Genomic DNA, 57671 nt, shown 5'->3' on the forward strand with positions numbered 1-57671 from the left:
ACACCAGTTGAGCTTTGAGAACCAATGAATTTACCGCCACCTACATAAATACCAACATGTCCATCTTTTTTATAAGTATCAAAGAATACCATATCACCAGGTTGCATGCTGCTTGTTGGTACTCTTGTACCAGTATTTTTTAGGATTTCCGTACTTGCTCCTACTCTTACTCCTACAGTTGAGAATGCCCAACTTACGAATCCAGAACAGTCAAATCGACCATTAGCGATATCATAAGAGTTTCTTCCGCCACCAAATACATAAACAGAATTTCCGATATATTTATAACCAGCACTAATTAAATCATTAACTGTACCGTTAGGGTTTACAGGTGTGTCTTCAAATGTAACTGTATTATTTGAAGTACCTTTTGCTACTGTTACAGAATTAGATGAAGTTGTGTTTGCAGCAGAAGCTTCAGCCGCTGCTTCAGCTGCTGCTAATGCTTCTGCTTTTTGTTTTAAGCTGTTAATTGCAGCTTCTTTTGCTGTTTTTTCATCTTGAAGTTCTTTTCTTAATTGATCATTTTGTTGCTTTTGTGCCAGGATATCAGCCTGCATGCCTTCTAAATCTGCTCTTAAGTTTTCAAGGTCTGAAAGCACTTCCACTTTTGCAACCTTCTTTTCATTTAACTCTTTTTCATCAGCTTCTTGCTGTGAGATCATCGAACGATCTGCTTCTACAATTTTCCCTACCGCAAGTGCACGGTTTAGAAAATCACCGAAACTAGTAGATCCCAGTAAAACATCGATATATTCTACATTCCCACCACTGTGTTGGTAAGAAATTGCACGTTGCTTTAAAATTTCTGTACGTTCTTTAATAGCTTCTTCTAGTTTAGCGATCTCAGAATCCATCGCGTTTATTTCGTCTTGAGAAGTTTGAATCTGCTCTTCTGTTTGCTTAATCTTAGCTTCGTTATCTTTTATTGCTGCATCAACGCGTTCACTTTGTTTCTTTAAATTATCTAACTCTGCTTGTACTTCTTGTACATCCTGAGTATGATCTTTAATTTCTTTTTGAACTTCTGTACTTGTTTCAGCGTTAACCGAAGGAATTGCAAATGAACTGCCTAATCCAATCATGACAGCTAAATTCATGATAACTAGTTTCTTTTTCGACATTCTCTTCCCCTACTTTCGTTTCTCGTACATGAATCATTCTATGTATCTATTTTTATACAATACTATTTTACTTATTTAGCCACAATTAGAAGTATATCATCAAAAAATGACAAAACTATGTTGTTAATATTACATTTATGTTTCAAAAGTAACAAAATGTAGCTTTTTCGCCTCAAAAAAAGCACATTTACAACTGTAACATAGTTTATATCGCAATTCTAGTATTTATCTATTAATAGAATTAATAGGGCTAAGAATGTATAAAAAAAGAGATAAATTGATAGTAGTAGGTTAAAAGGAGGGAGAAAAGAAGTTTATGAATGAGAAATCTTACCTAACTCAGTTTAAGTTAGTTCTTCTCCTCTCCCGGAGTGTGACAATTTTTTACCGCTTTATCCACTATCTAAACAAACATGAAGAGGACACATGATTATTCTTCTTGTGTCCTCTTCATCACTTCAAATTCCTCTTTGGCTTTGTATTCACCATTTGCTATGATATGTAGCACATGCATTCCACTATAGTGTTTTCTTGTTGATAAATCCCTAAAAGAATGTGTTTTTGTATAAACTTTTTCCTCTCCTGGTGAGATGGAAGTTTCGGATATTTTAAATGACTTTGTCGAATGCTTTCCATTTGCTTTTACAAAATCGATCGCATATTCAAGTCTAAGCTTTCTTAGTTCTTTATCTATTGAGGTAACATGAAATGAAAATGTAATAGCTTCTCCTATTTCCACTTTCTTTGTAACAGTTAAATTTTTAACCTGAATATGCTCACTTTTTTCCAGACCAAATAATTCAAGTGCCTCCGGAACACCTTTCTTCCAATAACGTCCGTAATCCCGCTTTAACAATCCAATTCGTTCGATCATTTGTACCGAGCCATCTCTTTGCTAAATGAAGGACAAGCTCAGGATGATCTTTTGAAATATCATTTAAATTATTGGCGACACTTTTTCTCACATATAGAGAAGGATCTTCCTTCAGGTTTTCTAGTATTGGAAAGATTGGTGAAGGGTCTTTTTTCAAGTTTATTAAGGAAATTCCCCACGGAAGCCTTGGACGCGAACCCTCGCTTGCGAGTCTTCTGACATGCTCATTTTCATGTGAACTCCATTCTAAAAACTGTGCCATCATTTTAGCTTGATTTTCCATCACAAATGGTCTTACTGCAAATTCGGAAGTTGAGAACATAGTAAAATATTCAAGTGCCTCCATTGATATCTGCCAGCTATGTAACCCATAAATTTCTACGTAATCTGGAAAAATAATTCCACCAAGACTTCCTTGAAAAGAAGGAGCCACTTTTTTTAATAGTGCCACAGCTTCACCAAATTCTTTAGGTAAACTTTGAGATAAACTCAGAGTAATACGACGGACACGTTGTTTTAATGCCAGTTCATCCCAGCCTTTTGCATAAACGGATGATAAAAATTCTTCTTGATTAAAAAGTGGATCATTGTCTTGTAATTCCTTACTCAGCTTCTTCATAAATTGCTCATTAAATAAAGCTCGAAGTTCTTCTGCCATGTATAACTCCTTCACCCTTTAGTTTGTTAGTATAAAGAATTATATCATGGAGATTTATTAGAGTTAAATTGAGCAAAAAATTAAAGTCCACAAACAAAATAAAAACAGGTAATCTATCACCACCTGTTCTTACTCCATCCCGTATTTAATTCGGTAAATCTTAGCCATTGCTTGAACCCGATCTGTAACATTTAGTTTCTTAAATATATTTGTTATATGGTTTTTCACAGTATGAACACTTATATTTAAATAGCTGCCTACTTCCTGATTGTTTAAACCTTCTAGTATTAAAAAGAGTATTTCCTTCTCTCTTGAAGTCAATTTTAATTCTAAAATTACGCTTTTTATATCAACAAGATCATTAATTTGTTCATCAGCAAGTTCCATTTCCTCTGCCTGTTTTAAACTGGATAAGTGATTCACTTCCATTCTGGTTTCCAAATCAGGACTTACCTGCTGAATCGCTATTTTCATTTCATCATCAAGAAAAGATAGAGCTAAATTTTTATCTATTCTTTTTACAATTGTCTGGTAAATATATGTTATCATTTTCACTTCTATACTTTTATTCACTTGTTTTGTAGAAACATCCATACTCTCTTCTAATAAATGAAGTACTTTTGAATTCTTTAATTTACTTTTCAAAAACTCCAAGCGATATGTCATAACCTTGCAAGCATTCAAAAGTTGTTCCACAGAGGTTTCAGGTATTGATAGTGATTGTGAAAGTTTCCTTACTAGTTTCATCGCTTCTAATGTATTCAAATAACTTTGTTTATTTAATTCCTCTAAACTATCGTGAAGTAAATTGATCGTTTCTAAATGGTTATTATCTAGTAGTTCTTCATCATTGTGTTGCTCTATTTTGATGCACCTAGACAATAACCGAGCAATGATGTGCAGACTCATTGACACTTCTTCATACTTTTTTCTATCCTTAAGTTCTACTGTTAACATACCAATACAATTCTTCTCAACAAAGATTGGTTGATGAAAGGCCATACTCTGTTCATTTATTCGCTTGAGCTGTTGAAGGTTGCTTCCTTCTCTAATAAGCTCATGGCAAACCTTTTTATGCTCTTCAAGTAGTGGGTCATTCAAAGCACCTCTACTAATTGTTTCCCCATTATCTACTGTAAAACTCGAAAAATTATGATTGTTTATGCTCTGACAAAAATCAAGAACCTTGTACATGATATTTTTAACATCTTCTGTATGAAGTGCAACCTCTAACAGGTCTAATAAACCATAAAAAGCAAGCTGTAGATGTTTTTCGTGCTTTATAGCTTCATCACTTGCTTTCCGTTCTGAGTAGAGATGAACAATAAACTGAAGAATATCAAGCAGCTCTTGACTAATCATTCGTTCTTCTGTCGTTCTACCAAACATAAGACCTTCGACAATACCTTTTTTCTTTATAGGAAAAATAAATAACTGATTTGGATATAAGTGAAATTGTTGAAAAAAATCACTACGACTTGTAAGGCCCATATCAGACAAAAACATTTTTTTCCCCAAAACAACAGCTTTTCCTAACAAGCCTTCACCGATATAAAATGTATTTCCTTTTAATTGTTCAATACTCTGACCTTGTACAGCTTTAATCATAAATTTGGCATGATCTATTTTTTCTGATAGTCCAATAAAATCTATTCTATTTAATTGGAGAATTTGTGCAAAAAGGTGAGATAAAAAGTGGTCATCCTCACTCAAATTCCCTTTCGACTGTCTTATATGTGTTAAAATATCGATTACTTTTCTTTGAACTTGAGTTCGTTTTTCATTCTCCTCAAAGCTTTTTATCATGAAGGTAATTGAATCTATTTTATTGACTAACTCTGCCTTTTCCTCTTGATTAACAGAAGTCATAGAAAGATCTACTAAGTCATTTCCCTTACTTTCTTCCAAAAATGGCCCTGCCACAAGTAAATAGTTTGTTTTGGTAGAAGAAATAACCGGGGATAAGATAAACTTTAAATTTAATGTTTCTTCATGCCAAGAAAAAATGGTTGATTTCGAAATCAACTGTCCTGTGCTAATTATTTCTTTTTGAAAGGAATCAACATCACTAATTTTATAAAATGGTGTTTCATTCACTTTGTTTACTGACATCAAAATTTGCCCGTCCTTGTTAATAACGGATATCGGAAACCCACTAGATGTGGAGAATATTTGTAATAAATTCTGAATCATATTCATTTTGCCAAACCCCCATCAAAACACAACTCTCTACTATATATTTCGGTAAAAAACATCCTTTTTTTGATGGTAATTTTAACCTATATTAATGTTTGAAAATAATTTTCCGCCTCTTCTATTGTTTTATATAACCCCATAAAAGTATGAAATCTTACAATAGTAAAAATCTCGTCTAACGGGGGATTTACACCTGATATAACTAACTCTTTTCCTTCTTTTTTTGCCTTCATAGCTGCATCCGCGATAACACCTAAAGAAGTGCTATTTAAATATTTTACGTTTTCTAAATCCAAGATAATATACTGGCTTGATTTTAATAGATGCGTTTGGATATCCTCTTTAAATGATTCATTATTTTTAATTGTAATTTCGGTTTCCTTAACTTTTAAGATATCGACGAGTTCTTTATGAATTAACTCCACAGTAACCATCCTTTCTTCATTAGTGGCTGTTTCCACCAACATTTACAACAATGCATGTCTTATTTTATCGTACATTTTAAACAATGGAGCCTGTTCATCTGATAATCCAGCTTCATCAATCACTTTTGGCATACCATAGACAACACATGTTTCTTTTGATTCAGTCAGGACCAGTCCTCCTAATTGTTTCACCTTCCGACAACCGCGTAACCCATCATCACCCATTCCAGTCAAAATGACAGCGAGCAATCGTTCTTTGTATAGAGGAGCAGCTGATAATAATGTAACATCTACAGAAGGCTTATATAATGTTTCCATACCTGCTGAAATCTTTAATTTTATTTGATATACGTTTCTTTCATTTTGATCAATTGTTGTCTGTAGCCCTGCAGGAGCAATGTATATTGTACCTGGTTTAAGAATTTCATTGTGCTCTGCCTCTTTTACCTTAAGTTGACATAATGAATCAAAACGATCTGCCAAAGGCTTCGTAAAGCCTGGTGGCATATGCTGAACAACCACAATAGGAAGGTGAAAATCTGACGGAAATTTCGTTAGTATCGTTTGTAATGCTGACGGTCCACCTGTGGAAGTACCGATAAAAAGAAGTTCTTTGCTCATTTCGACCATTTCTTCTGTGTGGACTTTATTGTCTGGAACAGCCTCTTCCTTTTGTATCAAAACTGGTAACTTTGCTGAAACTGCTACAAGTAATCTTTGATAAAAATCGTCAAGAAATTCTGTATTATTTACAAGGACCTCTTTTATAACAAAATCTACTGCTCCTAATTCAAAGGCTTCAAGTGTAGAATCTGTCCCATTGCTTAGCATAACAACTGGTACTGGATTTTCATTCATTAATCTTCCTAGCGTTTGAAGACCATCTAATTCAGGCATTTCAATATCTAGTGTTACAATAGAAGGCTTTAGCTGCTTTACCTTTTCAATTGCATCCAACCCGTTTCTTGCTTTTCCAATGACAAAAAAATCAGGGCTTGCCTCTATTAAAGTGGAAATAGTTTTCCTCATAAAAGCAGAATCATCCACAACTAACACTCCATATTTGCCATTCATTTTGTTACCCCTTTCGATAGTAGAAGGTCCCATCTGTACTGATCGTCTCAAAACCTATCCCCATTGTAGATATGTTTTCTGCATGACCTAAAAAGAGATATCCACCTTTTTTAAGTGAGTGATAAAATGAGGTTGCCACCTTTTTAACCGTTTCAGCATCAAAATAAATTAAAACGTTCCGGCAAAATATAACATCATACAAACCTTCATTTCTCATATTTTCTTCATCAAGTAAATTTAAGTATTTAAAAGTGATCGTATCTTGTATGTCTTTTTTCACACTATAATGATTTTCAGTTTCTTCAAAATATGTGTCAAGCCATTTCTGCGGAATACGTCTAAAAGATAGCGATTTTTTATGATAAATTCCGTTAGTTGCTGTTTGTAGCACCTTTTTATTTATATCTGTTGCAGTGATCGTTACCTTGTCCTCTAATGTTACATCAAGATCATTTAACATCATTACAAGAGAATACGGTTCTTCCCCTGTTGAGCAGGCAGCACTCCAAATTTTTATTGGTTGTTCAAGTGCTCTTTCTTTTTTCAGTATTGGTATTACTTTATTTTGGAAAACATGAAGTTGTTTATCTTCACGATAAAAATAAGTTTCATTAATTGTTAAAAGTTCTACAAGAATATCCCACTCTTTTGGGTTTTCCTCTAAAAGACGCATATAACTCCATAATGTTACACTTAATTGTTCCAGACGTTTTGAAATTTTTGCTTCTAAAGAAGAAATATTATTCAAGTAATTTAATCCACAATACTCATAAACCAATTGAGCTAATTGCTTTAGCGCAAAATTTTCCATATTGCGTATCTCCTTTTTCCTAATAAATTGATTCATAAATATATTTAAGGGTCAGACACTTTTAAACAGTGTGATAGATTATATTCACTGTAAGGTCTGACCCTTATCCTACTATTAGTTTACTGACTGAAGTGTACGTTGGATGTCTTTGTTTGTATCCTTGATTGTTGATGATAATCTAGTTACTCCATCAATATCTTTCGCACTTTGCTTAAACATAGCACTTGTTTCATTCATTACTTTTTCTAGCTCAAGAATTTCATTTAATTGTAGTTTTGTTGCTTCAGTTATTTCTTCAGATTGATCTTTAACAGCTTGAATAAGTTTTACAACATCATCACTTTCTGTTGTTAAGCCTTTTGTTTCTGTCGTAACAATCGTCATTTGATCAGCAATATTAGCAATACTCTTCGTGATGTCTTTAATCAGTTCCGTTTGCTCTGATGTTGATTGTGTCACAAGTTCAGCTTGATTTGTGACATCACTTGTAATCGAAACAATTGATCTAGTTTGTTTTGTTTGTTCTTCAAGTGCTGATGTAATTTGGAGCATTTGCTCTTTAGCAGATCGAATATCATTTGTAATTTCTTCAGCTCCACCTGCTTGTTCAATCGTAGCATTAGTGACCATTTCTGCTTGATTTGTCATAGATTGAGCAGATTGCACAACACTTTCCGCTTGTTTTGCTTGTTCAACCGTTGCAACTGTTACTTGTCTTACTTGTTCACGAGCTTCAACAACACCTGTGATAATTTCTTCTACACCTGTTACTTGTTCTTTTACTGATTCTGTTACTTGATTTGCTTGGTTCGTAATAGATTCAACTGCATTTACAACCTCTTGTGCTTTTTTCGCTTGCTCGTCAGTTGCTGTAGTGATTTGTCTCACCTGCTCACGTGCATTCGTTACACCTTTAATGATCTCTGTTACACCAGCTGTTTGCTCCACCATTGCTGTCGTAACTTGTTCAGCTTGATTTGTAACGTTTTCCATTGCCTTTACCATCTGTTCAGATTGCTTTGTTTGTTCCACCGTAGCTGTAGTAATCTGCTTCACTTGTTCACGAGCATTGATCACACTTTTAATAATATCTTCTACTCCAGCAGCTTGTTCTTTCATCGAATCTGTTACTTGTCTTGTTTGCTCAACCATACTACTAACTTCAGTAATAATCATTTGAGATTGTTTTGCTTGTTCCTCTGTTGATACTGTAATCTGTCTCACTTGCTCTCTTGAGTTACGAACACCCTCGATTATTTCATCAACAGCAATAGCTTGCTCATTCGCTGCATTCGTCACAAGCTCAGCCTGCTTTGTTACATTCGCTACCGATTCTACAATGTTTTTCGACTGCTGTGCTTGCTCTTCTGTTGCTGTTGTAATTTGTTTTACTTGCTCACGCGCGTTAACAACACTGTTAATAATTTCAGTTACTCCTGCTGCTTGTTCTTTTACTGCTTGAGTAACTAGCTCGACTTGATTTGTCATACTTTCTATTGAGCCGACAATATGTTGAGATTGCTTCGCTTGTTCTAATGTTGCATCTGTAATTTGTCTTACTTGGTTTCTTGCATTCAGAACACCTTTAATAATTTCTTCCACTCCAGAAGTTTGTTCAACCGTTGCTTTTGTTACTAAATCTGCTTGTGTTGTTACATTTTCAACAGATTTTACGATATCCTGGGCTTGTACAGCTTGCTGAGTAGTAGCTGTGGTAATTTGCGAAATTTCTGTCGTAATATTTTCAACACCATCTACAATTCGAATAATTGCATCACTAGCACTGTCTGAAAGCTTATAGCCTTGTTCAACTTTTTCTTCACCAATCTCAATAGCCTTAATTGCATCAGAGGTTTCACCTTGAATACCTTTAATTAACGTAGCAATTTCCTTTGTAGCGGATGCTGTTCTTTCAGCCAGCTTACGAACTTCATCTGCTACAACACTAAACCCTTTTCCATGCTCTCCAGCTCTGGCTGCTTCAATCGCTGCATTTAATGCAAGTAGATTTGTTTGCTCTGCAATATCATCAATCACTTCGATAATACTACCAATTTCATCTGAGCTTTTTCCTAGACTTTGCATAACCGTAGAAGCTTGCTTAACAACTATGCCAATTTCTTTCATCCCATCAACTGATTGTAAAACTGCTTCACGACCATTTTGCGCTTCATGAGCTACGTTTCCTGTTAATGAATTAACATTTTCAGCATTAGCAGCCACTTGTTCAATAGATGCAGCCATTTCTTGAATGGACTGATTTGTTTCTTTTGCCGAATTTGTTAAACTTTCTGCATTTACCGAAACACCTTTTATTGATTTACCCATTTGCTCAATGGAGGCAGATACTTGTTCAACAGAGCTTGCTGTACTTTGTGCATTTCCTGCTACCTGTTGTATTGATGCTGCTAGCTCTTGGATAGAAGCTGCTGATTCCTCAGATGATTTATTCAGACTTTCTGCATTTACTGAAACTCCTTGTATTTGACTACCCATTTCTTCAATAGCTGCAGATACTTCCTCAACGGCCATGGCTGTACTTCTTGAATTACCAGCTACTTGTTCGATGGATGCTGCCATCTCTTGGATTGCATCATTTGTTTCTTTTGCTGAATTTGTTAAACTAACTGCATTTGCTGCCACACCTTTGACCGAATCACCGATTTGCTCGATCGATACAGAAACTTGTTCTACAGAACTTGCTGCACTTTGTGAATTCCCTGAAACTTGTTGAACAGATGCAGCCATTTCTTGAATAGATGTGCTTGTGGATTCAACTGATGCCGCTAATACTTCAGCATTTTGAGTAACTCCTTTAATTTGACTACCCATTTCTTCAATTGCAGCTGACACTTCTTCAACTGATGCAGAGGTACTTTCTGCGTTTTTTGACATCTGCAAATTGGATGCAGCCATTTCTTGAATTCCATCATTTGTTTGTTTAGCTGAGTCTGTTAAACTAACAGCATTATTCGCTACTTGCTCAATTGAAACAGCCATCTCTTCAATTGCTGCAGATACTTCTTCAACAGAGTTTGATGTACTGCCTGCATTCCCAGCAACTTGTTGAATAGATGCCGCTAGTTCTTGAATGGCTGCAGTCGTATCTGTAGCTGACAATGTTAAGCTTTCTGCGTTCGCTTCAACACCTTTAATTGATTTTCCCATTTGCTCGATTGAAACAGAAATTTGTTCTACAGAAGCTGCTGTTTTCTCAGAGTTTCCTGATACTTGTTGAATAGATGCTGCTAATTCTTGAATAGCCTCACTCGTACTTTTCGCGGAATCTGTTAAACTTTCCGCATTTGTTGCAACTCCGACAATCGATTTGCTCATTTGTTCCATCGATGCTGAAACATTTTCAATAGATTTTGATGTTTCAACTGAATTTCCTGATACTTGTTCAACTGATGCAGCAATTTCCTGGATAGAGTGTGATGCATCTTTTGCAGATCCTGTTAGTACATTTGCATTTTGAGCAACTGCAGTAATTTGGCTCGCCATTTCTTTCATTGCAGAAGTGATTTCATTTAATGATTTTGAGCTGTTTGTTACATTTTGATCCAAACCTTTTATTGAATTAAGAATACCTTCTAATGAAGAAAAAGATTTTGCCGTAGACTTTCTTAAGTTTTCTGCATTTGAAACAACACCATTAATTGATCTAGAAATCGTCGACATCATGTTCCCTGTTTGATTTAAAGATGCTGCCTGTTGATCATTTCCAGTTGAAATTTGTGTCATCACATCATTTAGTTGATTAATATCTTGTTCTAAATTTGACGATACTCTCGTTAGTTGCTCCATAGGTACTTTTGTTTTTTTAAAGAAACTCATAGCCAAAGGCCTCCTAGTTGTTTAATAGATGATTTATGGTTGTGATACTAGCTCTGCTGAAAGATCTTGCAGATTAATTGATTGTAAGATCTCATTAAATTCAAGAATAATCACAACTCTATCCTCTAGCTTGCTTATCCCTTTAATAAGATTTGAATGATTATATTGACTACCTGACGGTGGTTGTTCAATAAGACTATTTGTAGTTTTTAATACTTGTGTTACTTCATCTACAAGGAAACCAACATCCTGCTGGTTATTTTCTACAACGATGATTCTTGATTTCTTTGTTTGTAACTGTTCTTGTAGATTAAATTTTCTTCTTAAGTCAATAACAGGAAGCATTTTTCCTCTTAAATTAATGATTCCTAACAGATCCTTAGGTGCATTGACGACTTTTGTTATAGCAGGAACGGAGACAATATCTTTCGCACGTTGGATGTCAATCCCATATTCCTCTGTATCCAGCTTAAAGGTGACAAATTGACGTTCGTCTTCCAGTTCTTTTCGTTTATTATCTGTAGCTGTTTCCGTATCTTGTGTACCTTGTTCGCGAACGACTGAGGAAACATCTAAAATGAGTGCAACACTTCCATCCCCCATAATCGTTGCACCAGCTATATACGGTGGTGAACCAATATAAGGGCCTAGTGATTTAATGACAATTTCTTGATTACCAATTGTTTTATCAGCTATAATGCCAATACGTTTGTCTGCAATTCCTACAACAATGACAAATTCTCGTTTCTTTTCTTCCGCCACCTCTTCAGATAGATCCAACCCTAGTTTTTCCTTCATTCTCACAAGTGGCAGGACCCTTCCTCTCACAAGGCCAACTTCTTTTTCTTTAATTGTTTGAATATCTTCTTTATTTAATCGAATGATTTCAAGAACATTCACCAGTGGAATCGCAAATGTTTTTTGTCCAAACTTGACTAATAAGGAACTAATTATAGCCAATGTAAGTGGCAATTTAATCGTAAAAGTGGTCCCAACTCCAATAGTTGAATCTATATCGATTAAGCCATTTAGCTTTTCAATATGTGCACGAACGATATCCATTCCAACACCTCGACCAGATATGTCTGTGATTTTCTCAGCTGTTGAGATACCTGATTTAAAGATGAGGAACATTGCCTCTTTATCATCTAATTTAGCTGCCTCTTCTTCAGAAATTGTTCCCTTAATAATGGCTGTTTGTTTGATCTTTTCTGGGTCAATCCCTTTTCCATCATCACGTATTGAAATAACAATATGATTTTCTTCATGTGCCGCACGAAGTTCAATTTTACCTTTTCTTGATTTGCCTAAGCGTTCACGTTCGTCAGGTGGTTCAATTCCATGGTCAATTGAATTCCGAAGCAAATGAATAATTGGATCACTAATTTCTTCTATTAATGTTCGATCTAGCTCTGTTTCTTTTCCGGTCATAACAAAGTCAATTTCTTTATTTGCTTTTTGCGTTGTGTCCCTCACCATACGAGGGAACCGATTGAAAAGTTGTTCAATTGGTAGCATTCTTGTTTTCATCATGCCTTCTTGAAGTTCAGTGATTACACGACTTAAATGGTTTGTTACCTCGTCGAGTGTTTCCATATCATCTTCTTGACGCGTATCACGATCTGCCAATCTACCACGAACATCAACTAATCTTGTTTGGTCTATCACTAATTCGCCTACTAAATTCATTAAGTGTTCAAGTTTATCCACATCTACTCGGACGGTTGGATTAATTTTTGCCTTTGGACTTCCTACAGGCTTATCATCTTGCACTTGTTCTAATTGGACTTGTGGACTCGGAACAGCCAGCTCTTTTTGATGTGAATTCATATTCTCTTCTGTTATTTGATTGATGTTCACAAACTTGATATCCGATATTTGATTAATAATTTCAAGAATTTCTTGTTTTGTTCTCATGGTGAGAAGGATGAAAGCCATTTCTCCTTCAAAGCCTTCAGACTTCTCCATCTCATCAATGGAAGGAAAAGCACCAACAATTTCCCCTGCTTCTTTTAAGTTATTATGAATTAAGAGTGCTCTTACATTTTTCATCAATGCTTCATTAGAAAGCTTAATCGAGATCTCCAGCGCATTATGGCCAAAAGCTAGACCACTAATCACTACATTTTTGGTGTAATCATCTAACTCAGTTGTGATTTGATCTTTTGTAGGTTTAGCATTTGGTATTTCTTCTTCTTTCAGTTGTTGTGAATGAAATTCATTCAACTTATCAACAAAAGGTTGAATATTAATTTCCTCGAGATTTCCATTTAAAATGCCATCTTTTAAAATTTTGATAAAATCGATGCTTTCAAAAATAACATTAACTAGTTTAGGTGTAACAGCTAGCTTTTGATTTCGAACCTGATCAAAAACATTTTCTAGATAATGAGTAAATTCTTTCATTTGCTCAAAGCCCATTGATGCCGATGACCCCTTAAGTGTATGAGCGGCTCGAAATATATTTTGAATGGTTTCAATTTTTTCAGGGTGCTGTTCTAGCACTAATATCTCTGAATCTAGTATTTGTAATTGTTCATCCACCTCATCGAGGAATACTCCCAGATAGGCAGATAAGTCAAAATCAGTCATATTGACCTCCCTATAACGTTCTATAATTGCTCATATAGAACTTTCTCTAAATGAAGAATCCCAATAACTTGATCATTTAGCTTTGCAAAGCCAGTAAAGATCTCTTCATCTACTTTCAAACCAGGTGGGGGTTCTACGTTTTCCTCTTCAAATTTTGTGACCATTCTTACTTCATCCACCATTAACCCTATGTTTTCATTTGTACCTTGAACAATAACAATCCGATTTTTTTTGTTTCTTTCTGAAATTGGTAATTCAAAACGCTTATGCACACTAACAACCGGAATAATGCTTCCGCGTAAGTTAATAACTCCTTGAATCATTTCATTAATTCCAGGAATGCTTGTAATGCTTGGAACTCGTAGAATTTCAACCACTTCTTCTATGGATAATGAATAAAGTTGTTGATTTACGGAAAATACGACAAATTGAACTCTGCCTATATCAGAAGCAACCGCCAAATTGATCGCCTCCTTGTTATTTATTTGATAGCTTTATTTTGAGGTATTATTTAGATTATGAGTATTGGAGTGGGTTCCTATTTTTCTACAAAAGTCGACATACTCGAATAGGATTCTAGACCTATTAAATCACCAGAGAGGATAGTTATTAAGTTTTACTCTTTGGTTTCATAGGAATTGTTTCCTACATTTTCACAGGAGTATTTATCTAAAAAAACTTTTACGGTAATATAATTGAGGAAAATACATTGGAGACTAGGAAGATACTGAAAAGACAATTATTCTAACAGAAAAAAGCCAGACCCAAAAGGCCATGGCTTTTTCTACATCCCTATATTAAGAACAAAATTTCTGAAGTGCTTCTGTAATTCGGTCCGGAGAAAATGGCTTCACTAAGAAATCTTTTGCTCCTGCTTGAATGGCCTCAACAACCATTTGCTGCTGCCCCATTGCAGAGCACATAATAACTGTTGCGTTTGGGTCAAAAGCTTTAATTTCACGAACAGCTTGGACTCCATCCATAACAGGCATTGTAATATCCATAGTCACTAAGTCCGGCTTTAGATCTTTATATTTTTGTACAGCCACTTCACCGTTCTCTGCTTCACCAACTACTTCATGTCCTGCTTTTGTGATCATATCTTTTAGCTGCATTCTCATGAATGCTGCATCATCTGTTACTAGTATTCTTGCCATTTGTCTTGCCCCTTCCTTTAAGCAGCCTTAGTCTATCATTAAGCCAACTGCTAATTTGTTGCCATTTTGAAATGTTACCTCTACTTCTATTGCTTCTCTAAATCCAGAAAGTGTTGAATTTCCTTCCATAATGGTTGGAGCGGTAATATCGATGGTCACACCTTTTGAAAAAATATGCGTACAAAGTCCGCCAGAAAGCATATTTCCTAGTTCACCGGAAAAAGATTTTAACATTTCTCCCTCTAGTGCCATTCCAAACATTAATTCTCCAATTGAGCCAAAAACATCAGCATCTGCTTTATACAAAATTTTCCCCTTAACAGCCCCTGTTACTCCAACAAGTACTCCATACTGTAAGGATAATTCTTTTTGCACGATAGGTACTGAGACATCTTCATATGGAATAGGAACAATCTGTTTAATCGAGTCGAGTATTCCTTCCTGAAAATCTTCTAATGTTGTTGATACAGTCGCACTCAATAAAAACACCTCCTGATTATTGGTTGTTGGTCTCTCTATTATTTTTTAATTCTATTAACTCGTATACTTGAATTATATCTAAGACTTTTTTCTTATTATATAGTACATCATTCCTAGGAACGGCTCAATAATAAGGTTGAATTATTGTAGAAATTTGCGGATTTTCTTCAAAAAAATTGCGTCCGAAAATTCGGACGCAATTTTATATGATTACTTTATGTTAAAAAGTGTATTAAGTTTTGTGATATGTAACAGTTTTTGAACTTTATCATTTGCATTTAAAAGTTCCATTTTCTTTTTCTGTGCATTTGCCACTTCGTAAACGGAAACAAAAATTGAAATACCAATACTGTCTACATAGTCAACACTTTCTAAATCAATTAGCAAACCTTGATTACTCTTATTCAACGTATCAAGCAGATCAGTTAATATCTTTTGATTATTTCTGAAATTCAATTCTGAATGTTCAATATAAAATGTGTCCATAACAACCTTCCTTATGATAATTTTACATAAATAAAGCAAACATCATCTTCATGTTCCGTTAACATTAGGCGTTTATTTATTTTATCTAAATTCTTACGTTCAATAAACTCAGCGGAAAAAACGTTTCCATTTTCCGTTAGAATTTCATTCATTCCATCAGTATGTAAAAACAGTTCACTATTCGGTTGATAATAGATGGTGCCCATCCTAAAATCATAATTCTTTAAAATGCCTACTGGAATAGAAGTAGAGTCAAACATTTTCACAGTATCTCCATTTTTCAAATAAAAATCGGGATGACCTGCATTTATATAATCAATCCTTCTTTTTTTAGTATCTATCAAAAGGTAGATACATGTAAAGTAAAATCTTCCAATTTCTTCATTTTTTTCTAAAAATAAACTGATTTGATGATCATTCAACTTCGCTAAGACCTCTTTAGGGTCTATTATCTGCTGCTCAAGGAGAAAGTTTATTTCTGCGTTAATAAGCATGGTAATAAGAGACGGTGCTATTCCATGTCCCATTACATCCATTATCGTCACGACATATTGATCCTCATTTATTTGATGCCATTTGTAATAATCTCCTCCTAATTTATTAGAAGGATGATAAAAGCCCGCAATTTCAATTAGATTGTTATGTAAAGGGTGACTAAGGAGCATTTGCTGCAAATTTCTCGCTAAACTTAAATCAATAGAAATATCTAGCTCCATCATTTTCCTTTTTGTTATATCAACTTGTATTCCAATAAAGTGAGTAAGCTCCCCATTTGGTGAAAAAACCGGACTAATCGTTAGTTCATTCCAAAAAGTTGAGCCATCTTTACAGTAATTAAGAATTTCGCAGTGAATTTCCTTCCTATTTTCAACGGCTTCTCTTAGAGAAGCTATAGTATTTTTACTACTTTCAGGTCCTTGGAGAAATCGACAGTTTTTACCGATTATTTCTTCACTCCTATAACCTGTTATCTCCTGAAAAGATTTGTTTGCAAAAATAATAGGATTATCATGCTGATTCGGGTCAGTTATTACTATTCCAACTCCTGTTTGATGAACAGCCTCCGCTAATAGAAAATTTTGTTTCCTCAACTGCTTTTTTTCATTCCTCAAGGCAACTAGATTTCCAACATCTTTTAGGACAAACCATATGTATTCCTGTGAATCATGTATGATTGTATCAAACCAGAAGCTGTAATAATGCTTTTTTAATTTACTTGAAATGGCTGTGATGATCATATCCTTCTGAATATCACCAGCCTGCATCATTGGATATTGTTCTTTTAACAAGTGAAGGGAATTCTCTGTTAAAAAGTGAAACTCCGAATAATGTTTACCTGTAAAATCATCTTGATGGTAGCCCAATACTTTTTGAGCTTTCTCATTGACGTAAACATATCTTCCCTTTTTATCCATGACAAAAACGATTTCAGGGTAATTTTTAAATAGTTGCTCGAAAATAGTAGGTTCCTTCATTTTTTAGCCCTCATCCAGGTGGTAGGCTAAAAAAACTTTTCGACCGTTATCGGAATACCTTATCATATCTGAACATTTCTTCATGATGGCTATTCCTCTGCCTCTAATACTTCTAATATTATTTTCAAAATACTGATCAGGATTGCCGATAAGTTCTAACTTTTTTTTATAATCAAAGCCTTCTCCTTTATGGTCACATTCAACAGAAAAGCACTTTTCTTTCACTTCTAAATTTAAAGTTATTGGAATAGCTTTGTTTTCTTTTGTTCCATGCTCTAGCGCATTGTTAACTGCTTCCATAATTGAAAAAATAATCACTGTTTTTTTTGCCCTTGCACATTTTTCAATAAATGCCTCGATGTGAGGCAAGCTTTGCTGAAATTGGTCGTGATCAGTAAAAACAAATGATTTTTTCATAAAATAATCCCCTAATATCGTTTATTTTTTCTGGTAAGATCTGTTTATTTTTTAAACAGTTTTTCCTAATTTCTTGTAAGTATGCAGAAATAGCAATATGTAGGAAAGCACGATACTTATTTTCAAGTATCGTGCTTCATTTTTACAGGTTAAAAACTGTAAGCTCTTGTTTTAATTGTTCAGCCATCTTCGCAAGCTCCCTTGCGCTTTCTGACACTTCCTCTATCGTCGCACTTTGCTCTTCAGTGGACGCAGCAGCTTCCTCTGATAAAGCTGCTGATGCTTCAATCACTTCCGTAACCTTTTCAATTGAATCAAGAACAGAGCTTGTATAATTTCTTAGTTCTAAGAAGATATCTTTCACCTTTGTAACTCCTTGCTCCGTTTCCTTAACATTAAATACGATTTTATGAAGAGATTCTCCACCTTTTTCAATTAATCCGACCTGTTCTTTTACAGAGACAAGATTTGTTTCCATTGTATTCACAGTTACTTTTGTTTCAGATTGAATATCTTCAATTAATGTTGTAATTTGGTTTGCTGCTGTATTCGATTGCTCTGCAAGCTTACGAACTTCATCTGCTACAACAGCAAATCCTTTTCCATTTTCACCAGCTCTTGCCGCTTCGATCGCAGCATTCAATGCTAATAAGTTTGTTTGATTTGAAATGTCAGAAATTACTGTAATAATACTGCCAATCTCCTCAGATCGTTTCCCAAGCTTTTGGATGGACTCTGTAGCAAATTCTACAGTATTCGTTACTTTTCCAAGATGCTGAATCGCCTCATTTATTGCCGTATTTCCTTGACCAGCTTCTGTTGTAGAGCGCCTTGCCAAATCAAGAGTTCCATCGATAATTTGACCGCCCACTTCAACATGACTTGCTGTTTCTTTCATTTTAGTTAATATATTATTAGCTTCAGAGGATTGCTTCGAAACTCCTGCTGCAATTTCAGTTGTTGTACTAGCAATTTGAGAACTCATTTCCCCTGTTACGTCTGCACTTGCTGATAACTCCTCTGAAGTTGCTGCTGTTTGATCAGCTGTTTCAATCACCTTTGATATAAGGTTCTTCAGATTCGTTTTCATTAAATTAATTGATTGTGATAACTCACCAATTTCATCGTTTAGTTTTGTATTAATTTCATTACCGGTTAAGTCACCATCAGCAATTTGCTTAGAAAGTGCAGTCATTTTTTGTAATGGTTGAATTTGACGATGAATCACCCACCACATAATAAGTGCAATAACGATTAATGCAACGACACCCTCTACCAATAGTTGAAATTGAAAGTTAGAAGTCATTGTTTCATAAGCTTCAGTAGAATGACCAACAAATAGCATTCCAATAATTTCACCTGCAGAGTTTTTAATAGGTTCATAAACTGTAACTAAATTTTTTCCAACAACATTAGCTTCACCGATATACGTTTCACCTTTGGCTAATGCCACAGCAGCAACAGCATCTGAAACCTTTGTTCCTACAGCTCTCTTTCCAGCTTCATCTTTAACATTTGTCGTAACCCTTGTATCTCCTTGGAAGACTGTCACAGCATTACTAGTTAGTTCACCAATAGAATCTACAATCTCTTCATTATCGTTTACCTTTGTATCGCCTTTATATAGCTCATTACCTTTTATTGTCCATTCACCAGGGTATTGTTGGTCTATTAGTCCTTTTGCTACTTTCAAATCACTATTTAAATTCTCTTCAGCAAGATCGAACACTTCTTTTTTTACCGTATACACAGATTGAAAGATCAAGATTGACGTGCCGATAAGGAAAAGAATTAGAAACCAAAGAGTTAACTTTCCTTTTACACCTAATTTCATAGCTCTCTTCCCTCCTTTACTATTCCATGCACTTCTTCTAAACTCGAACAAATAATAAATAACTTATTTAGCTTTGCAATCGTAAATAACTCTCGAATAAAGCTGTTTTCTATAATTAAAAAAGTAGTTTTATCAGAATCCATGTAATTCAAGAAGGTAATAAATAGCCCCATGCCCGTACTATCAACCATTTTTACAGCGGTAAGATCGAATACATAGCTTGTGGCTTCAGGATTTATTTTTTCAAGGATAGCTTCCTTTGATTCTTGTGTTTTTCCATACGTTAGTTTTCCTGATAATCTAAATAGCTGATATTCTTTCGTTTGTTCTATTTCTATTGTTTCATTTCTAGCTGCGTCCATTTCTAGGCGCCCCTTTCTTTCTTAACTAAAACCGTAAATAGACCCTCTTCATCATTATGATGAAAAGAAATACTGTCTACTAGCTCCCTTACCATAAGCAGTCCTCGTCCACGTTCTTCTAAAAGGATATCTTCTAGCTCATGAGTAAAGACCTCACCTTTCACGCCACCACATTCATCAGTTATATGAATGATATACTCTGAATGAGTCATTTCAACATGTGCATTAATAGAATAGAGTGATGACGGAGCAGAAAAAGTTTTCACCGTTGCTTCAAAGGAATTAATTAGTAGTTCATGAACAATAAAGCAGATATGGTCTCTTACAGAACATTGATAAAGTGATAGTTGCTCCCTAATTGCTTGCTCTAGTTTCTCAATCTCATTTAAGTCACATGGAATTTTAACATTTAACGTAAACATACATACCCCCACATTATTTAACCGAAATTGATACCGCACAAATATCGTCGTTTAATGTGTTTAATCGACTAACTTGGTCCTTCAGCAACGGAATGATGGAAACTTTATTGTTCACATACTCTTTATATCGATCCATTAACGCTAAAATAAGTTGCTGTGAATCATTTTTTTCGATTAAATGATCAAGTACTCCATCCGAGTAAAGGAGTATTTCACATGGATTTTGATAGGTTACACTCGCTTCTACATATGGTAACTCATCCAATATTCCTAATGGTACGCCACCTTCCTCCAATATCTCAGAAGTTCCGTTATGATTGACTAGCATTCCTGCGGGGTGTCCGGCATTATAATACTTAATCACATTGTTGTTCGTATCAATTACTAGATAAATACCTGTTATAAAGGTGGTAACCTTGGAATTATTCTGAAACCACTCTTTTATTAAACGATTTAACTCACACATTACTTCATAAGGAGAGTTCACATCATTGGCTATTGTTTCTAAAATAGGTGTAATTGCCATTCCTATCATTGCTGATGAAACTCCATGTCCCATAACATCGAGGACAATTGCTGTGTACACGCCATTCTTTACTTTCCCCCAACGGCATAGATCACCTGATAAATCGGAGGAAGGAGTGTAAAGGAAATCCACCTTTATTTGTTCATCATCTATTACTTCACTTAAAAAGGAAGTCTGAATGTTCTTCGCTAACTGAAGCTCCAATGTTATTTGTTCTTCATATTGTTTTAGCTTTGAATACGCCTCTTCTAGACTAATGGTGTTGCTGATAAAGCTTGCAAACATCTCCAAAACAGAAATGTCTTCTTCACTTAAACGGTTTGGAGTCGGGTCTAGAGCACATAATGTTCCAAAAACTGATCCATCTTGCATGTAAATAGGTACCCCTGCATATGATCCAATTGAAAATGCATCTGTTACGGCCATGCTTTTAAACGGTTCTTTATTTTCTGCATCTTTTACTAATAAAGGTTTTCTATTGTTAGCTACAATATGGCAGTACGACATTTCGACTGGTTCGTCAACATGGCTCGGAATTGGACATCCGCCTTCCAGATTGAATTTTTCTAGTATTTTAAATCGGTTATTTCTAGTAGTTGCGACAAAAAAAGAACGAGCCGTTATCGTTTCACTCATTAATTGCATGACGTTCAATGCTGCCTGTTCAAACTTCTTTAATTTACTCATAAATCTCCCTTTTTTCGATGGATTTTACATGCAGTTTACTAAGATAAAGAGTCTTTCTTCTTATATCGACATAATTCTACAATTATTTACGTTTCTGTCCAAATAAAAAATGTTAGTTTGTGTTGCAAACTAACATTTTACCTTCACTTTTTATTCAATTGTTTTTCCAGCCATTGTAAAAGATCTTTAAATACTTCATCACGATTTACTTCGTTTAACATTTCATGACGACCATCTTTATAGATTTTGTAATCAATTTCAATTATTCCATGCTTTTTCATCTGTTTTATCAATCCTGATACTCCTTTTGAATAGTTTCCAACAGGATCCATATCTCCACTAAAAAGATAAAATGGTATATTCTTTTGAACCTTTTTCACCTCTTTATCTTCCTGAATGCGTTTAAGTCCATCATATAGATCATAATAAAAGCTCGTTGTTGCAGGTTTTCCACAATAAGTATCATCAATGTAATTCTTTATTTGCTGTGGATCACGGGATAACCATTCAAATTCTGTTTCAGCATTTACAAACTTTTTATTATAACTGCCTGTTGTTAATCGATTTAACAATTGACTTTCAGCGAGGGTACCATACTTTTTTATTTGTAACGTTGCAATGAGTTTTGCAATTGATAATGAAATGGGGGAGTTTCCACCTGTACCTGACAAGATCACACCGTGAATATCCGCCTGAAAGCATTGTAGAAAACGTCTAACTAAAAAAGATCCCATACTATGACCCATCAAAAAAATGGGCACAGAGGGGTACTGCACTCGAACATGATCATAAACTTCCTTTAAATCTTCTACCACTTTCTCAAAACCATTATTTTCTGCAAAGTAACCACTATTTCCACTTTTTTCTCCTGTTCGTCCATGTCCCCGATGATCATTACCAACCAAATAGATTCCATTATCAACTAAGAATTGAGCAAATGCTTCATAACGTTTAATATGCTCAGCCATTCCATGTGAAAACTGGATAACGGCTCTTGGTTTCATTGTTTCTTCCCACCATTTTGTAACAAAAACCTCATGCCCATCTTTCATAGGTAACCAATATTCTTCTCTCAACTCATCCACTCCTTAATAAGGGAGTTAGAGCACGCTCCTAACCCCCTTCACTGCCTATCTTTCATCAATCGGTGTAACAGCATCTTGTAATTCTTGATCTAATTGTACCTGATAATTCCTCATTTGCTCTTCCGTCCAATTTAATTTTTTGGCCATGAACGGTATCACTTTTTCTTTCCAAGTAATTACCCAGTTACGATCAAAAAATAAAGCACCAGTCCGGCGAATAAAGAAATCAACCGGCTTCACCACCATTTCATGTTCAATTGCGTACATAAGTTGCGCATATACAACCCTTGATAATCCCATTGCATCATGACTATGATAGCTATTGCTATACTCAAAAACTAAATCCACATTTGATCCGTATTGCTTTGCTAAAAAATGACCTTCTTCTTTGGTGAGGCCGTATTTAACTGCCTCTGCCTGTTTTTTCTTAATAAAAGCCATGAATTCCTTCGAACCGCCAACATGACCACCAGAGATTGGATATGTTTTCGTTTGAGAAGTTTTAAAAGATACGCCTGTTGAAGATTCACTAATTCCCTTTGAAACAAGATCCACAACTGATTCAGCCATTTTTCGATAGCCAGTTAATTTACCACCAGCAATTGTTATAAGTCCACTGTCGGCTTCCCAAATCTCATCCTTTCGAGAAATTTCAGAAGGATCTTTTCCTTTTTCGTAAATTAATGGACGTACTCCCGCCCAGCTTGATTCAACATCTTCCTTTGACAATTTCACATTCGGAAACATATACGTTATGCTGTTTAAAATATAATCTCGGTCTTCTGCAAGCATTTTTGGATTGGCTGTGTCTTCCTCAAAAAATGTATCTGTTGTCCCTACATACGTTTTCCCATCACGTGGAATAGCAAAAACCATTCGTCCGTCAGGTGTATCAAAATATACAGCTTGCTGAAGAGGAAAAACGGATTGATCAAGTACTAAGTGAACTCCTTTTGTTAATCGAAGCTGTTTGTTATTTCTCGAATAATCCTTGTTTCGAACATCATCCACCCAGGGTCCAGCTGCATTTACCACTTTTTTGGCGGAGATGGTGTATTGTGTTTTCGTTAGCACATCCATCACTGTCGCACCTGACACTTTATTATCTTTATATAAAAGATCAACTGCTTTTGCATAATTTACGATATGAGCTCCATTTTGAACAGCTGCCTTTAATACTTCAATTGTCAACCTCGCGTCATCTGTCCGATATTCAACATAATAGCCCCCACCTTTTAACCCCTTTTTCTTAAGTAATGGCTCTTTACGTAATGTATCCTTTGTAGAAAGCATTTTCCTGCGTTCTCCCTTTTTGACACTTGCTAAAAAATCATAAAAACGTAACGCAACGGAGGTGGTGAATGTACCAAAGGTTCCTCCTTGATGTATTGGAAGCAGCATCCATTCAGGCGTTGTGACATGTGGTCCATTTTCATACACAATTGCACGTTCTTTTCCAACCTCTGCCACCATCGCTACTTGAAATTGTTTTAAATATCTTAGTCCTCCATGAACAAGTTTTGTTGAGCGACTCGATGTTCCTGCAGCAAAATCCTGCATCTCAACAACAGCAACCTTCATCCCTCGAAGGGCAGCATCCAACGCAATCCCAGCCCCTGTAATTCCTCCACCAATAACGAGCAAGTCGTAATCCTGTTTATCCATCGTTTCAAGAAGTGCACCTCTTGTTATACTTGAAAACTTCATCATTTCGACATCCCCTCAGCGTCAAATGTAAGGCTTAATATAAGGACGGATAACAAACAAAAAAGAGACCAAACAACATCATAGACATATGACTATAATGTAGTTTGGTCTCTCCGAATCTCTAACCGTCTTATTAACTTACTATTATTGTAGCATTTTACGGGAGGTATGAAAAGATTTCTGTTCAATAACAACACAGTCTACTTGCTGAATTTCCATAGCTCTCTTTTGGATGTGGTAATCGCATCAGCACCAGCCTCAAGTGCCTTTTCCACTTCTTCCGATGTACGAATAAGACCTCCGGCAAGAATCTTTGTATTTGTTCGTTCCTTTACCTCTTTAATCATCCATGGCATTGCTCCTGGGAGCACCTCAATGTAATCAGGCTTCGTTTTCTCAAGTAAACGATAACTTCTTTCCAAAGCATGTGAATCAATTAAAAACATTCGTTGAATGGCCACAACACCCTTTTGCTTTGCTTTTAAAATGACATTAGATTTTGTAGAAATAAGACCATATGGATCAAACTCCTGGCATATATATTCAGCAGCATAATCATCGTTTTTCAACCCATGTATGAGATCAACATGGTAAATCAGCTTTTTATGATGCTGCTCTGCTAATTTATGAAAATTGCCCAATTGAGAAATGTGAGTTTCAAGGAATATTCCAATCTCATAATCACTTTGTAAAAATTTCTCAAACTGTTTGATTGAGGAAAAAGCCGGTAAAATTTTTTGCATGGTAGTTCCTTTCCTTCAAATAAAGTTCTATACTAAGCTTAAATTTAAATAGAGTATTTGTAAATGAAAGGTTTTGTTATAAATCTGAAAAGCAAAAACGACCGTGGTAAACCTCATCCACGATCGTTTTTCTCACCTTAATCCGTTATGAACCTGATGTCCTGTTACTGCTTTATACTCATTCTCTAGCTCACTAAGAGTTAGTTCATATAATTGACGATTATCTGAAGATTTATAGTAATCAAGCCTTAACAATTGCTGAATGACCTGTTCCTTTTTCAAGCGAATTGCTTTTTTAAAGATTTCACCCATATTCGCTCACACCTTTATTAAGAATGATAGGAAATCTACAAAAGTTGACTTTCAATCTCCATTTGCTGAAGAAAGTGCTCTAATCTTAATTTAAGTTCCGATGACTCTTTTAAGCATTTTGTGGTATGTAAGAAAGAGGCTTCATCACCTTTCCCCAGAGACTGATCTACTTGAAATTTTAAATGATTTATTTTCAATTCAATATCCACTAATGAAGCTAGATAACCTTTCGTAAAATATTTATCTAAATCGTCCAGAGCCATATAAAAATGCCAATGTTTATTTAAGATCACTAAAATATACCACCCTGTATCAAAAAGAAATTTTTTATCATTTGTCACTTCAATAAAGTCCTCTTTTTTAATTTCAAGAACATCTGAGTGATCTCCGTCCGGACAAAAACAATCAACAATATGCTCAAACGAATCTGTTACAATAAAATAATGATGATGCATATGCTCTCCTCCTTAATGCCACTTATTTTTTATTCTATTCGGTCTTATCGGATGATCCTCTTGACATCTGTCAGTAAATGGACAATTAACACAATGACTTAATGAACCATTTTGAACCAAATCCTTCATATATTCTAAATACATAACACCTTTTGGGATATTCTTCACAGAAGGTGTTGTAACAAATACTTCTCCCTCCATTAAAGAGTAAATCTCAATTTTTTCTGGTAAAATACCAAAAGCTTCGTAAGAGAAAACGGCTAGTAAATGAGTGTAAAGATCTATTAATTCCTGGTCTGCATCCACAAGGAATTTTTTAATAGTAAATGTCTTTGTTGACCATTCCACCAACTCAAGTGTAATGGAAAACTGCATCTCCAATCCCTTCATATATGTATAAAGCTTCTCATATAAGATCAAAGGTGGTGTGTCATTGTTTTTGGTTGTTAAAAACTGCAATAGATGATCAGTTGTTTTGGCCAAAATCATATAATATTTCTCTTTAGACTGAAAGTAGTGAAGACTAACTTTACTCCAATAACGTTCAATTAACTTAAAGGCCATTAACTTTGTCTGTTCTTTTACTGGCAACTGATAATAAGCCTGAACAACTCCATTAATAAGCAATTGAACAATCTGTCTCCACCTTATATCACTTTCTTTTCCCTCTAAATTTTGCTGGTAATATATTTTATATGGACACTTAATAAATGACTCTAAATGCTCATCAGTCATCGGACTTATATAAGTCTGGGTGTATTTATGTACCATTTAGAATCCCTTCCTTTAAATGAAATTCATTCTCATTGTTAATGATAATCAAGTAAACCTGCTCCGCAGCAGGAACAAACCTGATTGTCATGATCTTCTTTACATTCGAAAAAACCACAAAATGTACAATAAATGAATATAATGATGGGCGTTGTATGTTCCATCATACTCTCCTTGTAATTGAAAATGATTATCATTATCCTCGAGAATTATTTTAAATGAAAACAATTCTCAATGTCAAGCAGATCTTATGACTTTGTTTGGAAGTTTACATTAGAAAAAAGAAAAGAAATGTTTTTGGAAAATTTAAATGGCATACAAAAAAGCTTGGTGACCAGCCAAGCTTTTTCACTATATAGGGGGTTGGGGAAAATCGAGTTTCAAGATGAATCAAGGCAACCCTGCTTTGGAACGACCAATTTAGTTACTACTATGTAAAGTATGGTTGTTTTTGATTATCTCTATAACCATATGATAATGATTATCAATATCATTGTCAATGATTTTTATGAATTTTATTTATTTTTTTTGGGAGGTTAGTTGGAAATGGTGTTGTGTCTTGTTGGTTTAACGTTTCTTTCACTTTTATGATTGTCTTAGAGCACTTCGGCTGTTATCGAGAAAAGTTGACGGAATCGAGGCAGGTTTTTGTCTCAATTTGCTCTTATTGAGACAAAATCCGATTACAATACCCGGTCCTTGTCCCGATTCCTTTTCTATCGGGGGACACATTTTGATCTCATGACCTGATTTTTGTCTCGATTCTGCTACTATCGGGACACTTCTTAGTCTCATGACCTGATTTTTGTCTCGATTCTGCTACTATCGAGACACTTCTTAGTCTCTTGACCTGATTTTTGTCTCGATTCTGCTACTATCGGGACACTTCTTAGTCTCATGACCTGATTTTTGTCTCGATTCTGCTACTATCGGGACACTTCTTAGTCTCATGACCTGATTTTTGTCTCGATTCTGCTACTATCGAGACACATTTTGGTCTCTTGACGATTAAGTCCGTATAATTGTGTAAAAAGAAAAAGGGTTCATTTTATTCACTCTTGGCTACAATGTTTTCAGCTACGATAAACATGAAAAGAGGAATAAGATGACCCAGTTACAGTTTAACCTAGATTTGGAAGTTTTAAAAGATTCTGTATTAAATTCTGATATTGATGCAGTAGTTAAATCAGCAATTGTTTTGGTCTTAAATGAGTTTATGGAAAAAGAGAGAGATGATTATCTACATGCTGCTTCTTATGAACGCTCTGCAGCCCGTCGTGACTATCGCAACGGCTACTATGAACGTGAATTAATTATGAGTATCGGCAAGATACAACTCAAGGTGCCGAGAACTCGTGATGGTGAGTTTTCGACTACAGTTTTTGAAAAATATGCTAGATGTGATCAAGCTTTAGTGATCTCCATGTTGGAAATGGTTATTAATGGGGTCTCAACACGCAAGGTAACACAAATAGTTGAACAGCTATGTGGTAAATCTGTCTCAAAATCGTTTGTTTCTTCATTGACCTTGAAATTAGATCCAATCGTAAATGATTGGGCAAAGCGTCCTTTAAACGTCAAATATTATCCCTATCTTTTTGTAGATGCCATGTATATCAAAGTGAGAGAACACCATAAGGTGGTCTCAAAGGCTGTTTATATTGCCACAGCTATTACAGATAAGGGCCAGCGTGAAATACTTGGTCTAAGTATTGATCATGCAGAGAATTACGAGAGTTGGAGTCGCTTCCTTCAACAGCTAAAATCACGAGGACTTCAGTCTCCGAAACTAGTGATATCAGATGCTCACCAAGGCTTACAAAAAGCCATACAACGTGAATTTTTAGGTACTAGCTGGCAAAGGTGTAATGTTCATTTTAAAAGGAACATTATTGAAAAGTTGCCCAAAAAGGATTCAGCTGATATTCGTATGATGATCAAGCGTGTGTTTGAGGCAATCACTGTTGAAGATATCAGAACCTTTAAGAATGAACTGATGACTCAATTTGGAAATAATCCAAAGTACGAAAAGGCTCTTACTATTTTCGATGAAGGGTTCGAAGATACCATTCAATATATGAATCATCCAGTGAATATGCGCCCTCATATACGAAGTACGAACTCTCTTGAACGATTAAATCAAGAAGTACGAAGAAGAGAAAGAGTTATTCGTATCTTCCCAAACACACAATCTGCTTTTCGTTTAGTAGGAGCTGTTTTAATGGAATACCAAGAATCTGTTTACTCTACAAAATCTATAAGAAGATGCTAATTTTTTCGTAGCTTCCATTATGGAATGATCACATATCCAGGAAAGACTGTCAAAGTGAGGAACCTTTGACAGCCTTCCCTGGATATGTAAGTGAAAGCCCATGGAATTTACGCAAAAAAAAATGTAGGGGATAATACACATATCCAAATGTAGTAGTTGAAAACATTGTATTAAATTTACACAATATTCTGGACTTGACTCTCTTGACCTGATTTTTGTCTCAATTCTGCTACTATCGGGACACTTCTTAGTCTCATGACCTGATTTTTGTCTCGATTCTGCTACTATCGGGACACATCTTAGTCTCTTGACCTGATTTTTGTCTCGATTCTGCTACTATCGGGACACATTTTGGTCTCTTGACCTGATTTTTGTCTCAATTCTGCTACTATTGAGACACATTTTGGTCTCATGACCTGATTTTTGTCTCGATTCTGCTACTATCGAGACACTTCTTAGTCTCTTGACCTGATTTTTGTCTCGATTCTGCTACTATCGGGACACTTCTTAGTCTCATGACCTGATTTTTGTCTCGATTCTGCTACTATCGAGACACTTCTTAGTCTCATGACCTGATTTTTGTCTCGATTCTGCTACTATCGGGACACTTCTTAGTCTCTTGACCTGATTTTTGTCTCGATTCTGCTACTATCGGGACACATCTTAGTCTCTTGACCGATTAAGTCCGTATAATTGTGTAAAAAGAAAAAGGGTTCATTTTATTCACTCTTGGCTACAATGTTTTCAGCTACGATAAACATGAAAAGAGGAATAAGATGACCCAGTTACAGTTTAACCTAGATTTGGAAGTTTTAAAAGATTCTGTATTAAATTCTGATATTGATGCAGTAGTTAAATCAGCAATTGTTTTGGTCTTAAATGAGTTTATGGAAAAAGAGAGAGATGATTATCTACATGCTGCTTCTTATGAACGCTCTGCAGCCCGTCGTGACTATCGCAACGGCTACTATGAACGTGAATTAATTATGAGTATCGGCAAGATACAACTCAAGGTGCCGAGAACTCGTGATGGTGAGTTTTCGACTACAGTTTTTGAAAAATATGCTAGATGTGATCAAGCTTTAGTGATCTCCATGTTGGAAATGGTTATTAATGGGGTCTCAACACGCAAGGTAACACAAATAGTTGAACAGCTATGTGGTAAATCTGTCTCAAAATCGTTTGTTTCTTCATTGACCTTGAAATTAGATCCAATCGTAAATGATTGGGCAAAGCGTCCTTTAAACGTCAAATATTATCCCTATCTTTTTGTAGATGCCATGTATATCAAAGTGAGAGAACACCATAAGGTGGTCTCAAAGGCTGTTTATATTGCCACAGCTATTACAGATAAGGGCCAGCGTGAAATACTTGGTCTAAGTATTGATCATGCAGAGAATTACGAGAGTTGGAGTCGCTTCCTTCAACAGCTAAAATCACGAGGACTTCAGTCTCCGAAACTAGTGATATCAGATGCTCACCAAGGCTTACAAAAAGCCATACAACGTGAATTTTTAGGTACTAGCTGGCAAAGGTGTAATGTTCATTTTAAAAGGAACATTATTGAAAAGTTGCCCAAAAAGGATTCAGCTGATATTCGTATGATGATCAAGCGTGTGTTTGAGGCAATCACTGTTGAAGATATCAGAACCTTTAAGAATGAACTGATGACTCAATTTGGAAATAATCCAAAGTACGAAAAGGCTCTTACTATTTTCGATGAAGGGTTCGAAGATACCATTCAATATATGAATCATCCAGTGAATATGCGCCCTCATATACGAAGTACGAACTCTCTTGAACGATTAAATCAAGAAGTACGAAGAAGAGAAAGAGTTATTCGTATCTTCCCAAACACACAATCTGCTTTTCGTTTAGTAGGAGCTGTTTTAATGGAATACCAAGAATCTGTTTACTCTACAAAATCTATAAGAAGATGCTAATTTTTTCGTAGCTTCCATTATGGAATGATCACATATCCAGGAAAGACTGTCAAAGTGAGGAACCTTTGACAGCCTTCCCTGGATATGTAAGTGAAAGCCCATGGAATTTACGCAAAAAAAAATGTAGGGGATAATACACATATCCAAATGTAGTAGTTGAAAACATTGTATTAAATTTACACAATATTCTGGACTTGACTTCTTGACCTGATTTTTGTCTCAATTCTACTACTATCGGGACACATTTTGGCCTCTTGACCTGATTTTTGTCTCAATTCTGCTACTATTGAGACACATTTTGGTCTCTTGACCTGATTTTTGTCTCGATTCTGCTACTATTGAGACACTTCTTAGTCTCATGACCTGATTTTTGTCTCGATTCTGCTACTATCGGGACACTTCTTAGTCTCATGACCTAATTTTTATCCCGATTCCTCTTCTATCGAGATACATTTTGATCTCATCACCTGAGCCTTGTCCCGATTCTGTCTTTCAGAGTCCAATTCTTGTTTGTTAACTTTCATCAAAGAGACCAACCCCATCAGAAGGTTGGTCTTGCTTATTTCATTAACCTCTTCATCAATTTCAACCCATTTTTTGCATTAGGATATCTAAAATGGAAGTCAAAGCGGTTCGTTTGTTTGAGGACACTCTTATAATGTGAAAATGCTGTAAAGCTCGATTCACCATGGTAAGTACCCATACCGCTTTCTCCGACACCTCCAAAAGGAAGATACGGGGTGGCAATATGCATAAGTGTATCGTTAATACATCCACCACCAAATGAAATAGATTCTGTTACTTTCTTCTCCATTTCTTCAGATGTTGTAAATAAATACAAAGCTAACGGCTTAGGACGGTCTGTTACAAAATCAATCACGGTTCGGATATTTTCATATTCAAGCACAGGAAAGATTGGTCCGAAGATTTCATCTGTCATAACGCCAGAAGTCATACTTTCCGGTTCTAACAAAGTTGGCTCTATCTTCAAGCTTGCCTCGTCAGAGTCTCCTCCAAATAATAGTGAACCGTCCGACAAATACTTCTTTAATCGTTGAAAATGACGATCATTCACAATTCTTGTAAACTCCTCATTTTCTAATGGTTTATCTCCATAAAAATCAACAATAACCTTCTTAAGCTCAGTTAAGAATTCCTGTTTTACTTTCTTGTGAACAAATAAATAATCAGGAGCAATACAGGTTTGACCTGCATTAATGAATTTACCAAAGGCAATCCGTTTTGCAGCCAATTCAACATTTGCTGTTTCATCTACGATACAAGGACTTTTTCCACCCAATTCAAGTGTAATTGGAATTAATCGTTTAGCTGCTGCTTCCATTACGACTTTTCCAACAGGTACACTTCCTGTAAAAAAGATATAATCAAACTCTTGATCTAATAAATATGTCGTCGTTTCAACACCGCCTTCAAGTACAGCTATGTATTCAGAAGAAAAGGTGTCTCCTATCATCTCAGCAAGCAATGTTGAAGTGTGCGGGGTTAATTCAGAAGGTTTTAAAACAGCTGTGTTTCCTGCTGCAATTGCACCAATTAAAGGAGCCAGTTGCAGCTGAAAAGGATAATTCCATGGAGCAATAATAAGCGTTACTCCATATGGTTCTGCCACTTTGAAACCCTTTGAGCCAATATGTGTTTTGGCAGTTTTTACTTTTTCCGGCTTCATCCATTTATCAATATGTTTTAATGTAAAACTTATTTCCTCCAAAAGAAATCCGATCTCTGTGACATAAGCCTCTGTTTCTGATTTATTTAAATCCCGTTTGAGAGCGAGGCATATCTTCTCTTCGTTTTTTCTAATTTGTTCAGCAAGCTTCTTTAACATACTCACTCGAAAATCTTTTGATTTTGTTTGTCCGTTACGAAAAAACTCCTTTTGCCTTCTTACAGTATATTCGACTGCAGTAAGTGATTGCTCCTTTATTTGTGTCATGGGAAAAGCCCTCCTAATACGCTTCATCACTTATTGTTAATATAGACATCTTACGTTCATAATGTCAAAAAGAGGTGTGCCTCAATGCTATAGAAAGAGACTTAATCTTATGATTAAGCCTTTTATTACAGTGATTGTGCCCGCTCGCCTTGCACCGTAGTTTTCATAAATCCCCACTTCACTGATAAGATCACCCCTATGAATCCAGCTCCACCAGCCGTTAAAAACACTGAAACATAAGTACCTTCGTGACTAAAAAGACCCGCAATAAATGGTCCAAGAAAAATACCTAACGCATAAATTGCTTGAAAGAGACCCATTGCTGTTGCACGTTTATTGTTTGGAATCGTTTGAATGGCCATGCCCATTAATAATGGTATCGTCATTCCTTGTGCAAATCCATTTAAAGCTTGAGTAACATATAGAATAGGTAGACTGCTGATAAATGGTATTATAGCGGAAAATATAAATGTTCCAAAAAAGCCTATCATTAGTATTGTCCATTTTTGAAAACGAGCAACCAAATATCTACCTGTCACAATCGGTGCAATAGCATGTGGTACCATGAAACTAAATACAAGAAAAAGCAATGTTTTACTTTCGGCACCTATTGTTAGAGCATAATCAGGGGTAAAACCAAACATCGTAATAAATAAGACTGCATGAGCAATTGCGGATAAAATGGCTGCTTTTAACACAATCTTTTCTCTAAAAACTTCGGTTAATTCGTGTTTTTCAATCTTCTTAGCATTCTTTTCACCGCTTATCTCTCTCACTCGTAAAGCTAGAAGAATTCCGATGGTACCAATAACCCCACCTAACCAAAAAGGCGCCTTCCAGCCCCAATGACTAACAAGGTAGCCACTTAAGCCCATACTAATAAGCTGAGATGATACCGTTATAAACTGGACATTCCCCATTGCCTTTGTTGTGTCTTCTTGTTTAAAATAACTGGCATATAATACGGTAAACGCCACCCACATCGAAGCAGTTACTCCTGAAACAAATCTGGCTAATAACGCAAATCCAAGGCTTTCAGTTAAAGCAAAACCAAAGCAGCTAATAACCCCTGTAATGAGTCCAATGATGACAAACGGTTTACGAATTTGTAGTCGATCTGAAATAATCCCTACCGGAAGACGTAGTAAAATTTGCATAATCCCATAACTACCAACGATAAATCCTACTAATGTATAAGTCCCACCTAAGAAATCCAAATATGATACAAACACAGGAACATAAATATAGAGAGAGAACCAATAGGTAAAGGTAATGATAATAAATAACATATGGTCATAGACTGAAACCTTTTTAACGTTTATAGCACTAATACCTCCTAAAACAAACTTTCACCCTTATATGTATGTTATCTTTTTTTAACATATTTTTAAATCCTAAAAAGCCTGTTCCATTTTTCCTCTAGAACAGGCCAATAAATTAAAAGTATACAATCCATATCACAATAACTAATAAAATTCGATAAATCGCAAATGGCATAAGTTTGATTTTATTAATGAGCTTTAGGAAAAAACGAATGGAAAGAAGTGCAAATATAAAGGCACTTATAAATCCGGCAATAAAAAACGGCATTGCCTCAATAGTGAAATATTGCCAGTTTTTCAAAAGAGAGATCGCACTTGCTCCCGCCATGATTGGTACTGCCATAATAAAAGTGAAATCAGCTGCAGCACGGTGGCTCATTCCGAGTAGAACTCCTCCTGAAATGGTTGATCCTGAACGGGAAAATCCAGGCCATAATGAAAGACATTGTATTAATCCAACAGAAAATGCTTGTTTATAAGTAATTTGATCAACTGTCTCAATTTTTGCTTTCTTTGGACCAAAAAGATCGGCTGCGATCATTAAGACTGCACCAACAACTAAACCGATTAACACAGTTGTAATAGAAAATAAATGTTCATCTATATAATCCTCGAAAAGAACGCCTAGCACACCGGCCGGGATTAAGCCTACAATGACTTGAGTAAGCTTTAAACGACTTGTTCCTTCCGTAAATTTAGTTGTTTTTTTGCTCAATCTTTCTAAACCTAACATTTGGATAAAGCGGTCCTTAAAGACCACCACTACAGCTAAAATGGAGCCTAGTTGTATAACAATTTTAAACGTATTTGCCACATATTTACCTAAAAATTCTTCTGATTGTAACCACATATCATCGACAATAATCATATGACCTGTTGAAGAAACGGGTGCAAACTCAGTTAACCCTTCTACTAAGCCCAGTATAACAGCCTTTAAGAGTGTAAGAATATCCATCTTTTAAGCTCCTATCATTCTTTTAATCGTTAAACCACAAAAGTAAGTATAACGTTAAAAGTGTCAGGAGGGAATCTCTTTTTCACTTTAGTTTTGATCACCGAACACCATAATATGATTTCGCCCATTAGCCTTCGCAGAATATAATGCCTGATCTGCCTGTTCTAATACTAATTCAGCTGTTTGCCCCGGTTGAGATTCGGCTATACCAAAGCTTGCAGTAAGTTTCCCCACTACCTTAAACTGATGTTGGTTAACTAAGAGTTTTAGCTTTTTGGCTAAATTTAACGTTTTTTCAATCGTCTCATTTTTTGTGATGACAATGAATTCTTCCCCACCCCACCGAGCAAAAAATTCATTCTTGTTTAGACCGCTATTAATGACCTTAGTTATTTCTATCAACACTGAATCACCTACACTATGACCATATTGGTCGTTAACTTTTTTAAAATGATCAATATCAAAAAAAAGAATGGAATAGGCCTTACCTTCCTCATCAAGCTTTTCAAACATGTGATGTACTGCACGACGGTTATCAATCCCGGTCAGCATATCTTTGTAAGCCATTTTTTCTAGCATACCCGTCCTAGCAGAAGCTTCAAGGAGATTTCTACCAAAGAAAAGAAAGATAATATATACGAACATAGCTAACTGGTAATTTATAAAAGAACCAACCATTAAACTTGGGATTTCTGCACTATATATGAGAAGGATGCCTGTAGTTATTGTCCATAAAATAAATGCAAGAATCATTCCCAGGTTCCCAACAAATGTGATAAAAATATAAATAAACAGAAGTGGTGTCCATATTGCAGAATCACTAATTGAATCCTGATGATTCTGGATAATGTCAATATTAATTGTCCAATAGGTAAGAAAAAGATGAAAGAAGGAAACTAAGCAAAAGATGGTTAATTCAATAAAACGAAAGTATAGATTTTTATAAATAAAAAGGAAAGAACACGAGAAAAGTAGCAGATAAGTAACAGCTGCGAGTTTTTCAAAAAAATTAAAAGAATTCCAGCTAAATAAACTCATAAAAAGAGTAAATAATATAATCGGTATAACATATAGATATACCTTGCGTTTTAATTCGTTAAATGTTGATAGATCACTAGACAAGACCGTCATCTCCTAAAAAAAAGAACTAATCCACCGATTAGTTCTTTTTATTTAAATCGGTAACTGGCAAGCATATTCCTCAGAACTTAGCCCCTGTAGCTTTGCGTCTCTACCTTTCAGTAGATTTGCCCTTAACTATTTAGTTGGAGTTGAGAAAAACAGGAATTTGTTCCCTGATACTTTTCACCTATATCCTTATTCTATACTAATATGGATAAATCTACAAGTAATAAACATTCTAGTTTATAATTAATTTTAAAAAGGAAAACCTATAAAGGTCTTCCTTTTTTCCTACTCCTTTACGAACTCCTTTGTACTACGAACGGTATCAATTGGACGAACCAGCTTTTCAATTTGTTCCCGTTTTGGCTCTAGAAATGGAGGTAATGATAGCTTTTCTCCTAGAGTTTCATAAGGTTCATCTCCCATAAAACCTGGACCATCTGTCGCAAATTCAAATAGTATATGAGGAGCAACTCTTGCATATAGAGATTCGAAGAAGTGACGATTTACATAGCCTGAAGTTGGAAAACCTATGCTTTGCATATGACTAATCCACTCTTCTAACACTACGCGGTCTTCAACACGGAAGGCAACATGATGGACAGTACCATAGCCTTGAATTCCTTGAGGAAGCATCACATTGTGCTCCAAAATGACCTGTGCTCCATTTCCTCCTTCACCAACTTCAAATAGGTGAAATGATCCTTCCTGTGACACTTCCTTAAAACCAAGTGCTCTTTCTAGTACCTCTTTCATTTGTTCAACATTATTTACCACGATAAAAATGGGTCCTAGTCCTGTAATCGCATAATCTAAAGGAATCGGCCCTTTTTGCCATGGTGTACCAGAGGCAACTCCTTTATTTTGTTCATCTGAAATTAATTGGTATTGTTGATCATCAAAGTCTACAAATGATAATGTTTTTTTACCAAACTGTTCTTTAATTCCTGTATGCTTAACTTCCAGGCGATCAAAACGTTTTACCCAGTAATCCAATGCAGCATCTGTTGGGACTCGAAATGATGTTTTGGAAATTTCATTTGTACCGTGTACTCCTTTTGGAATTCCTGGGAAGTCAAAGAATGTCATGTCAGTCCCCGCACTTCCTACATCATCAGCAAAAAATAAGTGATACGTCTGGATATCATCTTGATTTACTGTTTTCTTAACTAAACGCATTCCTAACACATATGTGAAGAACTCATAATTTTTCTCAGCACTACTTGTTATAGCCGTTACATGATGAATACCTTTTAGTTGATTCATTGTGATCCTCCATTATTTTGTAATGTTTATATTTTAACTATAAGTTGTTAGTAGCATTCCTCTCAAAATATCTCTAAATAAAATATCTTGAATTAAAGATAATATACCATAGAAAAACCTTTCTTTCAAACAATAAAAACTTAGCTTACTTCCAAAGCCAATTTCATGAATGTATAAAAAAAGACAGGGCTTCCCCTGTCTTTACCTATATTAATCGTGGAAATTCGTACCGTCTGTTGTTTCTCCGATAATACCTGCGCGAATAACAAAGTCACCAAAGTGCTCATTTTCTTCACGTTCCTTCGCATAGCGAGGGATAATCGTATTAAGCTCTTTTAGAATTTCTTCTTCACCGATGTTTTCACGGTACATTTTGCTTAAACGGCTTCCGTCATGTGCTGCACCAAGATACATATTGTATTTACCAGGTGCCTTACCGATAAAGCCGATTTCACCTAATGCGTGGCGGGCACATCCATTTGGACAGCCTGTCATACGAATGGTGATTTCTTTATCTTTTAGACCGTTTTGATCCACGATCTCATCGATTTTATCAATTAATTTTGGTAAGTAACGTTCTGCTTCAGCCATTGCTAAACCACATGTTGGTAAAGCAACACATGCTAATGCACTACGACGTAATGCAGAATAATGCTTACCATCTGTTAAACCGTATTTTTCAATAAGTTCACTGATTTTTTTCTTTTTCTGACTTGATACATTTCCAATGATCAGGTTTTGGTTTGCTGTTAAACGGAAGTCACCTGTGTGAATTTTAGCAATTTCTCTGATACCTGTCATAAGCTTGTAGTCGTCATAGTCTGTTACACGTCCACCTTCAATAAATAGTGTGAAGTTCCATTTTCCTTTCACACCTTTTTCCCAACCATAACGATCTCCGTTATGATCGAAAGTGAATGGCTTCGCTTCTTCTAAGCTCCAGCCAAGACGATTTTCTAACTCTTCTTTTACGTTTTCAAGCCCTAGGCGATCGACCGTATATTTGAAACGTGCATTTTTACGTACAGAACGATTTCCATAGTCACGTTGAATTGTAATGATTTTTTCTGCTACATCATAAGCCTGTTCTGGTTTAATGAAACCAATAACTTTCGCAAGCTGTGGATATGTTTCTTTATCACCATGACTCATACCCATACCACCGCCAATTGCTACGTTAAAACCAACAAGCTTGTCGTTCTCAACAACGGCAATATAACCTAAGTCTTGAGAGAAAATATCAACATCGTTTGAAGGCGGAACGGCAATACCAATCTTAAATTTACGTGGTAGGTAAAGCGGACCGTACATTGGCTCAAGCTCTTCTGTATCAGGTGTACCAGCTACTCTTTCTTCATCAAGCCATATTTCATGATAAGCTCTTGTACGTGGTAATAAATCATCACTTAGTTTTTTCGACCATTCATACACTTCTTGATGCACGTTCGATTGATACGGATTTGCCACACACATTACATTACGGTTAACGTCTCCACATGCAGCGATCGTATCCATTAATGAAGCATGAATACCTTGAATCGTTTTCTTCATGTTCCATTTTAGAATTCCGTGCATTTGGAACGTCATACGAGTTGTTAGCTTTAACGTACCGTTTCCGTATTTTTGGGCAAGGTCATCCATAACAAGCCACTGGTTTGGTGTGGCAACACCACCTGGTAAACGAACACGTAGCATAAATTGATAAGCTGGCTCTAATTTTTGTTTTTGACGCTCATTTCGAAGATCACGGTCATCTTGTAAATAGCTTCCGTGGTGTTTCATTAAGCGGTTATCATCATCTGAAATACCTGAGCTTAATGGCTCAAGCATAGATTCTTTAAGCGTCCCACGCAAAAAGTCACTTCTTTCTTTAATGTCTTCAACATCACTTGGTGGGCCTTCTGGTGCTTTTAATATTTTGTTCGCCATGTTGCTAATCTCCTTTCAATCAAAAAATCAATATACATCGCGTTGATAGCGTTTATTTTGTTTCATATCTGCAAGGTAGGCCTCAGCTTTTTCACGGCTTAATCCGCCTTCTTTTTCAATAATGTCGATCAGTGTGTTGTTAACATCTTTCGCCATATGATTTTTATCACCGCAAACGTACACAACAGCCCCTTCTTCAAGCCATTGGAACAACTCTTTGCTGTGCTCTTGCATGCGATTCTGTACATAAACTTTTTCTTCTTGATCACGTGAAAAAGCAACATCCATTCTCGTTAACACACCGTCTTTAATCCATTTTTGCCATTCTGTTTGGTACAGAAAGTCTGTTACAAAATGTTGATCACCGAAGAACATCCATGATTTACCTTCTGCACCGATTTCTTCACGCTCTTGCATAAATGCACGAAATGGTGCAACACCTGTTCCAGGTCCAACCATAATAATCGGTGTATCAGGATTTTGTGGTAGTCTAAAATTTTGATTCTTTTGAATATACACTGGTAATGTATCACCAGGTTGCAGGCGTTCTGCCACTTGGGTTGACGCCACACCTTTACGATGACGACCATGTGTTTCATAACGGACAGCCCCAATTGTTAAGTGAACTTCATCTGGATTTGCAGCTAAGCTACTTGCAATAGAATATAGACGAACTGGCATTTTACGTAGAACACCAGCAAATTCCTGTGCAGAAACTTCCCATGGACCAAAGTCACGAATTAAATCTAATAGGTCACGACCATCAATATATGCTTTTATAGAATCCCTATTTGATACAAGTGATTGTAAATCTTTATTAGAATTAAGCTGTGCTGCTTTTTCAACAACTGGTTTCGTTAACGTGGCAATTTCAACCCTTGAGCTTAATGCCTCTTTCAATGTTACTTCTTCATTATTCACTGTAACTTTTTCAGTTGCATCCCATTTTACTGCTTCAAGAATAAGGTTAACAAGTTCAGGATCATTTTCCGGGTAAACACCTAGAGCATCACCTGGCTCAAATGTAAGGCCAGATCCTTCTAATGACAACTCAAGATGACGCGTTTCTTTATTAGAGCCGCGACCATTTAGGTTTAGGTTTTCAAGAACCTCTGCTTTAAATGGATTTGTTCTTGAGTAAGCTGATTCTAAAGCTTGAGGAGCAGGGGCAGCTGCTTCTTGCGCTTGAACAGGTTCTGCTCCCGCAGCTTGTGCTTCATCAAGACCAGCTAAAACTCCTGCAATCCACTCAGCTGCAGGCTCATCAAAGTCTAAATCACAATCGATACGTGGATAAAGACGAGTTCCACCAAGATCTTCTAAACGTTGATCAAATTCTTTTCCTGTTTGACAGAAAAACTCATAAGAGCTATCACCAAGCGATAGAACTGAAAAGCGAAGTTCATCAAGCTTTGGAGCTCGTTTACCATGAAGGAACTCATGGAAAGAAATCGCATTATCCGGCGGATCTCCCTCGCCATGTGTACTTACTACAATAAGAAGATTCTCTACCTTCTTTAAGCTATTTGGTTTAAAATCACTCATTGATGAAACGGTTACTTTATAACCACGACTCTCGAGTTCTTTTCCTGCCTTATTTGCAAGACCCTGGGCATTACCAGTTTGAGAACCAAATAGAATCGTAACATCCTTAGATACTGGCTTTACATTTACTGGAACAACAGCCTCTACTACCGGCGCTTCGGGAGCAGCCGTAACATTAGCAGAACCAGCTTGTGTAGCAGCTAGATACCCACTCAACCAGACTTTTTGAGATTCCGTCAAGGTTGGCAGAAGACGATTAAGGAGCTCTACTTGCTCCTGATTAAACGGACTGTTCATTACCTGAAGTTGCAACAAAATCCACACCTCACAAAATTTACTTGTACAAATTATTCATAATTACTAGTTTCCATTATTTTAGTCTCACTGACAAGTGAAAAATATAATTCATTTTACCACAACTCATTATTCCTATCAATAAAGTTGGAATTTAATTGTGTGAAGAATGAAAAAGTTTTTGACAAGTTTGTGAGGATTGATGATACTTTTTGTTAAAAGGAAAACTTGTTCGTTCTATTCCACTATCGTTATATAATAGAGTTAAAACAAAAATTTATAACATAAATCCTCTTAATATCCGTACTAAACCAAAAAGTACCTATTCAAGGAGAATTCACCTATGCACCAATTAAATTGGCTCGATGCCACTGAACAGGCTTATCTTATTAAAACCAAACAAATTTCAGCTGCAGAATTAGTTTCCCATACAATTGACTTAATAGAAGAGTTAAACCCCAAATTAAATGCTGTCACACATAAATTGTATGAAGACAAGTTACCACCAACTGAATCCGGTCCATTTTCAGGTGTTCCGTTCCTTATGAAGGATTTGGAATTTTTCGCAAACACCCCCTACACAGCAGGATCTACATATCTTAAAAACTTTATTGCCTCAGCTGATAGTGAGTACTCATCACGAATCCGTCAACAAACGGGGCTTATCACAATTGGAAAAACAAATACTTGTGAGTTTGGACTAGTACCGACTACTGAGCCTTTACAATATGGTCCAACGAGAAATCCATGGAATCTAGCCTATACAGTTGGAGGCTCAAGCGGAGGGGCTGCGGCTGCTGTTGCAGCTGGAATTGTTCCGATGGCACATGCCTCGGACGGGGGAGGATCAATTAGAATTCCCGCATCTTGTTGTGGAGTTTTTGGCCTAAAAGTAAGTAGAGGCAGAATTCCAAAGAACCCTGATCCGGTTGGCCTCGGAGTTAATCATGTGATTACACGGACTGTTCGAGATAGTGCGGGACTTCTTGATGCTACATATGGAAATAATCCTGGTGATCCATTCTATGTATCACAACCAAGTAGTTCATTTGTCACTGAGTCAATCAAAGAACCTAGGAAATTAAAAATAGCTGTTTTAAAAACCGGATTTAACGGTAAAAAGATTCATTCTGATTGTGAAGATGCTGTTTTAGATGCAGCAAATCTCTGTCAATCTCTTGGCCATGATGTTGAGGAGGGATTTCCTACTATTCATGTTGATCAATATAATCGAGCATTTCAAGTGCTTTGGCAATCATCCTTTTCACAAGGAATACATTCTTTAACAAATTTAACTGGAAGAGCTCCGAAGCAAGAAGAACTAGAACCTTATACTTGGGAAGTTTTACACTGCGGGAATTCATACAGAGCAACAGAATATCTTGCTGCGATTAGTTACATGCAGCTAGTAACGAAAGAAGTTGCTCAATTTTTCAACAACTACGATCTCCTATTAACTCCAACTCTTAGTGAGCCACCTCTAAGAATTGGTGAATTATCTTATAAAGGTAATATAGAGGAGTATGTTAACAGACTAAATGAATGGGTACCCTTCACTCCACTTGCGAATACAACTGGCTGTCCGGCGATGTCTGTTCCATTGTTTTGGAATAAAGATATCTTACCTATTGGTGTTCAGTTTATGGGACCGCTCGGAGATGAAGCTACTCTGTTTCAACTTGCTGGACAGCTTGAGCAAGCACGGCCTTGGAAAGATAAAAAACCAACTATTATATAGAAGAAAGTAGACGAAACGTTCGTCTACTTTTCCTCTTATCTATTAATAACCCTCTCAATATGAATCGTCAAATACAGCTTCTCATCGTTTGTTAACTCGTAATCAAATTGTCTTTCCACATAATCATTAATTTTTTCCGTACATTCATAAGCTTGTTTGTGTTTGTTTTTTACAGCTTCAAACAGAAAATCGTCTTCACCTTCCATGTAAGTTTTGCTGTATAGTCTTTGAGCAAAGAACTTCAAATGAGTGACAAATCGGAAGAAGTTAAGAGACTCTTCGTTAAAATCCATCTTAAAGTGATATTTCACAATTTTTAAGATGTCTTGCATCGTTTTTGTAATGTTTACGATATTAGGCATTTCTTCATTTAGCTCTGCATTCACAATATGCATGGCAATAAAGCCAGCTTCATCCTCAGGCAATGTAACATCAAGCTTTTCCTTAATCATACCCAGTGCTTCTACACCAAGAGAAAATTCATCTTTATATAGCTTTTTGATTTCCCATAGCAACGCATTCTTTATATCGAGGCCTTTTTTATTACGTTCAATGGCAAAATTAATGTGATCTGTAAGAGAAACATAAATACTGTCATTTAGTTCTCTTCCAAGCTTACTTTTTGCTTTTTTAATAACCTCTTCTGTTACTTCCATGAGTTCAATTGAAACCTCATATAAAAGGGTTTTAAATCGTTCCGACATGTCTTTATTTTTCAGTGTAAACACTTTCTCAATTTTATCATCATCTATTTCGTCACCAGGTCTTTTTTGAAAAGCAAGACCTTTCCCCATGATAACAAGCTCTATATTTTCTTCATTAAATGCACTTACAACATTATTGTTAAATACTTTTTCTATTTTCATATAACCACCTAAACTTTTTATGGTTTATTTGTTAAACAGATTTTCTCGTATAAGCTCTATTTATCGTATTATAAGTGATACTCTTCTCCATGACCACTTCTAAAGATTATAGGAGAATCCCTGTACTAATAGAAGGAAAGCTGTTGTCAGCTTTCCTCTTATATCATGATGACCTGAAAGTATTCTCCATTTGCCTATCACATGCTTGAACCACCTTTTCCCTTAATAATGCTTCTTAAAGTGATTCACCATTACTCTCAATTACTTTTTTATACCAATCAAAGCTTTTCTTTTTATGCCGTTGTAGTGTACCGTTTCCTTCGTTGTCTTTATCAACGTAAATGTAGCCATAGCGTTTTTTCATTTCTCCAGTTGAAGCACTCACAATATCAATTGGACCCCAGCTTGTATAACCAAGAATCTCAACGCCATCTTCAATCGCTTCACTCATTTCAGCAACGTGCTTTTTTAAGTATTCAATACGGTAGTCATCATGAACTTCACCGCCTGCTGTTAATTCATCAACAGCCCCTAAACCATTTTCCACAACAAATAATGGCTTTTGATAGCGATCATATAATTGATTCGCTGTAATTCGGAATCCTCTAGGATCAATCGTCCAGCCCCATTCTGATTTTTCAAGGTATGGATTTTCAATAGATCCGAACACATTTCCTGACGTCATATTATTTACTTCTGGATCTGTACTAGTTGCACGGCTCGCATAATAACTAAAGCCAATATAGTCAACGGTATGATTTTTTAGAAGCTCTTCATCTCCAGGTTCCATTTCAATCTTTATGTTATGATCTTTGAAAAATCTCTTAGCATACCCTGGATATGCTCCACGTGATTGAACATCGATGAAAAAGAACGATTCACGGTCTTTCTCCATCGCATCCCAAACATCCTCCGGGTTACATGTGTATGAATAAGTCATTCCTGCAGCGAGCATACATCCGATCATTGCCCCTGGGCTGATTTCGTGACAAGCTTTTACAGCAAGTGCACTAGCAACTAATTGATGATGTGCAGCTTGGTATTTAATTTGCTCTTTATTGTCTCCTTCTTTGAAAACAAGTCCAGCACCTACAAATGGCAAATGCAATAACATATTAATTTCATTAAATGTCATCCAGTATTTTACCTTATCTTTAAAACGTTTAAATAAAGTTGTTGCATAAGTTTCAAATAAAGAAACAAGCTTACGATTTTTCCAACTTCCATAGTTCTCAACCAAGTTAACAGGTACATCAAAATGAGCAATTGTTACAACAGGCTCAATATTATATTTCAATAGTTCATCGAAAAGATCATCATAAAACTTTAACCCTGCTTCATTAGGCTGCGCATCATCACCATTCGGGAAGATTCGTGCCCATGAAATAGATACACGTAAGGCCTTGAATCCCATCTCTGCAAAAAGTGCAATATCTTCTTTATAACGATGATAAAAATCAATTGCCGTATGTGATGGGTAAAATTCACCTTCAAGTGGTTGGAAAGAAGGAAGATTTCCAAACATGATATCCCAGCGCTTTTCACCTGTTGGTAGTAAATCAACTGTTGTTAATCCTTTTCCACCTTCGAGATAGGCCCCTTCTGTTTGATTGGCAGCAATCGCACCGCCCCATAAAAATCCTTTTGGAAAAGCCATGAAGAAAACTCCTTTTCATAAAAAAGTGAGGGAGAGAACGTCTTAAAAGACGACCTCCTCCTTAGCTAACATTTAATTTATAGTAAAAACACAGTCACCAGTTTTCACTTGTTTCTCTGGTGTTAAGTTTAGATTAAACTCTTTATGATTCGTTACCACAACAGGTGTTGTGAGTGGTTTCCCCGCTTCTTTAATCTTATCCATATCAAACTCTATTAAGAGTTGACCTTTTTCAATTCGGTCACCTTGAGAAACATGGGCTGTAAAATACTTTCCTTCTAACTGTACAGTATCCATACCGATATGAATCAGAATATCTACCCCATTTTCAGTCGTGATACCAATTGCATGATTAGTCGGGAATAAAGCAGTCACGATACCAGAAGCAGGAGCTAATAGCTTTCCTTCGCTTGGCTCAATTGCTACACCATGACCAAGAGCACCTGATGCAAATGCTTCGTCTTCTATTTCTGATAAAACCTTTACTTCACCTGTTAAAGGACTAATGATTTGTTCATTTTTAGCATTTGAAGCTGTTGTTACTGCCACTTCACTCTCAGAATTTTCAGTTACTTCATTTTTAGCTTTTCCCATTCCAAATAGGTACGTAAGAATAAAGCCTAGACCAAATGCTACAGCAAATGAAATCAACATTGCCCAAAAAGCAAATGTAATACCATCTGTTGGACTGATAAATGATGGAATTCCGAATACTCCAAGACCGCCTACCATGTAAATTTTAGAACCAGCTGCACCGATAATCCCACCACCAACAGCAGCTGCAATACAGCTAATGATAAATGGCTTTTTAAGCGGTAATGTAATACCGTAAATTGCTGGCTCTGTTACACCGAAAATACCCGAAATAAATGCTGGAATACTTAATGTTTTCAGCTTTTGCTGCTTTGTTCTAATCCATACTGCCAATACTGCACCAATTTGAGCAAATGAAGCAGCAAATGTAGTTGCTAATACCGGGTCAGCACCCATTGTTGTAAGGTTGTTAATCGCAATTGGTACAAGACCCCAGTGAAGACCAAAGATAACAAGTAACTGCCATAATCCACCTACAAAAATCCCTGCAACTAGTGGGCTTAAATTATAGATAAATAGGGTTGCCATTCCTAAAAGATTACCTAACCATGTTGCGATAGGTCCAATTATGATAAATGTTAAAGGAACAACAATTAGTAATGTAAAAAATGGTACTAAGAATGCTTTCACTACACTTGGAATGATTTTTTTCAAACGGTTTTCTACAATTGCTGCGAAATATGATGCTAAAATAATCGGGATAACAGAAGATGCATAACTCATTAAAATGACAGGTACACCTAAAAATGTAATATGAATTGCTGATTCAAACATTGTCCCTGAAAATAATGTGTAAAGAGGATCGCCTGCCGTTAAGCCTGATAAAGTTGGATAAACTAATGAACCCCCAATGGCCATTCCGATGAACGGACTTCCACCAAACTTTTTAATCGCTGTGTATCCTAAGAAAATTGGAAAGAAGTAAAATAATGAATCACCAATTGCATTTAAAATTTGATAAGTTCCCGATGTATCCTCTAACCAACCTAATGCAAGAAATAGTGCATTAAAACCTTTGATCATCCCTGTTGCAGCTAATACGCCAAGTACAGGAGTGAATATACTTGAAATGATGTCAATTAAACTTGATTTTTGTTTTTCTTCATCATCACTAGTTTGCGACTGTCCTTGAAAACCACCAACATGTAATACTGCTTGATAAACATCTGGTACATGGTTTCCAATAACCACTTGATATTGCCCACCGCTTTTCATAACAGTTACAACATCATCCATATTTTTTAGTACTTCTGTATTTGCCTTTGATTCATCTTTTAATTTAAAACGTAATCTAGTAATACAATGCACGACACTGGAAACGTTTTCTTTTCCGCCGACATTTGAGAGTATATCTTTAGCCAACTGCTCGTATTTCATGAGGTGTCCCTTCTTTCATCTTAATTTTAGACAAATAAAAAACCTGAGCCGAATAGCACACAAATATCGCGAATATTGTGTCACTATTCAGTCCAGGTTATGCCCACTTAAGGTAACATTCCTATAACGGAATATGTATTATTTATTTGTTATATGTAATTTATCACGGGTAAAATTGAATGTCAACGCTTTCTTTTGATTTTTTTGTAGTTTACTAGACTTTGGAACTAAATGAAAAAAAGAGGTCTTTCGCGACCTCCTTTTCTCATGAATCAGCTATTTGCTTTTAATACCTGACTGCCCTTGTCCCTATAACTAGTGTCACCAATCTTTTCAACGTAAGGTTTACCATCAATAAAATTGACAACCGAAACACTGCAATTGTCATGAACCTTAAACTCTTTGCTGTTTGTGACTTGGATTATATAGTTACCGATTGTTACACCGTGAGAAAAAATTAAAATATTTCCATCATCTGGAGCATGTTTTTCAACAATTTCATTGATTGCTTGTTCAGTTCTTTCAAAAAGCTGTGCATATGTTTCACCTTCTGGAGCACAAGCATTAACATCAAGGCTGAATAATTTTTCGAGGGCATCTCCGTAAAGATTGGGAATTTCATCTTCTAATAAAGCTTCTAATACTCCAAAATTCATTTCCTTTAATCGTGCATCAGGGTTTAAAGGTATGTCACGGTCACCGATGGCATATTTAGCTGTGTCGAGTACTCTCTGACTGTCACTTGCATAGGCTGCAATAAATTCAATATCAGATAAGCCCTTTCCAACTGATTTAGCTTGTAAAATTCCTTTTTCAGTAAGTGGTGAATCGCAGAAACCCTGCATTCTTCGTTCCACATTATATTGAGTTTCTCCGTGGCGGACAAAATAAAGAGTTAGTTTGTTTTCTGTTGCCATTTATGAACACATCCTTTTTTTCAGTCTCGGTCTCTGAAGGTTTTACCCTAATAATGACATTATGACCATTATAATCCTCTTCTAATGGTGTCACAATGAAAACATACTTTATCCTTAGAACATAAAAAAAGCATAACCTTAATGGCTATGCTTTCTGACTATAAAAACGATTTAGCAGAATTCTCTCGATTATAGGTGATATACTTAATCGTACTCTCTAGCACATTACGTATTTCTTCTATGTGAATTGGTTTTTTAATATAAGCATAACACCCTTCTTCAGAAGCCTGGTTTATCGTTGATTCCATTGCATCCGCACTAACAGCTATAACAGGAATGTCCTTTGATAAAGGGTTCGATTTAATATGCTTTAATGCATCTAGCCCATTCATATCTGGCAACGTAATGTCTAGTAAAATAATATCAGGCTTTAGTTCAATGGCTTGTTTTATTCCGTCTTTTCCAGACGTTACACACTGTAAATCGATCGTTTGAATGATACGTAGCATTGATCTCATTACGTCTATATTGTCGGTGTTATCTTCAATATATAAAACTCTTAAAGGTTGGCTTAATGGAATCAATGGCTCTTCATCTATATTTTGCACACATACTTCAGACTGTTTATTCAACTTTTTAAACGAAACCCAGAAAGTAGAGCCTTTCCCTTTTTCTGTTGTCACACCGTAGTTACCATGCATTCTCTTGGTTAGCTGTGATACAATCGCCAGCCCGATACCTGTACCTTTCCAGTTATTCATTGTATTTTTACTTCTATAAAAGGGCTCATAAATAAGATCAAGATCTTCTTGCTCGATTCCGATTCCACTGTCTTTAACATTAATTTTTACTTCTTCACTATCATTTTCCTCATCACAATATATATGAACCGTTCCATTTGCTCTGTTATACTTCAAGGCATTATCCAATAGATTTGTGATAATTTGATTAAAACGAACTGGGTCTGCTTCTATGAAAAAATCTGATGGGACATCCTCTAAATGGATATCTATATCAGAAGTATTTGTTTCAAGAATAGAGCCTACACAATCTTCTAGAAAAGATTTGACTTGTAATTCTTTTTTGTGAATATTCACTTTACCCGTATCAATAGCTGTAAAATCTAATATCTCCTCTATTAAATTCAGTAATTGTTCAGAGGCATTATAGATTTTAGATATTTTTTGGTTCAAATCTGGCGAATTTTTATCCATTAAGAGAATTTGTGAGTAACCTTGAATCGTATTAAGAGGAGTTCGCAAATCATGGCTCATTTGTGATAAAAAGACAGTTTTTGCAAGATTAGCTTTTTCTGCATTTATTTTTTCTAATTCAAGAAACTTTTCACGCTCCATTTGACGGGCATTCCCAATTAACAGCTCTTCATTTTTCTTTTCCAACAAGTTATTTTCTGTTTCTAGTTGTTGGACCCTTTCTCTTTCTGCTGCTGAAAATGAAATATATTTCGTATGATAAAAAGGGGACTTTTCAATTGCTTCATCCACCATGACATACTCATGAATTTTTAATAACTCATTTTGAAAAAAAGCAGGTGTAATAAAAGCATTATAAGCACACACCGAGATCGTATTACTTCCCTGTAATAGTCGATCTACTTGACTCTCATAATTCCTTATTTCACTTATTGAAGAATCATCCGCTAATACATGTCCCCAAGTTCGTGTTCTTATTCCCTTTTCAACATTCATCTGCAACATTTCCTTTAACTGCTTAAAACTCTCATCTGCGTCAAATCCTTTTTCTGAGAGGTAAAAATCTTCAATCGGCATGAAATCTACTAAGTTCATTTCTTCTTCTGTATACCCACTACTTACTAAAAGGTCAGATAGATTTTTATATACACTCTGTTCTTCTACAAACAAGATTTTATCCTGATGTTGTAAACCCTGACTAATAAATTGATAAGCATGCTCCAGATACTTTTTCTCATCATTAAACATATATAAAATGTGAGCACCTTTTCCATTTAAATTATTTGTGAATTCCTTTAAAAAAGGCACACTTTCCCACTTAGGTGTTTTTCTTTCTTTCATTTGCCATCCCCCGTCCTAATCTCGTTACTATGTTAATCAATCATTTGTTATTGTAGAAGATAATATCATTGGAAGTAGTTCATAAATTTAACAAAAACAGCAAGTCTTATAAATTCTTAATTTGGAACAGCAAATAAGCTTCTTTATCTATAAAAGACATAAAAAAACTCTAAGTATCTCCCTCATGGAGTTATTTAGAGTTTTCAAATGAAAGTGCATGATATAGCTTATTTTTCTGAAGTTTAGATACATGGGCGTAATGGGAATAATTTCGAAAATGCACAAAATGTGTATCACCTTCAAATGTTAGATGTGATACATAGTTTAAATTCACGATAAACGACCGATGTGTTCTAAAAAAGTCATGATTCAGCTTTTGCAAAATTGTATCTAACGACTCATTTGTTTCATACTTCTGATCCACTGTATGAATAATTGTTTTTCTACTATCTTTTTCTATTAAAACGATTCTAGAAAAATGGATAAAATGTGAGGTACGGTCTACGGTTATCGGCAAAATTTGTTTTTTTTCTACCTTTTGATTTGAAAGTAATACATTTTTAGCTCTTTCTAGCGCGATATATAACCTCTCTTTTTTTATAGGTTTCATCACATAGTCAACAGCATGTAAATCAAAAGCACTTATAGCATACTGATCATATGCCGTAATAAAAACAAATTGTAATTCAGGGGAAATTTTAAGACATGATGAAATGGCATCAATACCATTTAATTTTGGCATATTAATATCAGCAATGATAAGATCAGGCTTTTTATTTATATTAATATCCAATAAATCCTCACCATCTTCAGCTATCCCAACAACCTCAAAGCTATCCAGTGGCTCTAAGAAGGCACTGATGATTTGCTGAGAATCAAAGTGGTCTTCTGCAATAACTACCTTAATTTTGGGATTCACGACATGACCTCCTTCACCGGTTGATCATCTACTTTTAACTGAATCTCCTATTTATATTGTAACATGATAAAATTGCTTACTTTGTAGGAAATATTACCAACTGCATGAATAAACAAGATATTCAATCAATACTAGTTGAAGCTTTTTTACGTATTACTTGCTTTAAACACTGATTCAGAAATGATCCTACTATCTGCCCTTTCAGGGTTCCTACGATCAATTTCTTCTCTTAACATCATGATAAAGTTATGATCTAATTCATAAAAAACAGCATCCTCATAGGCATGTAATAGTTGATTATAACTTAATTGCCGCATTTTTAAAGTCTCCTTTAAACAGAAATACATAGTTAGCTCATTCTCTATTTTACTATTATTAAACATTCATACCTCTCAAGCAGACTGTGTAGAAACAAGAGAATTGGCAGAACAACCAACAATTTATTACATTCAGGAAGGAGAATCGGCATTTTACTAAAAATCTACAAATTAAGACAGATACTTAGAAGGTGATCAAGCTAAAAAAAACACCAAATAGGTGATATTTCTGCTATTTTTACTTTCTTAATACTTTCAAGGATTCTGTTAACTTTTTATAAGAATTGTTTATGTTCAAACCCAATTGATTAAGTCAAATTATGTTTTGTTATATATTAATGGAGGCTAATGCACCGCAGATGCGGGTGCATTTTGATTTAATAGTGTTCAGTTTATATAAGCTGGAAACTAATTTCCCCACTTGTGCAGCCCGCATCTTTTCTTAATATTAGGATAAAGAGAGTAACCCCTTACCCTTTTTCCTTTAGCATATATTTTTTATATGCTAAAGGAGTCATGTTCGTTGTTTTTCGAAATTTATCAATGAAATAGCTTGTGCTGTTAAAGCCTACTTGATAGGCAATTTCTGTTACGTTTAACTCAGTTTGCTGAAGTAAGATCAAACTATTTTGAATGCGATAATCCGTAACATAGCTTAATGGTGTTGTTTTTAAGGTTCGTTTAAAGTAACGGCAGCATTCCGAACGACTTAGTTGACCCGCCTTGGCAATATTATCTAATGTTAATTTTTCCGCAAAGTGAGAATGAACATAGTTTAGCATTTCCTTCATACGTTTATTTTTTTGAATCTCTGCCTGATCATACTCCAATTTGAAACCGTTAACGATGAGATTTTTCCATAGTGAAGTTAAGGAAATAGAAATTTCCATTTCATAGTAAGGTGCTTTTTGATGTATCAATTGATGAATGGTAAAAATGGCATTTAAAATAGTTGCCCCCCAGGCCTCATCAGAATTTAATTGTAAATATGATAGATTGGTTGCTCGTAGATAAGGTGAAACATAGGTTGCATAGAGATCCTGTGGTAAAAGAAAATGTGGTGAAACATTCAAGCAAAGATAAACACATCCTGAAGAATTCTTATCCTCCGCCATGTGCAAGCATTCACTATTTATAAATAGCCCCTCTCCCATTCTCACACTTAAACTTTCTTCATTTATTTGAAATGTAGCTTCTCCTTTTACAATATAGATAAATTGTAATTCTTCATGCCAATGAAGAGGAATATATCCATTTATATTTTTGTTTATGGTTGTTTTATAACACGCTATCGGTAATTCAACCGTCCGGTGTTTCGTTAGCTCTTTTAAACTTTGATCAATTTCAAAATTTTTAATCTGCACATTCTCCCACCTCAATATTGTGATATTTTTTGATTCAATATAAGTATATTTCAGTTAATTTTCAGCTTATTATTACACTATTATTATATTTTGAGGTGGTCAACACAAATGAACTCATCTTCTAGAAAAATTGGATACTTGCTTGTCATAACAGGTGCAATCTTTTGGGGTGTTGGAGGTACGGTTGCACAAAAGCTTTTTCAACAATATGCTGTCAATGTTAATTGGCTCGTTACTACACGTTTACTTATTGCTGGTTTATTACTATTATTTGTTCAGTATTTTCTTAAAGATCGGTCACAAATATTCGGTGTGTGGAAAACAAAAAAAACAGCCATACAACTATTAATTTTTGGGATTCTTGGTATGTTAGCCGTTCAATACACATACATGGCCTCAATTAAATATGGAAATGCAGCTGTTGCCACCCTCCTACAATATTTAGCACCAGTTATGATTATTATCTATTATATTTTTCGAAAACAAACTGTCCTGACAAAACAGGATACCACGACTGTTTTTCTTGCTTTAATAGGCTCATTTTTCCTATTAACAAATGGTTCCTTTTCTCAATTGTCTGTCCCTCCACTTGCGGTAATTTGGGGTATACTATCCGGTTTAGCACTAGCATTCTATACATTATATGCTGTTCCTTTACTTAAAAAATTTGATACATTAGTCATTGTAGGCTGGGCTATGATCATAGGTGGCTTAGCGTTAAGTATCATCCACCCACCCTGGAAAATCGAACTAGCAACTTTACCATTTGAGGCCTATCTTTACTTTCTTTTTGTCATAATCTTTGGCACAATGTTTGCCTTTTGGTTTTATATTGAAAGCTTACAAAGTCTTTCCCCAAAAGAAACAAGTCTTTTAGGTAGCATAGAACCACTTGCAGCTGTTATCACCACAGTCATCTGGCTAAAAGAACCATTTGGAGCTTTTCAATGGATTGGTGCATTTAGTATTATCGGTATGATTTTGTTATTAGCGTTGGGAAAAAAGAATTCTGCGGCTGTTGAGGTTGAAGAAGTGAAGGTTGGTTAGTAGGTGGGGGAGTGCCTGTCACTCCCCGAATTTTGTCAAAAAAAAAAGCACCCTTCAGTCAATAAAGACTTTAGGATGCTTTCTTTTATACCTACATATTCATTATGGAAGCACATTACCAGCAGCGCGGAAAATACTATACCATTCCTCACGAGTAAGCTTGATGTCACTGGCTTTCACGCAATCCTTTAATCGACCTTCATTCATTGTACCGATAACAGGCTGCATTTGAGCTGGGTGACGTAATAACCATGCAATTGCAATCGTTGTATTGCTTACTTCATATTTTTTCGCGATTTCATCGATTTTTTGATTTAATTCTGGGAACTTTTCGTTTCCTAGAAATACACCTTCAAAAAATCCAAATTGAAACGGTGACCATGGTTGAATGGTAATATCGTGCAATCTACAAAACTCAAGAACACTAGCATCTCTATTTACAGCAGCTTCATTTTCCATATTCACATTAAAACCGTTTGAGATCATCGTCGAGTTTGTAATACTTAATTGCAGCTGGTTCGCAACAATTGTTTGTTTAACTGACTTTTTAAGCAATTGAATCTGCATTGGATTTTGGTTAGAAACACCAAAATGACGTACCTTACCTGAGCTTTCAAGAGTGTCAAAAGCCTCAGCTACTTCTTCTGGCTCCATCAAAGTATCCGGACGATGAAGAAGCAAAACATCTAGGTAATCAGTTTTTAAGCGTCTTAAGATTCCATCAACTGATTCTAAAATATGATCTTTAGAAAAATCGAACATTCCATTACGGATACCGCATTTGGATTGTAAGATGATTTTTTCACGAACATCATCGTTCATATGAATCGCATCAGCAAAAATTTCTTCACATTCTCCTCCACCATAAATATCGGCATGATCGAAGAAATTTGCGCCCAATTCCATTGCTGTTTGGACGAAGTGCTCTGCCTCATTTCTTTCAAGTGAATTAATACGCATACAGCCTACTGAGACAACAGGGACGTCTAATGTACTTTTTCCAAGTTTCATTGTCCTCATGAATGGAAATCCTCCTTTAAAAAACTGCTTTATAATGTTGGTTGTCTAACAAGTTATGTAATCTTGGATATGTATCCTTACCGATTTTCCCACATCAGGATAGCGTTTACAAGGAAACAGTGTTTTCCTTGTAAACTTTTAGAGCCTAGTTAAAAAAACTTATATAGTACCCTTATAGAAAAATGTAGCACCTACCTATTAAAACTCCTCATACACAGCAGGATCTTGATTATTAATTCTACCATCAGGTTGAGTTAACTCTAGAATCATATTCATTTCAGACTCATCCAGAGAAAAGTCAAAAATGGAGATATTCTCAAGTTGTCGTTTTTTAGATGCTGATTTAGGAATACTAACTGCCCCTAGCTGATAGTGCCAGCGTAAAATAATTTGTGAAACCGATTTGTTGTGATTGTTAGCAATCTCTTTTAATCTAGAATGTTGTAACACGTCATTAGCTCGTGCTAACGGGCTCCATGACTGAATTTGGACATTATTTTCCTCATGCCATTTTCTTAGTTCAGCCTGATTAAAAAACGGATGTAGTTCGATTTGATTAATGCTTGGCTTCACTCCTGTTTCTGTTTCGAGACGTTCAATATGTTCTGGTAAAAAGTTACAAACACCAATTGAACGAATTAACCCTTGTTTTTTGGCATCTATTAATGCCTGCCACGCCTCTACATATAGATTTTGCTTTGGATTTGGCCAATGTATTAAATATAAATCATAATAATCAAGATTGGCACGGTATAACGACTCTTCAATCGTCGTAATAGCTTTTTCATATTCCTGATAGCGTCCCGGAAGCTTGGACGTAATTCGTAATTCTTCTCGTGAAACTGAACTGCGTCTAACAGCTTCACCGACAGTTCCTTCGTTTTCATAATTATAAGCAGAGTCAATCAGTCGATAGCCAAGGTCATCTATCGCATTTTGTATAGACTTTATACCTTGATTGCCTTTAAGTTTATATGTTCCTAACCCGATTACCGGAAGGCTACTACCATCATTAAGGGTTATATTCGGAATTGAAACCATACCTAATCACTCCTATTCATTAATAGTTTTAGGTTACCATATTTTTCAATAAGACTCATAGTATTTGAATTCGTTCTAGTAATTAAAAAACCTTATCCAGCCTTTGGACAAGGTTCTCTACTATATGATTCTATTTATTCAGCAAGCTCTTTTTCCTGCAACAACACCTGTTTTAATAATTTCTTTACAACAGTTGCTGCTTTTACTTTTAAATACAAATCTTCTGATGTATGTATCTGATAGTCTCCAGCGATGATGCACTTCTGTAAGTCTCCAACCGTATTGCACTCCATCTTGAGTTCATTATAAACACTGCCGTATTGAAAATATTGATGTGTATCACTTCCACCTACCACCGGCAACCCTATCTCTTTAGCAAAAGAATTCAGCTTAGAGATATATGCTTCCACTCCTTGTGCATAAAGATCTTTTCCATTAAGATCAAAAGCATCTAATCGGTGGAGCTGTTCTTTACTTAGATGATATAAAGGTGTGCTTTCTCGGAAAGCATGGGCACCAATTTTTAATACGGGATAACGATCTGCCAAATCCATAAGCTGATCAAATGGAATAAAGTGCTCTTCTATTAGATGACTTTCTAAATGACTTCTAATTTCAATTACATCTTCACGATCACCGATCAGCAAGATGTGACCAGTTTCTTTAATATCTACTTCAATGCCCGGAAAAAGCTTGAATCCCTCCACATCATAATAACCTTGTTGATAGGAATAGTGTTGATCTAGATAATCATAAATATCATAAAAACGAGTTGTATTAAAATGCTCTGTCATAGCAACTGCATTTAACCCAATAGCTTTCGCTTCCTTCATCATTTCTCTAAAATAATCCGGCATAAACATTGATTTTTTTGAAATTTTAACATGACTATGAAAATCGATTTTCATGTTATCCTCCTTTATTTGAATAGACTACCTACCATAAACAAACTCACGATATACAAGAATGAGAATGCAAGAAAGCTATAATCTAACACCCCAATCTTTAAATGTGCCAACTTTAACTTTTTTACCTCTGGACGATTAAATGCATAAAAGCTTCCCTTTGTTTCAAGTGCCTCTACGGTTGTTCTTGCTCTTTTTGATGTGCTTAACAATAATGGATAAAACGACAATACCGCGATTTTTGCGAAATAAACAATGTAACGCCAATAAAGGAATCCATGTTTTTCCGGTGCTTTTCCTCGTAGGCGAAATGATAGAAACACATGATGATATTCTTCAAGTAAACTTGGCAGCATTCGGTAACCATAGGCAATGCTAAACGAAACTTGACCAGGCACTCCAATTTTTAGTAAGCCATTACTTAATTTTTCCGGATCCATTGAGCAGAAAACAGTAATACTTGCTAAGGAAATAACCGATAGCTTTAAAGTCAAAATGACTAATGGGAGAATCACATGACTATCTCCACCAAAAAACAAAGAAGCAATTAATAAATATCCCCCTTGTCCTAATAGCCCTAAGCAAAGAATAAAGATAACCAAGGGTGTTACTTTTGACATAATCGTGGTAATGACCATAAAAATAAACAGGCCTGCCAAAATCACTTTATTATGAACAAACCAGGGAGCGATTCCAAAAAACAGATACCAAATAAAGAGAGTTCTAGGATCCAGCTTAGC

At 35.6% G+C, this 57671-nt stretch carries 46 protein-coding genes, 1 pseudogene and 1 riboswitch (2 of these 48 cut by a window edge); of the genes and pseudogenes, 4 read left to right on the forward strand and 43 right to left on the reverse strand.

Annotation, left to right across the window (positions count from 1 at the left end):
* The 24 genes and pseudogenes from LPC09_RS21295 to LPC09_RS21410 form a co-directional block, all read right to left on the reverse strand.
* Positions 1 to 1124 carry the 5' portion of a coiled-coil domain-containing protein gene (locus tag LPC09_RS21295; RefSeq protein ID WP_098799081.1) on the reverse strand. It extends 73 nt beyond the left edge of the window, so only the first 1124 of its 1197 coding nucleotides appear in the window; the start codon lies at positions 1122 to 1124; its stop codon lies off the left edge, out of view.
* Between the two features lie 430 nt (positions 1125 to 1554).
* Positions 1555 to 2656, reverse strand: a pseudogene (locus tag LPC09_RS21300) (DNA alkylation repair protein).
* A gap of 129 nt (positions 2657 to 2785) precedes the next feature.
* On the reverse strand, positions 2786 to 4855 hold the full coding sequence (locus LPC09_RS27420; RefSeq protein WP_269217401.1) for a LuxR C-terminal-related transcriptional regulator: 2070 nt from the start codon (positions 4853 to 4855) through the stop codon (positions 2786 to 2788).
* Positions 4856 to 4935: 80 nt separating this feature from the next.
* On the reverse strand, positions 4936 to 5277 hold the full coding sequence (locus LPC09_RS21310) for an STAS domain-containing protein (RefSeq protein WP_176551198.1): 342 nt from the start codon (positions 5275 to 5277) through the stop codon (positions 4936 to 4938).
* Positions 5278 to 5319: 42 nt separating this feature from the next.
* On the reverse strand, positions 5320 to 6351 hold the full coding sequence (locus LPC09_RS21315) for a protein-glutamate methylesterase/protein-glutamine glutaminase (protein ID WP_231308222.1): 1032 nt from the start codon (positions 6349 to 6351) through the stop codon (positions 5320 to 5322).
* A gap of 4 nt (positions 6352 to 6355) precedes the next feature.
* On the reverse strand, positions 6356 to 7162 hold the full coding sequence (locus tag LPC09_RS21320; protein ID WP_231308223.1) for a CheR family methyltransferase: 807 nt from the start codon (positions 7160 to 7162) through the stop codon (positions 6356 to 6358).
* Positions 7163 to 7276: 114 nt separating this feature from the next.
* Positions 7277 to 10999: a methyl-accepting chemotaxis protein gene (locus LPC09_RS21325; RefSeq protein WP_231308224.1), complete on the reverse strand. Its 3723-nt coding sequence runs from the start codon at positions 10997 to 10999 to the stop codon at positions 7277 to 7279.
* Between the two features lie 33 nt (positions 11000 to 11032).
* A complete protein-coding gene (locus LPC09_RS21330) occupies positions 11033 to 13591 on the reverse strand; it encodes a chemotaxis protein CheW (protein ID WP_231308225.1) in 2559 nt (852 codons plus the stop codon).
* 20 nt (positions 13592 to 13611) lie between these two features.
* The gene (locus tag LPC09_RS21335) at positions 13612 to 14052 is read right to left on the reverse strand and encodes a chemotaxis protein CheW (RefSeq protein ID WP_231308226.1); all 441 of its coding nucleotides are present in this window, start codon (positions 14050 to 14052) and stop codon (positions 13612 to 13614) included.
* Positions 14053 to 14388: 336 nt separating this feature from the next.
* Complete coding sequence (locus LPC09_RS21340; protein ID WP_098799710.1) at positions 14389 to 14748, reverse strand: response regulator; 360 nt, start codon at positions 14746 to 14748, stop codon at positions 14389 to 14391.
* Between the two features lie 27 nt (positions 14749 to 14775).
* Positions 14776 to 15228 carry a chemotaxis protein CheX gene (locus LPC09_RS21345; protein ID WP_231308227.1) on the reverse strand — a complete coding sequence of 151 codons (453 nt, stop codon included), beginning with the start codon at positions 15226 to 15228 and terminating at the stop codon, positions 14776 to 14778.
* A 210-nt stretch (positions 15229 to 15438) separates the two neighbouring features.
* The gene (locus LPC09_RS21350) at positions 15439 to 15714 is read right to left on the reverse strand and encodes an STAS domain-containing protein (RefSeq protein WP_231308228.1); all 276 of its coding nucleotides are present in this window, start codon (positions 15712 to 15714) and stop codon (positions 15439 to 15441) included.
* Positions 15715 to 15725: 11 nt separating this feature from the next.
* Entirely contained in the window at positions 15726 to 17189 is a 1464-nt protein-coding gene (locus LPC09_RS21355; RefSeq protein WP_231308229.1) for a PAS domain-containing protein, read from the reverse strand.
* Between the two features lie 3 nt (positions 17190 to 17192).
* Positions 17193 to 17606 carry an ATP-binding protein gene (locus LPC09_RS21360; RefSeq protein ID WP_231308230.1) on the reverse strand — a complete coding sequence of 138 codons (414 nt, stop codon included), beginning with the start codon at positions 17604 to 17606 and terminating at the stop codon, positions 17193 to 17195.
* Positions 17607 to 17748: 142 nt separating this feature from the next.
* Entirely contained in the window at positions 17749 to 19440 is a 1692-nt protein-coding gene (locus LPC09_RS21365; protein WP_231308231.1) for a methyl-accepting chemotaxis protein, read from the reverse strand.
* Positions 19437 to 19802, reverse strand: coding sequence for an STAS domain-containing protein (locus LPC09_RS21370; RefSeq protein ID WP_231308232.1), 366 nt, complete (start codon positions 19800 to 19802; stop codon positions 19437 to 19439). The genes LPC09_RS21365 and LPC09_RS21370 overlap by 4 nt, the downstream gene beginning before the upstream one ends.
* 2 nt (positions 19803 to 19804) lie before the next feature.
* Positions 19805 to 20224, reverse strand: coding sequence for an ATP-binding protein (locus tag LPC09_RS21375; RefSeq protein WP_231308233.1), 420 nt, complete (start codon positions 20222 to 20224; stop codon positions 19805 to 19807).
* 13 nt (positions 20225 to 20237) lie between these two features.
* Complete coding sequence (locus LPC09_RS21380) at positions 20238 to 21437, reverse strand: GAF domain-containing SpoIIE family protein phosphatase (protein WP_231308234.1); 1200 nt, start codon at positions 21435 to 21437, stop codon at positions 20238 to 20240.
* Between the two features lie 143 nt (positions 21438 to 21580).
* Positions 21581 to 22513 (reverse strand): alpha/beta hydrolase, encoded by a 933-nt coding sequence (locus LPC09_RS21385; RefSeq protein WP_231308235.1) that lies wholly within the window; start codon positions 22511 to 22513, stop codon positions 21581 to 21583.
* A 54-nt stretch (positions 22514 to 22567) separates the two neighbouring features.
* Complete coding sequence (locus LPC09_RS21390) at positions 22568 to 24229, reverse strand: glycerol-3-phosphate dehydrogenase/oxidase (RefSeq protein ID WP_269217443.1); 1662 nt, start codon at positions 24227 to 24229, stop codon at positions 22568 to 22570.
* Between the two features lie 200 nt (positions 24230 to 24429).
* Positions 24430 to 24972 carry a glycerol-3-phosphate responsive antiterminator gene (locus LPC09_RS21395; protein WP_231308237.1) on the reverse strand — a complete coding sequence of 181 codons (543 nt, stop codon included), beginning with the start codon at positions 24970 to 24972 and terminating at the stop codon, positions 24430 to 24432.
* A gap of 132 nt (positions 24973 to 25104) precedes the next feature.
* Positions 25105 to 25284, reverse strand: coding sequence for a Fur-regulated basic protein FbpA (locus LPC09_RS21400; protein ID WP_231308238.1), 180 nt, complete (start codon positions 25282 to 25284; stop codon positions 25105 to 25107).
* Positions 25285 to 25319: 35 nt separating this feature from the next.
* Positions 25320 to 25739, reverse strand: coding sequence for a hypothetical protein (locus LPC09_RS21405; protein WP_231308239.1), 420 nt, complete (start codon positions 25737 to 25739; stop codon positions 25320 to 25322).
* 12 nt (positions 25740 to 25751) lie between these two features.
* Positions 25752 to 26510, reverse strand: a complete 759-nt coding sequence (locus tag LPC09_RS21410; RefSeq protein WP_231308240.1) for a hypothetical protein — start codon at positions 26508 to 26510, stop codon at positions 25752 to 25754.
* Between the two features lie 1105 nt (positions 26511 to 27615).
* Between LPC09_RS21410 and LPC09_RS21415 the strand changes: the two genes are divergently transcribed.
* Both LPC09_RS21415 and LPC09_RS21420 read left to right on the forward strand, forming a co-directional pair.
* Positions 27616 to 28782 carry an IS256 family transposase gene (locus LPC09_RS21415; RefSeq protein WP_098798984.1) on the forward strand — a complete coding sequence of 389 codons (1167 nt, stop codon included), beginning with the start codon at positions 27616 to 27618 and terminating at the stop codon, positions 28780 to 28782.
* 776 nt (positions 28783 to 29558) lie between these two features.
* Positions 29559 to 30725: an IS256 family transposase gene (locus LPC09_RS21420; protein ID WP_098798984.1), complete on the forward strand. Its 1167-nt coding sequence runs from the start codon at positions 29559 to 29561 to the stop codon at positions 30723 to 30725.
* 559 nt (positions 30726 to 31284) lie between these two features.
* Here the strand turns inward: LPC09_RS21420 and LPC09_RS21425 are convergent.
* The 7 genes from LPC09_RS21425 to LPC09_RS21455 form a co-directional block, all read right to left on the reverse strand.
* A complete protein-coding gene (locus tag LPC09_RS21425; RefSeq protein ID WP_231308241.1) occupies positions 31285 to 32679 on the reverse strand; it encodes an aldehyde dehydrogenase in 1395 nt (464 codons plus the stop codon).
* Between the two features lie 125 nt (positions 32680 to 32804).
* A complete protein-coding gene (locus tag LPC09_RS21430; RefSeq protein ID WP_231308242.1) occupies positions 32805 to 33968 on the reverse strand; it encodes an MFS transporter in 1164 nt (387 codons plus the stop codon).
* Between the two features lie 148 nt (positions 33969 to 34116).
* Complete coding sequence (locus LPC09_RS21435) at positions 34117 to 34956, reverse strand: undecaprenyl-diphosphate phosphatase (RefSeq protein WP_231308243.1); 840 nt, start codon at positions 34954 to 34956, stop codon at positions 34117 to 34119.
* Positions 34957 to 35043: 87 nt separating this feature from the next.
* Entirely contained in the window at positions 35044 to 36078 is a 1035-nt protein-coding gene (locus tag LPC09_RS21440; protein WP_231308244.1) for a GGDEF domain-containing protein, read from the reverse strand.
* Between the two features lie 55 nt (positions 36079 to 36133).
* Positions 36134 to 36218: riboswitch (cyclic di-GMP riboswitch) on the reverse strand.
* Between the two features lie 151 nt (positions 36219 to 36369).
* Positions 36370 to 37347 (reverse strand): ring-cleaving dioxygenase, encoded by a 978-nt coding sequence (locus LPC09_RS21445; protein WP_231308245.1) that lies wholly within the window; start codon positions 37345 to 37347, stop codon positions 36370 to 36372.
* 210 nt (positions 37348 to 37557) lie between these two features.
* Positions 37558 to 39276 (reverse strand): assimilatory sulfite reductase (NADPH) hemoprotein subunit, encoded by a 1719-nt coding sequence (gene cysI / locus LPC09_RS21450; RefSeq protein WP_231308246.1) that lies wholly within the window; start codon positions 39274 to 39276, stop codon positions 37558 to 37560.
* Between the two features lie 27 nt (positions 39277 to 39303).
* Complete coding sequence (locus LPC09_RS21455; protein ID WP_231309794.1) at positions 39304 to 41133, reverse strand: assimilatory sulfite reductase (NADPH) flavoprotein subunit; 1830 nt, start codon at positions 41131 to 41133, stop codon at positions 39304 to 39306.
* A 325-nt stretch (positions 41134 to 41458) separates the two neighbouring features.
* Between LPC09_RS21455 and LPC09_RS21460 the strand changes: the two genes are divergently transcribed.
* Positions 41459 to 42853 (forward strand): amidase, encoded by a 1395-nt coding sequence (locus LPC09_RS21460; protein WP_231308247.1) that lies wholly within the window; start codon positions 41459 to 41461, stop codon positions 42851 to 42853.
* A gap of 35 nt (positions 42854 to 42888) precedes the next feature.
* Here the strand turns inward: LPC09_RS21460 and licT are convergent, their stop codons facing one another.
* The 8 genes from licT to LPC09_RS21500 form a co-directional block, all read right to left on the reverse strand.
* Positions 42889 to 43719 (reverse strand): BglG family transcription antiterminator LicT, encoded by an 831-nt coding sequence (licT, locus tag LPC09_RS21465; protein ID WP_231308248.1) that lies wholly within the window; start codon positions 43717 to 43719, stop codon positions 42889 to 42891.
* 235 nt (positions 43720 to 43954) lie between these two features.
* A complete protein-coding gene (ascB, locus tag LPC09_RS21470; RefSeq protein WP_231308249.1) occupies positions 43955 to 45376 on the reverse strand; it encodes a 6-phospho-beta-glucosidase in 1422 nt (473 codons plus the stop codon).
* A gap of 72 nt (positions 45377 to 45448) precedes the next feature.
* Positions 45449 to 47347 carry a beta-glucoside-specific PTS transporter subunit IIABC gene (locus tag LPC09_RS21475; RefSeq protein ID WP_231308250.1) on the reverse strand — a complete coding sequence of 633 codons (1899 nt, stop codon included), beginning with the start codon at positions 47345 to 47347 and terminating at the stop codon, positions 45449 to 45451.
* A 272-nt stretch (positions 47348 to 47619) separates the two neighbouring features.
* Positions 47620 to 48264 (reverse strand): histidine phosphatase family protein, encoded by a 645-nt coding sequence (locus LPC09_RS21480; protein ID WP_231308251.1) that lies wholly within the window; start codon positions 48262 to 48264, stop codon positions 47620 to 47622.
* 158 nt (positions 48265 to 48422) lie between these two features.
* Positions 48423 to 50318: an ATP-binding protein gene (locus tag LPC09_RS21485; protein WP_231308252.1), complete on the reverse strand. Its 1896-nt coding sequence runs from the start codon at positions 50316 to 50318 to the stop codon at positions 48423 to 48425.
* Between the two features lie 190 nt (positions 50319 to 50508).
* Entirely contained in the window at positions 50509 to 51237 is a 729-nt protein-coding gene (locus LPC09_RS21490; RefSeq protein WP_231308253.1) for a LytR/AlgR family response regulator transcription factor, read from the reverse strand.
* A gap of 146 nt (positions 51238 to 51383) precedes the next feature.
* Positions 51384 to 51554 (reverse strand): sporulation histidine kinase inhibitor Sda, encoded by a 171-nt coding sequence (gene sda / locus LPC09_RS21495; protein ID WP_231308254.1) that lies wholly within the window; start codon positions 51552 to 51554, stop codon positions 51384 to 51386.
* Between the two features lie 470 nt (positions 51555 to 52024).
* On the reverse strand, positions 52025 to 52918 hold the full coding sequence (locus LPC09_RS21500) for an AraC family transcriptional regulator (RefSeq protein ID WP_231308255.1): 894 nt from the start codon (positions 52916 to 52918) through the stop codon (positions 52025 to 52027).
* A gap of 108 nt (positions 52919 to 53026) precedes the next feature.
* Between LPC09_RS21500 and LPC09_RS21505 the strand changes: the two genes are divergently transcribed.
* Positions 53027 to 53965, forward strand: coding sequence for an EamA family transporter (locus LPC09_RS21505; RefSeq protein ID WP_231308256.1), 939 nt, complete (start codon positions 53027 to 53029; stop codon positions 53963 to 53965).
* 102 nt (positions 53966 to 54067) lie between these two features.
* On the opposite strand, the gene LPC09_RS21510 is transcribed toward LPC09_RS21505, so the two are convergent.
* From LPC09_RS21510 to LPC09_RS21525, 4 genes are all read right to left on the reverse strand, one after another.
* Positions 54068 to 54985 (reverse strand): aldo/keto reductase, encoded by a 918-nt coding sequence (locus LPC09_RS21510; protein ID WP_098799698.1) that lies wholly within the window; start codon positions 54983 to 54985, stop codon positions 54068 to 54070.
* A gap of 198 nt (positions 54986 to 55183) precedes the next feature.
* A complete protein-coding gene (locus LPC09_RS21515) occupies positions 55184 to 56026 on the reverse strand; it encodes an aldo/keto reductase (RefSeq protein WP_098799699.1) in 843 nt (280 codons plus the stop codon).
* 134 nt (positions 56027 to 56160) lie between these two features.
* Entirely contained in the window at positions 56161 to 56934 is a 774-nt protein-coding gene (locus tag LPC09_RS21520; RefSeq protein WP_098799700.1) for a PHP domain-containing protein, read from the reverse strand.
* Between the two features lie 11 nt (positions 56935 to 56945).
* A protein-coding gene (locus tag LPC09_RS21525) for an energy-coupling factor transporter transmembrane component T family protein (protein WP_098799701.1) crosses the window boundary here: on the reverse strand, positions 56946 to 57671 show its 3' portion. Its footprint extends 96 nt past the window's final position; the window shows 726 of its 822 coding nt (coding positions 97–822); its start codon lies off the right edge, out of view — the gene reads right to left on this strand; its stop codon occupies positions 56946 to 56948.

It is taken from the genome of Metabacillus sp. B2-18 (assembly GCF_021117275.1).
In the GTDB taxonomy this organism is placed as follows: Bacteria; Bacillota; Bacilli; order Bacillales; family Bacillaceae; genus Metabacillus.

Coding starts and splice junctions, on each gene's coding strand:
- LPC09_RS27420 (WP_269217401.1), bottom strand. CDS start 4,855: ATGAATATGATTCAGAATTTATTACAAATATTCTCCACATCTAGTGGG.
- LPC09_RS21315 (WP_231308222.1), bottom strand. CDS start 6,351: ATGAATGGCAAATATGGAGTGTTAGTTGTGGATGATTCTGCTTTTATG.
- LPC09_RS21320 (WP_231308223.1), bottom strand. CDS start 7,162: ATGGAAAATTTTGCGCTAAAGCAATTAGCTCAATTGGTTTATGAGTAT.
- LPC09_RS21325 (WP_231308224.1), bottom strand. CDS start 10,999: ATGAGTTTCTTTAAAAAAACAAAAGTACCTATGGAGCAACTAACGAGA.
- LPC09_RS21330 (WP_231308225.1), bottom strand. CDS start 13,591: ATGACTGATTTTGACTTATCTGCCTATCTGGGAGTATTCCTCGATGAG.
- LPC09_RS21340 (WP_098799710.1), bottom strand. CDS start 14,748: ATGGCAAGAATACTAGTAACAGATGATGCAGCATTCATGAGAATGCAG.
- LPC09_RS21350 (WP_231308228.1), bottom strand. CDS start 15,714: ATGGACACATTTTATATTGAACATTCAGAATTGAATTTCAGAAATAAT.
- LPC09_RS21355 (WP_231308229.1), bottom strand. CDS start 17,189: ATGAAGGAACCTACTATTTTCGAGCAACTATTTAAAAATTACCCTGAA.
- LPC09_RS21360 (WP_231308230.1), bottom strand. CDS start 17,606: ATGAAAAAATCATTTGTTTTTACTGATCACGACCAATTTCAGCAAAGC.
- LPC09_RS21365 (WP_231308231.1), bottom strand. CDS start 19,440: ATGAAATTAGGTGTAAAAGGAAAGTTAACTCTTTGGTTTCTAATTCTT.
- LPC09_RS21370 (WP_231308232.1), bottom strand. CDS start 19,802: ATGGACGCAGCTAGAAATGAAACAATAGAAATAGAACAAACGAAAGAA.
- LPC09_RS21375 (WP_231308233.1), bottom strand. CDS start 20,224: ATGTTTACGTTAAATGTTAAAATTCCATGTGACTTAAATGAGATTGAG.
- LPC09_RS21380 (WP_231308234.1), bottom strand. CDS start 21,437: ATGAGTAAATTAAAGAAGTTTGAACAGGCAGCATTGAACGTCATGCAA.
- LPC09_RS21390 (WP_269217443.1), bottom strand. CDS start 24,229: ATGAAGTTTTCAAGTATAACAAGAGGTGCACTTCTTGAAACGATGGAT.
- LPC09_RS21395 (WP_231308237.1), bottom strand. CDS start 24,972: ATGCAAAAAATTTTACCGGCTTTTTCCTCAATCAAACAGTTTGAGAAA.
- LPC09_RS21400 (WP_231308238.1), bottom strand. CDS start 25,284: ATGGGTGAAATCTTTAAAAAAGCAATTCGCTTGAAAAAGGAACAGGTC.
- LPC09_RS21405 (WP_231308239.1), bottom strand. CDS start 25,739: ATGCATCATCATTATTTTATTGTAACAGATTCGTTTGAGCATATTGTT.
- LPC09_RS21410 (WP_231308240.1), bottom strand. CDS start 26,510: ATGGTACATAAATACACCCAGACTTATATAAGTCCGATGACTGATGAG.
- LPC09_RS21415 (WP_098798984.1), top strand. CDS start 27,616: ATGACCCAGTTACAGTTTAACCTAGATTTGGAAGTTTTAAAAGATTCT.
- LPC09_RS21420 (WP_098798984.1), top strand. CDS start 29,559: ATGACCCAGTTACAGTTTAACCTAGATTTGGAAGTTTTAAAAGATTCT.
- LPC09_RS21425 (WP_231308241.1), bottom strand. CDS start 32,679: ATGACACAAATAAAGGAGCAATCACTTACTGCAGTCGAATATACTGTA.
- LPC09_RS21430 (WP_231308242.1), bottom strand. CDS start 33,968: ATGTTATTTATTATCATTACCTTTACCTATTGGTTCTCTCTCTATATT.
- LPC09_RS21435 (WP_231308243.1), bottom strand. CDS start 34,956: ATGGATATTCTTACACTCTTAAAGGCTGTTATACTGGGCTTAGTAGAA.
- LPC09_RS21445 (WP_231308245.1), bottom strand. CDS start 37,347: ATGAATCAACTAAAAGGTATTCATCATGTAACGGCTATAACAAGTAGT.
- cysI (WP_231308246.1), bottom strand. CDS start 39,276: ATGGCGAACAAAATATTAAAAGCACCAGAAGGCCCACCAAGTGATGTT.
- LPC09_RS21460 (WP_231308247.1), top strand. CDS start 41,459: ATGCACCAATTAAATTGGCTCGATGCCACTGAACAGGCTTATCTTATT.
- licT (WP_231308248.1), bottom strand. CDS start 43,719: ATGAAAATAGAAAAAGTATTTAACAATAATGTTGTAAGTGCATTTAAT.
- ascB (WP_231308249.1), bottom strand. CDS start 45,376: ATGGCTTTTCCAAAAGGATTTTTATGGGGCGGTGCGATTGCTGCCAAT.
- LPC09_RS21475 (WP_231308250.1), bottom strand. CDS start 47,347: ATGAAATACGAGCAGTTGGCTAAAGATATACTCTCAAATGTCGGCGGA.
- LPC09_RS21480 (WP_231308251.1), bottom strand. CDS start 48,264: ATGGCAACAGAAAACAAACTAACTCTTTATTTTGTCCGCCACGGAGAA.
- LPC09_RS21485 (WP_231308252.1), bottom strand. CDS start 50,318: ATGAAAGAAAGAAAAACACCTAAGTGGGAAAGTGTGCCTTTTTTAAAG.
- sda (WP_231308254.1), bottom strand. CDS start 51,554: ATGCGGCAATTAAGTTATAATCAACTATTACATGCCTATGAGGATGCT.
- LPC09_RS21505 (WP_231308256.1), top strand. CDS start 53,027: ATGAACTCATCTTCTAGAAAAATTGGATACTTGCTTGTCATAACAGGT.
- LPC09_RS21510 (WP_098799698.1), bottom strand. CDS start 54,985: ATGAGGACAATGAAACTTGGAAAAAGTACATTAGACGTCCCTGTTGTC.
- LPC09_RS21515 (WP_098799699.1), bottom strand. CDS start 56,026: ATGGTTTCAATTCCGAATATAACCCTTAATGATGGTAGTAGCCTTCCG.
- LPC09_RS21520 (WP_098799700.1), bottom strand. CDS start 56,934: ATGAAAATCGATTTTCATAGTCATGTTAAAATTTCAAAAAAATCAATG.